Source organism: Saccharothrix sp. AJ9571, assembly GCF_021725495.1.
Taxonomy (GTDB): domain Bacteria; phylum Actinomycetota; class Actinomycetes; order Mycobacteriales; family Pseudonocardiaceae; genus Amycolatopsis; species Amycolatopsis magusensis.
Window position 1 is genome coordinate 8,177,981 of record NZ_CP091382.1, and the last position, 54,383, is coordinate 8,232,363.

A 54,383-nucleotide genomic window follows, 5' to 3' on the forward strand; every position below is an offset into this window, starting at 1 on the left:
CGGGCCCTGGAACAGATTTCCGGCGAAGCGGCTTCGCTCGAACTCGAGAAGGAACTCGGTGCCACGATCCTGTCCGGGCAGGGCAGGCTGGACCGCCCTTCCTGGTACTGGCCGAAGCGTTGACGAGAGGAGGAGTCGTGGGACCGCGAGAAGTGAGCGCGCACGCGCTGTCGTTGCCCGCCGCGGTGGAGGACCACCCGTTCGGCCCGGAGATCGACGTCTACAAGATCGAGGGCCGGATCTTCGCCTTGCTGTCCACAATGGACGGCACGCCGTGCGTGTCGCTCAAGTGCGACCCCGAACTCGCCCTGCACCTGCGGCACGAGCACTCGGCTATCAAGCCCGGCTACCACCTGAACAAGCGCCACTGGAACACCGTGCTGCTCGACGGCTCGGTGCCGGACGACGAGGTGCTCGATCTGGTCGATCACTCCTACGAACGCGTGGTCGCCGGGCTGCCGAAGGCGGTGCGCCTACGACTCGGCTGAGGCGTCCAGCCGGCGAAGCACTTCGTCCATCTCGGAAGTGGCCAGCTGCAACAACTCCGCCGCGCTTCGCTTCGCCAGCGCCGGTTCCCCGGCCACGATGGCGTCGGTGACCTCGCGGTAGTGCCCGGCACGGCCGACTTCGGCGCCGAGCACGTTGGCGAGCGCGTCCAGCGCGGGTTCGTAGGCGGCGCGCAGGTTGTTGAACATCAACCGGAACACGATCGAGTCGGCGCCGTCGACCACGTGTCCCCAGAACTCCAGCGCGTGCCGCTGCTGCGAGACCGGGTCGTCGGTGCTCGTCAGCGACGAAATCGTTGCGCGCAACGGGGTTTCCAGCCGCGCCCCGGCCCGGTCGGCGGCCAGCGCGGCGACCTCCTGCCCCACCGTCAGCCGCGCCTCCATGATGCTGCGGACCACACCCGTGTCGAGTCGTCCCGCGCGGATCAGCAAGCGCGGCAACAGGTCCAGGCCCGCGTGGTGGCGGAAATCGCGCACCGTGGTGGCGCCGCCCTGACGCACCTCGACCAGTCCCGTCTGCGCGAGCCGCTGCAACGCCTCCCGGACCGCCGGACGCGAAACCCCGAGCACCTCGGCGAGCTGACGCTCCGCGGGCAGGCTGGCGCCGGGGGCGAGCTCGCCGTCGACCACCCCGTCCAGCAGCTGCTGGAACACCTCGTCGGGCACCGAGCGGCGCTCCACCCGTCTGAACGCGGTCATGCGGTCACCTTAGCGGATGCGAACTGGTCATACCACTTGACCACTGACCACGATGCGACCTACCTTCGAGGCCCGCCGACGAGGAGGTCGTCATGCCCCGTGAACCGCTCTCCCTTGCCGACGCCGCCCGGGTGTTCCGGACCCGGCCGTCGCCGTGGATGATCGGGGCGCTGCTGGTCGCCGCGGCCGTCACACGCGTGCTGCTCGGCGATTGGCGATTGAGCGATCTGTTCGTCCCGGCGCTCATGCTCGCGGTGTTCCCGCTGTTCGAGTGGGTCGTACACGTGAGCGTGCTGCACTGGCGGCCACGCCGGATCGGCCGATTCACCATCGACTCGCTGCTCGCCCGCAAACACCGCGAGCACCACGGCGATCCGCGTGACGTGCCGCTGATCTTCATCCCGTGGCAGACCCTGCTCTGGCTGCTGCCCGCGGTTACCGCGATCGGCCTGTTCGCCTTCCCGCGCCTGGAAACCGGGCTGACCTTCCTGACGTGTCTCGGCTTGCTCGGGCTCGGCTACGAGTGGACCCACTACTTGGTGCACAGCGATTACCGGCCGCGCACCCGGCTCTACCGCGCGATCTGGCGTAACCACCGGCTGCACCACTTCAAGAACGAGCACTACTGGTTCACCGTGACCACCTCGGGCACCGCCGACCGAGTGCTCGGCACATACCCGGACCCGGCCGACCTCCCCAACTCCCCCACCGCGAAAGCCCTGCACGCCGACCCAGCTTGTCCCCAGTCAATGCTATGAGTGGGGCATTACTAGCGTTGAATGCAAGTAATGCCCCACTCATAGCATTCGGCCCCGGCCGGTCAGCCCGTCTCGCACGCCCGCGCGATGGCCGCGGTGTCCCAGTAGAACGGACGGACTTCGGTGATTCGGCCGTCCTCGACGGTGATCGTCTGCAGGATCAGGAACTCGAGTTCGCGGCCGGTGTCCCTGGCCCGCGCCCGCACCCTGGTCCGGACGACGAGCGGACTGGTGGTCGCCAGGTAGTCCTGCTCGACCAGGTCGAAGCTGGCCCAGGTCCGGCCCATGGCCTCGAAGAACCGCGCCATTCCATCGTGCCCGCGCCAGATTCCACCGTAGGGCAGGGCGTCGGCCTGGTGGAGGACCACGTCTTCGGCGAAGAACGGGGCCAGCGGCGCGAACGAGCCCTGCCCGGCGGCGAGGTACTCGGCCTCCGCCGCGTACATGCCTTCGAGCACGGAAACCGGGTCTGTGGTGGACGAAGTCGTCATACCGACCACTCTGGCGCGCGGCCCATCCCCGGCGCTGGCGGGAATCCGTCCTCGCGGACTTCGCGCGGCCGGCCTATTGACGCCCCGCCAGCTGAGGGTGCCGAAGCTGTGACAGGATGTGCGCGAGTGACTATCCTGGGTGCGTTTCCGATCAGCGGTGAGGAGAGCGATCACCACATGCCTGCCGAGTCGACCGATACCGAAGTCGTCATCCTGGACGACGGGGTGCCGACCGCCGCCCGCGTCTACGACGTGATGCTCGACGGCAAGGACCACTACGAGATCGACCGCCAGGTCGCGCACGCCAGTCTCGCGGTGATGCCCGAGCTCAAGGAGATCGCGGCGCACAACCGGGCGATGCTGCACCGGGTGGTCACCCACCTGGCCGCCGAAAAGGGCATCACCCAGTTCCTCGACCTCGGCTCCGGCCTGCCGACCGCGCGCAACACCCACGAGGTCGCGCAGCAGGTCAACCCGGACGCCAAGGTGGTCTACGTCGACATCGACCCGATCGTGCTGGCGCACGGCCGGGCGCTGCTGCAGGACAACGACAACACCCGCGTGGTGACCGCCGACCTGCGCAAGCCCCAGGAGGTGCTGGCGCACCCCGAGGTCGTCTCGATGATCGACTTCTCGAAGCCGGTCTGCGTGATGCTGGTGGGCATCCTGCACCACCTGCTCGACGAGGAGGACCCGGCGGGCATCGTGCGCACGCTGCGCGACGCGGCCGCCTCCGGCTCGTACTTCTTCATCACCAACTTCACCCGGCTCAGCGATTCCCCGGAGAGCGCGGAGCTGGAGCAGGTGCTGCTCTCGCAGCTGGGCACCGGCCGCGTGCGCACCCCGGCCGAGCTGGCCGCCTACTTCGACGGTCTCGAACTGCTCCCGCCGGGCATCGTGCCGCTGCCGCTGTGGCGCCCGGAGACCATCGTCACCGACGCCACCACCATCGGCGTCCGGTTCATGACCGGGGGCGTGGCCCGCAAGAACTGAGGAACTGCTGGACCCGCCAGTGGGGTTCGGCGGGTCCAGCAGCGAGCGCGACCGGAGACCAGTGCCCGGGCTAGGAGGCCTCGGACGCACTGCCCACATTATTCACCGACGGCGCGTTCCGCGACCACGGCTCCGGCTCATCGCGGTTTCCCCAGGTAGAGCGGGTGCGTCAGGTAAGCGAGCGGTCGCGGAGGTCTGGACCAGCTGGCTCCGGGGTCACTCCCACACCGCGGTCTCCGGGTCGATCCCGTGTGCTTCGGCGTTCGCGAAGATCACCTCGCGCAGCCAGCACGCCAGCCCCGGGGTGAAACCGTCGTAGTAGGACCGGAACCCCGGGTCCGTGGCGAACGTGCGGCCGAGGCAGGCGTGCATCGAATGCGTGCAGTCGAAGTACTCCGACTGCATCGCGCGATGCCGTTCCGCCAGCACGTTCGCCGCTTCCGATCCGGGCGCGACCCCGGCCTGGCAGGCCGCCGCGAGATCGGCGTGCAGCTCGTCGGCCGTGGCCACGAGCTCCTTCCAGTCCTCCGGAGTCCGCTCGGCGGCCCGCTCGGCGTACTGCGCCCACTGCGGGCTCTCGCCCCACTTCTCCTCGGCGTCCTCCACCCAGGACAGCTGCCAGTGGTCGCCGAAGATCTCGACCTGTTCTTCGGCGCTCAACCGCATGCCGACCTTCGAGGCCGCCATCATCCGGTCCACCGAGCCGACCATCCGCTGTAGCCGCTCGATGCGCTCCACCAGTTCTTCCCGCTGCCGGCGCAGGTGGTCCTGTGCGTCGGTGCGCGGGTCGTCCAGGATGCGGCCGATCTCGGCGAGCGGGAAGCCGATCTCCCGGTAGACCAGCACCCGGTGGATCCGGGCGACGTCGTCCGCCGAGTACACCCGGTACCCGGCCCAGGTCCGCCCGCTCGGCCGCACCAGGCCGATGCCGTCCCAGTGGTGCAGGGTCTTGACGCTGACCCCGACCAGCGCGGCCGCCCGGCCCACGGTCAGTCCGCCGGGGCCGGGCGGTGCGGGATCCATCACCAGCCCAGTGTCGCGCACCGGGTTCGCGGTGCTCATCCGCGGGGGATGTCGATCCCCAGCTCCCGCAGGTTGTCGGCCACGGGGCTGTCCGGATCGATCCGGCGGGCGGCGGTCATCACCACGCGGGCGTTCTCCGGGGTGATCACGGTCAGCTCGACCGAGTTCCACGGCTGCTCCACCGGGGCGGCGGTGCTGCCGGGCCGGAGTTCCTCGCAGCGCGCGGCGATCGGCTCGATCTCGTCGAGCACGCAGGAGAAGCTGGTGCTCATCAAGGTGGGCTCGGGCATCGGCTCCCCCGGCACCAGGAGCACGTCCTGGAAGGCCCACCGCCGCAGGTGGACCACCTGGTTCTGCGGGGCGGAGAAGAGGTCGATGAAGCCGAGGCCGCGGATCCAGAAATCCTTGGATTCCTCGACGTCGGCGGTGGGCAGGATGACGAACATCGGCATGCCGTAGAACTCCCGATAGGGCTCGGGCGCGGTCACACCGGGGCCGGGCATCGGGACGGGGCTCTTGAACTCGCTCATGCTGATCAGCCTCAAGGCTCCTGCGGGGTCAGGGTCAAGCCGGAATGCGGCCACCGCCGATCGCCCGGTACTTCCGGGGAGCTCTGAGGCTCACCGCGCTAGAGTCGCCGCCCGTGGAACCGATGATCGCGATCCCGCCGGGCCGGGTGACCCTGGCCGACCGCCGGACCCAGCGCAGCTGGCCGGTGGCGCTGGAGGCCTACCGCATCTCGGCGGTCCCGGTCACGCAGGAGCTGTACGCGGCGGTGACCGGCAAGCGGCCGAGCGCCGCCACCGGTGACCAGCTGCCGGTGGAGAGCGTGTCGTGGCTGGACGCGGTCGGGTTCTGCAACGCGTTGTCCGAACGGGAGGGGCTGACCCCGGTCTACCGCCTCGAAGCGGACGCCGAGGACGTCGAGTGGGACACCACCGCCGACGGCTACCGCCTGCCCACCGAGGCCGAGTGGGAGCACGCCTGCCGCGCGGGCAGCACCGAGGCGCGGTACGGCCCGATCGACCAGATCGCCTGGTACCGCGGCAATTCCGAGGAACGCGTGCACGAGGTCGGCGGCAAGCGCCCGAACGCCTGGGGTCTCCACGACACGCTGGGCAACGTGTGGGAATGGTGCTGGGACGTCTACGACGCGGAGGTCTACGGCACCTACCGGGTGCTCCGCGGCGGCGGCTGGTTCGACGAGCACTGGAGCTGCCGCGCCTCGGTCCGGCGCCGCAGCCACCCGACCTTCACCGTCGACGACGTCGGCTTCCGGCTCGCGCGGTCCCCAACGCTATAAGGAGGTGGCGGACCGCCGTCCGGGCCGAGGTGGATCCGGCGGGGATCGCGACTTTGTGAGCGCTAACACCTGACCGGCGGATTGCGGCCCCGCTCCGGTCGGGACCAGGCTGAAAGCGCTTTCCACCTGCCCGATCGACAGAGAGGTCGAATCATGGCAACGGACAGACGCCGCTTCCTCATCGCCGGTTCCGCCGGTCTGCTCGGCCTGGCGGCCGGCGGTCTCCGCCCGGCCGCGGCCGCCACCTGGGAAACCGTGTTGAGCGGCAGCTTCTCCGGTTATCCGGCGCTGGAATCGGCGTGGCACTACCGGTACCCGTGGGGTTCGGACCACAACGGCACCGCCCGCATGTACGGCAGCGCGTCCGACCACAACCACGTGTACCTCGAAGGTTCCGGCGTGCTGGTGCTCAAGGCGAGCCGGATCAACTGGGACGAGGGCACCAGCAGCAAGGACCCGTACCTGCCGATCCACTACCACTCCGGCACGCTGCACGCGAAGCAGCAGGTGGTCGTCAGCGACCAGTTCCCGCAGTGGGAGGTCCGGGGCGAGTTCCAGGCGCCCTCGGCGCGCGGCACCTGGCCCGCGTTCTGGCTGACCGGCGCCACCAGCTGGCCGCCGGAAAGCGACATCCTCGAATACAAGGGCGACGCGCGGAACTGGTTCAACACCTACAAGAACGCCAGCGGCGGCTGGTCCAGCACGGTCGTCAACGTGAGTAATCCGGGCTCCTGGCACGGTTACCGCGCCTGGATCGCGAAGGTCAGCGCCACCGACGCCGACATCCACTACTACCTCGACGGCAACTGGGTCGGCCAGCACCGCGCCGCGAACTTCGTGAACAAGCCGATGTGGCTCATCCTGAACCTGCAAATGGAGGGCTCGTCCGGGTCGCCGGGGCCGTCCGGCGACACCTACTACCGGGCGCGCAACGTCTACATCGGCCGCTCGCGCGCCTGATCACTCGCAGGCGATGCCGTCCTTGTCGCGATCGAGCTTCAGGCTGTACCCCGGGTCGCCCGCGCTGAGCGGGGCGGCCCCGGCGGCACGGGCGGCGTCGCAGTTCTTGTAGTAAGCAGCGGCCGGTTCGGGCTCTTCGACCGGGATCGTGGTCTGGGGCGGGACGGCCTGCTTGGTCGGCGCGGGGACGGGAGCGGGGGCGGGCTGCGGCACGGCGGCCTGCTTCGGCGCGCTGGTGATCACCCCACCGCACGGCTGCGCCCACAGCCCGAGCCCGGCAGCCTTGGCAGCCGCTTCGGCCGTCCGGAGCCCGGCCGCCGCGGTGCCGAGCGCGGCGTCGGCGACGAACTTCGCCTGGCCGGTCTGCAGCGTCTGGGTCACGTAGTCGGTGCCGTCCGCGAACACCAAGGACACCACCGTCCGCTGGGCCTCGTCGACCACGGCCACCACTTCCTTGCCGGACAGCGCCAGGCTGGCCCACTGGTAGGCCTCGTCGCGGAAGCAGCTGTCGCCGGTCGGCGGCGGGGTCTCGATGCCGAGGATGCGTGCCGAGATCGTCCCGGCGGGTCCGGTCAGCTCGACGGTGTCGCCGTTCTCGATCCCGGCGACCACGTACTCCGCGGGCTGCGGCACCTTGCTCGCCGGCGCGGAGATGGTGGTCGTCGGCGCCGCGGCCGGTGGCGTCGGCTGCTCGGGTGCGGATTTCCCGAAGATGAGCGCGAGGACGAACAACACCCCGAATACCGAAAGCGTGATTTTGAGCCATTTCGGCATGCGCTTCATCGGCGACTGGGGAAGGCCGGGTTTCGTGGTACTCATGGCGATCGTTCCTCGCGTCCGGGCGCTGTTCCTACGCTCGGTTACCTCGTCCGCCGACTACGGCTTGTTACGCTGGGGCGCGATCTTGGCGTTTTGTTCACTCTTTCGGCGCTAGCTCGGGGTATTTTTTGCACTCAGTTCCACTTTCCCAAGCAAACGGGTGAGAGACACGCTTCCGGTGTCACATTCGGCCACACCTCCCGACCTCACGCACAAGGGGAAAAGGCGGTGGCCACGATGTCCCACCTGTTCGAGCCGATCGACCTGCCGCACTCGGGCCACCTTCCGGCGGCGCCGCTCCCCCCAGCGCGTTCCCGGCCCCGCCGATCCGCACGGGCGGCCGAGAGCCAGTGTCGCCTGGCCGCACGATGCCCACACCTGGACCGCGTGGGCGACGATATGCGTCGGGCTGTGCCTGATGTTCGTGACGGCGGTGTGAGGACACGAATGTGGCTTTGGGGGCACAATCGGCCCCCAAAGCCACATTCGTGTCACCGCTACGGGTCAGCCCAGCGGCTCGATCCACAGGTTCCGGAAGCGCGGGTTCTCCCCCGCGTCCCCGTGGTCCTGCAGATAGACGGCTTCCGGCGTCGGGCCCTCCGGCAGGCTGGCGGACCCGGTCACCCCGTCGATCTCGACGTCGTTGTGCACCACGACCCCGTTCCACACCACCGTCACCCGCGCGTTGGCGATCTTCTTGCCCGCGCCGTCGAACCGCGCGGCGCGGAAGGTGATGTCGTAGGTCTGCCAGGTGCCCGGTGCCGCCGCCGGGTTGCTGTCCGGCGCCCGCTTCGAGTAGATCGAACCGGCTTCGTCGGCGGCCAGGGTCGTGTCACCGTAGGAGTCGAGCACCTGCACCTCGTACCGCTCCTGCAGGAACACCCCGCTGTTGCCGCGTGCCTGCCCGGTCACGTTCGACGGGTACTGCGGCTCCAGCCATTCGGCGTGCAGCTTGAAGTCGCCGAACTTCTGCTTGGTGCGGATGTCACCGCCGAGCGACTCCATCGAGCCACCGGCCACCGGCCAGGTCGCCGCGCCACCGGACCGCTTCTCCCACGAGTCCAGATTGGACCCGTTGAACAGGGTCACGCGCCGCACCGGGGTGAGGCTGAGCTTGTCGAGGTTGACGTTGCCGTCGTCCCCGCCGTCGAACTTGTAGGTCACCGTGTTGTTCCCGGCCCGCAACCCGAGCGCCTCGGTGTGCGTCGCCCAGGTGTCCCAGTCGACCGTGCTCGCCAGCCGGGTCTGCCGCACCTTCGTCCCGTTGACGTAGACGCTCACGGTTTTGCTGCCGGCGAACGGATCCGGGCCGTTCGAGTACCGCAGCCCGAGGTTGTAGTCACCCGCCGACGGCACGTTCACGGTGAACGCGGCGGCCGCGCCCGAGTTCCAGAAGCCGTCCACGAAACCGGTGCCCGAGTAGCCGGGGTGGTTGGTGTTGACCCCCGCGCCACCGCTCAGCCCGGCCGTCTCCGCCTCGTACTCGGTCGCCTGCGCGGTGCCGACGAGCGCGTTCAGCGTGTACCAGGCTTCGGTGCTCCACAGTGAAGCGCCGGATTCCGCCGCGAACGGACGCGGCGAACGGACGTGCACCACGTGACCCGCCTTCAGGCCCGGCATCTGCAGCGTGACCTTCTTGCGGTCGGCCGAAAGCGAAGCCGACGAGACCTGGACCGTCTGCTCGTCGATCTTCGGGCCGCCGTAGTCCGCGGTCGGCACGTAACGCCACTGCGACGCCTGGTACTTCGCGGCGAGGCCCTGCGCCGTCTCGTTCGACAGCGGCTGCGTGTACTCCAGTTCGAACCCGCCCTCGACCGCACGCATGGCGAGGATGTCGAACGCACCGGTACCGCTGGGCGTCAGCTTCTGCAGGCCGTGGCTCAGCTTGCCCGGCTGGCCCCAGTTGCCGCCCGCGCCGATACCACCGGTGTAGATGGCGCCGTCCGGGCCGAGGCTGATCCGGCTGACCCCGGCTTCGAGCCCCTGGGTCATCCGGAAGACCGCACCCTGGTACTCGCCGTTGACCTTCTCCAGATAGGCGCGCTGGATGCCGCCGTAGGTCACGTCACCGAACACCAGCTGCCCCGCGAACGGGCCGCTCGGCAGCTGGATCGGGTTGCTCGGCGAGTTGGCGATCTCGTTCTGCGGCAGCCACAGCGCCGGCGCGGTCACCGCACGGTTGTCGAACGGGCCGTCGGGGTTCATGTAGTGGTTGAAGAACCGGTCCTGCTTGACGTGCACCAGCTTCGACGAAGGCAGCCAGCCGCCCTGGTTGTCGGTCACGAAGACGTCGCCATCGGGCCCCCAGCCGATGCCGTGGGGCGTGCGCAGCCCACCGGCCACATAGGACACTTGACCGGTCGCCTTGCTCACCTTGATCGTGGTGCCGCGGTTCGGTGCGGGCTGCGGGTCGGTGGTGGCGCCGCCGTAGTTGATCGACACCGAGAGGTTCAGGTAGAAGAACCCGTCCCGGTAGAGCAGGCCGAAGGCGAACTCGTGGAAATTGCCGCCGAACGGCCAGGTCGCCACCGTGCGGTAGTCGTCGGTCACGCCGTCGCCGTTGGTGTCGTTCAGCTCGGTCAGCCCGGTCTTCTCCGAGACGTAGAGCTTGCCGTCGACGTACTTGAGCCCCATCGGCTCCTTGAGCCCTTCGGCGATCTTCTGCGTGCGCACCTTCGACGGGTCGGTGTTGCCGGAGACGCCGCTGAGCAGGTGGACCTCGCCGAGCTCGTTGTCGGTGCCGCCCCAGGTGGCGATGGCGAGCCTGCCGTCCGGCAGCCAGTCCATCGCGCTGACCTGCGGCTCGAACCCGTTCGGGCGCAGGTTCGTCAGGGTGAAGTTCGGGTGCACCCCGGTCAGCGGCACGCCGTCGCCAGGGCTGTCCCCGCTCGCCTCGCAGTCCTTGCGGCCGGGCGCGGTCACCCTGACCACGCCGGCGTCGGTGCTGAGCACGGAGTTCGGCACCACGCTGAAGCCGGACGCGCCCGGCGGCTGCCATTCGAGGCGGACCACCTGGTCGACGGTGGCGTCGAAGTGGTCGATGCGCAGGGCGTGGTAGCCGGCGCTCAGCTGGGCCGAGCCGTCCTTGGCGGTCGGCGAGTGCAAGCCGTCGTGGTTGATGACCACGTTGTCATCGATGCGCAGCCGGGAGCCGTCGTCGCTGGTCAGCCGGAAGTTGTAGGTGCCGGCGGTAGCGATGTTGAGGTTCGCGGTCACTTCGGAGACGAAGTTGTCGCCGATGCCGAAGTCGCCGGTGGTCGACCAGTCGATCACCGGCATCAGCTTGTCGATGTTGGGCGTCTGGCCCGCCTTGAGCGTGCACAGCTTGTCCAGCCCGACTTGGACGTCGTAGACGCGCAGGGTCACCCCTGGTTCCTGTGGTGGTATCTGGGCCGCCGCCGGTCCGGGCACCAGCAAGGGCCCCGAACCGGCGACGAGCAACGCGGCGAACAGCACTGGAAGACGCATGTTCTCTCTTTCCAGGGGGACCGGATTTGTAACTCAGGTCACAAGACATTAGAGAGAACTTTCGCCACAAGTCAACGAAAGTATGCACTGAACCAGTGAAAGTGCACCGAACGGCCGTGCTGAGCTGGGCTGTTCAGACCGGAATGCCGCCTTGCACGATCAAGCGGAACCGCTCCGGCGACGCCAGCACCCCGATGTCCTGGAGCGGATCGCCGTCGAGCACCAGCAGGTCGGCGTGCGCGCCCGGGGCCAGCGTGCCGATCTCCCCGGTCAGGCCGGTCAGCTCGGCGGCGACCGAGGTCGCGGACCGGAGCACGTCGAGCGGGCGCTGCACTTCGGCCCGAAGCCGGAACTCGTGGTTCTGGTGCCGGTGCATGCCGCCGAGCAGGTCCGACCCGTAGACGATCTTGACCCCGCCGCGGGCCGCGCGTTCGAGCGCTTCGAGCCCGGCGCCGAGCACCTCGTCCACCTTGCGCCAGCTCGACTCCGGCAGCCCGAACTCGCGGCCCTCCTCCTTGAGCGCCCAGTACGTCACCAGGGTGGGCACCAGGAACGCGTCGTGCTCGCGGAACAGCTCGACGCTGCGGTCGTCGATCAGGTTGCCGTGCTCGATCGACCGGATGCCCAGTTCGAGCGCCCGGTTCACCGCCCGCGCGGTGTAGGCGTGCGCGGCGACGTACCGGTTGGCGGCTTCGGCTTCCTCGACGATGGCCCGGAGTTCGTCGGCGGAGTACTGCAGGGAGTCGATCCGGTCGGTCGGCGACGCCACTCCCCCGGACGCCATCACCTTGATGTGGTGCGCGCCCTTGCGGAGTTCGTCGCGCGCGGCGGCGCGGACCGCGTCCACACCGTCGGCGATCCGGCCCAGCCCGGCGCAGCACGGGTGGTCGTCGTGGCGATGCGTGCCGCGGCCGCGGCTGTCACCGTGCCCGCCGGTCTGGCTCAGCGCCCGCCCGCAGAACAGCAGGCGCGGGCCGCGGAACAGCCCCTCCGCCTGCGCGTCGGCGAGGCCGTAGTCGGCCCCGGACGCATCGCGGACGGTGGTGAACCCGCGATCGAGCATGCGCCCCATGGTGTTCATGCTGTGCGCGGCCACATAGGACGGTGACTGCGCGGGGAGCGAGCCCAGATCAGCGGTCGACGCGGTCACGTGCACGTGGGCGTCGATCAGGCCCGGCACGACCACCGCGCCCCGCAGGTCGATCGTGCGGATGTCCGGGGCTTTCAGGTCCGGGCCGGTCTCGGCGATCCGGCCGTCGGCGCACCGCAGGTCACCTTCGACGTACTCCCCCACCTCGGGATCGAGCAGGCGGGCGTTGCGCAGCAGCAGCGAGCTCACCGGACCACCTCGTCGCGCAGCGCGGGCACGGCCAGCGGCGCCAGCGACATCGCCGCATCGACCGATGCCTGGTCGTACTTCCCTTCCGCGTCAAGGAGATTGAGCACACCGAGCGTCCGGCCGTCCTCGTCGACCACCGGCACGTTGATCACCGCACCACACCCGAGCCCGGCGATCAGCTCGTGGTCGGCGAAGATCTCCCGCACCGCCTTCGCGTCCGGGCCGAAGTACGGCCGCTGCGCGGTGATGCACTCGTCGAGCCAGCCGCGGGCGACCTCCACGGTCTTCTCGCCGCCGACCGGGTATTCCGCGGGGTGACTGCTGTGCACCCGGCGCAGCGCCCGCCGCACGGGAACCCACGCCAGCACGGTGAACAGCTCCACCCCCACCTCCGCGCGTACCCGATCCTCCAGAGTGGACAGAGAGGTCACTTGGTCATCTCCTCGGCGGTCGACACGGCGGCGCCGTGTTCGGTCAGTTCTTCCAGCGAGCGCCCGGCGGTGGACAGCCCGAACACCAGCACGCACAGCACCCCGGCGCCGAGCACCACCGTGGTCAGGCCGAACACCCCGCCGAAGCCGAGGCTGGCGGCGGACAGGCCGATGATCGTCGGCGCCAGGATGCTGCCGACCCGGCCGAAGGCGCTGGACAGCCCGGTGCCGGTGGCACGGATCCAGGTCGGGAACACCTCGGGGGTGTAGGAGTAGACGCCGGCGTAGGTGCCGTTGAGGAAGAACGACAACACGGCACCGGCGAGCGTGATCGACCACGGCGCGTCCATCTGGCTCAGCCAGAACGCGCTGATCGCCGAGCCGGTCAGGTACAACGCGATCGTCTGCTTGCGGTCGAGCTTCTCCGAGAGCCAGGCCGCCGAGAAGTACCCCGGGATCTGCGCCAGGTAGATGATGATGGAGAACTCGAAGCTCTTGGTCACCGTGATGCCGCGCTCGACCAGCAGCGTCGGGATCCACGAGAAGAAGCCGTAGTAGGAGAAGGTGATCACGAACCAGACCGTCCAGATCACCGCCGTCCGCCGCCGCATCGCCCGGCTCCAGAGGAAGCGCAATGCGATGAGGAGGTTGACCTTCGGCGTCTCGGTGGCGGGCTGCAGCGTGGCGGGCTCCGGCGGGGGCAGCGCCCGCCCGGTCGCGCGTTCGACGTCGCGTTCCAGCTTGAGGACCACCTGCTCGGCTTCCGCCTCCCGTCCCTGGGTCAGCAGGAAGCGCGGTGACTCCGGCAGGGATCGCCGCCACCACAACAGCATCACGATCGGCAGCGCGGTGATCAGCTGGGCGATCCGCCAGCCCTCCGGCGAGGCCGACACGACGAACCGGCCGATCAGCGCGGCGGCCACGAAGCCGAACGAGAAGAACCCGGCGAGTGCGCCGACGAACCAGCCCCGTCGTTTCGCGGGCACGAACTCGGACAGGAACGGCGCGATGATGGCGCTTTCCGCGCCCGCGCCCAGTCCGGCCAGCACCCGCGCACCGAGGAAGATCTCGTAGTTCGGCGAGAAGGCCGCGATGACGGAGAACACCGCGTAGAAGGCGAGCGCGTACATCATCACCTTCTTGCGGCCGATGCGGTCGCCGAGCAAGCCGGCCGCGACGGCGCCGAAGAGGAAGCCGAACGGCGTGGCCGACCCGATCAGCCCGAGCTGGCCGTTGCTGAGGTCCCAGACCTCCTTGACCGAGGGCAGCAGGAAGGCGACCACGGCCGAGTCCATGCCGTCGAAGGTGTAACCGAGGCCGCCGATCAGCAGCAGCTTGTAGTGGGGACGGCTCAGCGGGAGCCGATCGAGTCGTGCCAGGAGCGTCATAGCGCGCCCTTCGTGTCCGCCAACGAGGTGCCGACAAGCTATACTGCATATCTCGGTTTTTGCAATACTTGTTGCAACAGCGGTCGCGCCTGCACCGTGCGTTACCGTGAAGCCCGTGACGGACGCGGAAACCGACGACGGCCTGGAAAGCTGGCTGCGGGGCCGGATGCCGGAGCGCGGGCTGCGGCCACGCTCGGCCGCGGTGCTGGAACTGCTGGTGTCCCAGCCACGCCGGGCGTCGTTCGGCTCGACCGGCGAACTGGCCCAGCTCGCCGGGGTGAACGTGGCCACGGTGACCAGGACGGCGCAGGCGCTCGGTTTCGCCGGCTGGCCCGCGCTGCAACAGGAGTTGCGGGCGCGCTACCTCTCCTCGCTCAGCGCACCGCAGGTCGCCGAGGAACACAACGGCGTCGGTTCACCCGCGTCGGCATCGTTGCGGCGTGATCTGGACAGCCTCGCGCTGCTCAACCGCCGGTTCGACGAGGACGCGATCCGGACCACGGCCGAGGCGATCGCCGCCGCGCGGCGGACCGTGGTGATCGCCGACGGCAGCTACGCCGCGGTCGGCATCGCCTTCGCGCACAACGCGCGCCTGGCCGGGTACGACGTGCAGGCGGTCACGGCCGGTGACGCCGAACTGGCCAACCACACCGCGAAACTGACCGGCGAGGACGTGTTCGTCGCGATCAGTTTCTGGCGCCTGTACGAAAGCACCGTGCTCGCCGCGGACGAAGCTCGCCGACGCGGCGCCCGGGTCTTCGCGGTCACCGACGCGGCCAGCCCGGCGCTGGCGGGCGCGGCGGAGCAGGTGCTGATGGTGCCCGCGGAAGGCGTCACCTTCTTCCCGTCGCTGACCGCCGGCATGGCCCTGGTCCAGGCGATCGTCGCCCAGCTCGCAGCCGTCGACCCGGGCCGCACCAGCGAGTCGATCGAAGCGGCCGAGGCCATGTGGTCGCGCTTCGACCTGCTACACCGCCGCCCCGGCGGCACCCGGAACCAACCCGGCTAGCGCACGCACCACCTCGGCGGCCAGCACCGCCTGACCGACCCCGGCGAAGTGGATGCCGTCGGCGCTGATCAGCTCGGGACGGTCGTTGACCGGGTGGTCCCACATGTCGATCACCACCGCGTCGTGCTCGGCGGCGATGGCTCGGGTGAGCTTGTTGAGCATGCGGACGCGGTCGGGGAAGTCGGGGAACCGCGGCACGGTGAACGCCCTGCCGAGGGTGAAGGTGGTCAGCCGGGCCCCGGTGCTCGCGGCGATGGTGAACAAGCGTCGCAGGTTCCCTTCCACGATCCCGAAATCCGGCTCCGGTCGCCAGAGATCGTTGGCGCCACAGGCGACGTGGACCAGATCAGGCTCGAAGGCGAGCAGACTGTCCACTTGAGTCGCCAGGGTCCGGCCGATGGTCGCGCCGATCGTGCCGGTGTTCTGATAAGCCAGATTCAGTGGGAGCGCGGCAGCCACGCGGTCACCCCAGGGCAGCGGCGCATACCCCGGAGTCGGGTCACCGGTGCCCGCGGCGAGGCTGTCGCCGATCACGGCGAAGCGGCGCCAAGGTGCACGGGCGAGCATCCGCGCCGCGCTCTCTTTGGTCAAGCAGAAAGGGTCGTTCAGTTCGGTCAGCACGAGTTCACCATACGACCGTTCGTATTGTTTGGGCCAGGTTTTTGTGCGAGGATGAACCGGTGACCACCTCCGATGGGCGACTGCTCCGCGGCGCCCGCTCCCGGCAGTCGATCGCCCGCCACGCGGTGGACATGGCTTCGCTCGAGGGCCTCAACGGCGTGACCATCGGCCGCCTCGCCACGACCCTCGCCATGAGCAAGAGCGGCGTCCAAGCTTTGTTCGGCACCAAGGAAAAGCTGCAGTTGGCGGCGGTCGAGACAGCGCGCGAGGCCTTCCTCGACGCCGTCGTCCGGCCCGCCTCGAACCGCCCGCACGGCGTCGCCCGGCTGCGCGCGCTGATCGCCCAATGGACCGAGTACGCGACCATCCCCCTGTTCCCCGGCGGCTGCTTCCGGGCGGCGACCATGGCCGAGTTCGACAGCAAACCCGGCCCGATCCGCGATGCCCTCGTCCGCGACCAGCGCGACTGGCAGGCCTTGCTCGCCGGCGAACTGCGGCACGCGGTCGAGGCCGGGGAAATCCGGGATCTCGACCCCGAACTCGCCGCCTTCCAGCTCGACGCGGTCCTCTTGGCGGCGAACTCCGCCCTGCGCCTGGGCGACGAGGACGCCCTGACGAAGGTTCACCGCGTGGTGGACGGCCTGCTCCAGGCTCCTTGATCAACTCCTGTCGGTGCCGGGGCCTAGACTGAGGCCTCGATTCCTGGGGGGTGTGACGTGAGCGTGCGCAGTGAACAGTTCCAGCGCATGGTGGACGCGCTGGCCGAGGTGCAGCGCGCGAAGGGCAGCGAGTACACCTCGTACAGCGTGCGCGGCAAGCGTTTCGGGTACTACTGGCCGCGTACGCAGACGGTTGGGCTGAAGCAGACGCTGTCCGAACAGCAGGCGCTGGTCGCCGAGCGGCCGGAGGTGTTCGAGGTCCAGTTCACCACCGGCGGTTTCGGGTGGGTGGTGGTCTACCTGTCCGGCATCGAAGGCGACGAACTGGAGGAACTCGTCTACGAAGCTTGGCGCCTGTCCGCTCCAGAGGAACTCATCGAAGCAACCCCCTGGCCGACCGCGGGCTGACTGGCCTCCGTGTCGCGAACCCGGCCACGCGAACGTCGAACTCGGCTGCTCCAATGTGGATCTCGGCTCCCCGAGTGCGAGACTCGGCTGCCCCAACGTGGAACTCAGCTACCCGAGTGTGGGGTTCGCCCGCCTGAACGTGGAACTCGGCGGCCCGAGTGTGGAACTCGGTTGCCTGAACGTGGGGTTCGGGGGTCAGAGGTCCAGGGCGGCGCGTAGGGCTATGTCGATGCGTTCTTGGACGTCCAGGCCGACTTCGGCGACCCGTTCGTCCAGCCAGGGGCGGTAGAGGCGGGTCAGGTTGAGGGTGGAGATCCAGTACCGGCCGTCCACGGCCACGCCCAGGATGTCCTGGGGGTCGCGGTCCAGCAGTTCGGTGCCGAGCAGCCACGGCCGCTCGGAATCGTTCACGCCGTCCGAGGACAGCAGCAGGACGTTGCGCTGGCGGGACGGTTCGGTCGGGGGGTGGTACGTCCAGACTTCACCCCTCCGCACGCAGGTCCTCCTCCGCCTTCGCCAGTTCCAGTTCGTCGGCCAGCGCCAGTGCCTCGACCTGCGGGGGTGCGACGTGCGGGGTGTACCCGGTGCGGACGGCTTCCCGGCGGGCGGCCTTGGACAACCAGGACGAGACGGAGATGCCGTGGGCTTTCGCGGCCCGTTCGGCGAACTCGAGCGCTCCGGCGTCGAGCGAGAGGGTTACCTTACGTGTTGCCATACCTTTTATCGTACCATTCACCCGCCGGAAGTCAGAGCGTCGGTGAGCGCCCCTCGAACGGCGTGGACAGCACCACGGTGGTCCGCGTCGACACCTTGGCCGACTCCCGGATCCGCCGCAGCAGATCTTCCAGTCCCAGCGGAGAGGCTACCCGCACCAGCAGGATGTACGACTCGTCACCGGCCACCGAATAGCACGATTCGATCTCGGTGATGTGCTGCAGTCGCGTCGGGTAGTCGTCCGGGGCGGCCGGATCGTTCGGCGTGAGCGAGATCAGCGCGGTCAGCGGCAGGCCGATCTGCTCGCCGTCCAGCCGTGCCGAATAGCCCCGGATGACCCCGCGCTGCTCCAGCCGCTTGACCCGCTGGTGCACCGCGGACACCGAGAGCCCGACCCGTTCGGCGAGGTCGGTGAAGCTGCACCGGCCGTCCGCGGCCAGTTCCCGCGCGATCGCCTGGTCGAGCGGCTCCAGCGGCGTGGTCAAAGCGCGACCAGCTCGTGGGGCCGGTTGTTCACCGCCTCGGCACCGGTCTCGGTGACCACCACGATGTCCTCGATCCGCGCACCCCAGCGGCCGGCCTGGTAGATGCCCGGCTCCACGCTGAAGGCCATGCCCGGCTCCAGCGCCAGCGCGTTGCCCTTGATGATGTACGGCTCCTCGTGCACGTCCAGGCCGATGCCGTGGCCCGTGCGGTGGATGAAGTACTCGCCGAAACCGGCGTCGGCGATCAGGTCACGGGCGGCCGCGTCGATCGATTCGGCGGTCGCGCCGGGGCGCACCGCCTCGACCGCGGCACGCTGCGCGCGCTGCAGCACCGCGTAGGTCTCGGCCACGTCCGCGTCGCGCGGCTTGCCGAGCACGTAGGTGCGGGTGGAGTCGGAGTTGTACCCGTCGGGCAGCGGGCCGCCGATGTCGACGACCACCACGTCGCCGTCCTCGATGACCTTGTCCGACACGTCGTGGTGCGGGCTGGCGCCGTTCGGCCCGGAGCCGACGATGACGAACGCCGCCTCGCTGTGGCCCTCTTCCACGATGGCCGCGGCGATGTCCGCGCCGACCTCGGCCTCGGTGCGGCCCGGCTTGAGCCATTCGGCCACCCTGGCGTGCACCCGGTCGATCGCCGCGCCCGCCTGGCGCAGCGACTCGATCTCGGCGGCGTCCTTGCGCATCCGCAGCTCGCGGATCACCGGACCGGCCAGCGTCTGCTCGGCCCCGGCGATCGCCTCGCGCAGGCCCAGCACGTGCAGCGCCGGGGTGAAGTCGCTGACCGCGACCCGGCCCGGCTTGCCGAGGAGACCGGCGACCAGCCGGTAGGCGTCCTCGCCGTCGACCCAGGTGTGCAGCTCGACGCCGAGCGCGTCGGTGGGCACCTCGGCATACCCGGGGGCTTCCAGCTTCGGCAGCACCAGCGCGGGGGTGCCCTCGGCGGGGACCACCAGCGCGGTGAGCCGCTCGAACGAGCCGCCCGCCTGGCCGATCAGGTACCGCAGGTCCGATCCGGGGGCGATCACCAGAGCGTCGGTGTCCGCCGCCGTCGCGGCCTGCTTCGCCCGGTCGAGCCGGGCTCGAAGGGCGGCGGCGTCGGGAGCTGGGGTGTGGAGGGATCGGCGTGCCATGGCCGGAATCCTATCCTGGGCCGGGCCGCCTCACCTCGGCGACAGCTCCACCAGTGGTGGCGCGTCGAGCTGGCGCCAGACGCGGAACAGCAGCGGGCACAAGGTGATCAGCAGGTACGCGCCCCCCAGTGCGAGCGACGCCGCGGTCAGCCCGGCGAGGTCCATCAGCACCCCGGCGAGCAGGTTGCCCAGCGGCATCGCCGCCAGCGCTACCGAGCTGATCGCCCCGAACACCCGGCCCCGCAGTTCGGGCCGCACCCGGTCGAACTTCACCGCCGCGATGAGCGGGTTCAGCGGGCCGTTCGCCATCGCGGTCAGCGCGATCGCGGCCACCAGCACCGCGGGCGGCAGGTCCGCGGCGATCAGCACGAACGCGGGCGGGCCGCAGAGCAGGAAGCAGAGGGTGAACGTGGGCCACCGGCGCCAGCGCCTGCCGAGCCAGCCGAACAGCAGCGAGCCGAGCACGCCACCGGCCCCGCTGCCCGCGATCACCAGGCCCACCAGCGTGCTGTCGTGCCACACCAGGGTGCCGTAGGCGGGCAGCAGCACGGTGAACAGCCCGATGCCGAGCGCGTTGGTCGCCGCGCACATCAGGCACACCGCCAGCAGCAGCCGGTCCCGGCGCAGCGCGACCACGGATTCCCGCAGCTCCTGCAGATATCCGCTACCGCGTCGCGAACTGGTCTGTCCTTTTGGGACGAACAAACCGACAAGGGCGGCCGCGAGGACCAGCGTGGCGGCGTCGAGCAGGAGGACCGGCGGCGGGCTCAGCACCGCGATCAGCACGCCGCCCGCGGGGGCGCCCAGCAGATCACCGAGGCGCTGCACGGCTTCCTGCGCGCTCGCGCCGCGTTCGATCCGCACCCCGGTCGCCGGCAGCAGGACCTGCTTCGCCGTCCGGGCCGGCGACCGTCCGGCCCCGATCGCCAGCGACAGCACCAGGAGCACCGGCAGCGACAGGCCGATGGTGCCGTGCGCCAGCGGGATCGCGGCCACCGCGGCGGCGGTGAACAGATCGGCGAGCACGCTCATCCCGCGCCCGCCGTACCGGTCCACCAGCGGACCGGCCAGCGCGACGGAGAACAGCAGGCCCACCGCCTCGGCCGCGGCCACCATGCCGGTCTGCGCGCCGCTGCCGGTGGTGTCCAGCACGAACCACGGCACGGCGACCAGGGTCATCGCCGCGCCCGCCGAGGAGATCGCGGTCGACGAGACCAGGGCGATCAGTGCTCTGTTCACGGCTCCTCCGGGTGGCGTTCGCGGGGGAAGGCGGCCCAGTGCGCGACGACCGCGGTGTCGCCCTCGCGGGGCTCACGCCGGTAGCGCGCGACCACCGCGTCCACCTCGGCGGACAGCTCCTGCGCCTCCTCCGGGGTGAGGGAAAGGCTGTAGTCGCTGAACGCCGGTGCGTCGCCCCACGAGTCGCGCCACCGCTCGGCGTTGGCGAAGAATGAGGCTTCCCGTTCGTAGCGGCGTTCGGCCGCGCTCATCAGGTAGGTGTTCAGCGGGCCGGTGAGGTCGGGATCGCCGGCGAACCGCATCGCGTTGAGGTTGAAGCTGTCGTGGACCACGCGCCACCACCGCTCACGCCGGTTGCCGCGCTCGGCGTCCTCCTCGACGAAGCCGTGCTCGGCGAGCTGGCGCAGGTGCCAGCTGGTGGTGCCCGAACTCTCCCCCAGCCGCTTGCCCAGCCCGGACGCCGTGGCGGGGCCGTCGCGGCGCAGGAGTTCGACCAGGCGCATCCGCAGCGGGTGCGCCAATGCCCGCAGCATGCGCGAGTCCAGCTCGACGGTCTTCCGTTCCATGCCGCCAGCGTAGAACGCAGAGAGCTCTTTGCAAAGTATCCTCTGCAATCAACCCGGCAATCCGGGAGAACCGGCCACCCGGTTTCGTGGCAGGCTGTAACGGGTGACCGCACCCCTGGCCCTGCTGGATTCCGCCAGCCTCTACTTCCGTGCCTTCTACGGCGTTCCCGAGTCGATGACCGCGCCGGACGGCACCCCGGTGAACGCCGTGCGCGGCTTCACCGACACCGTCGCGCGCATCCTCACCGAACGGAAGCCCTCGCGCCTGGTCGCCTGCCTCGACGCCGACTGGCGGCCGCAGTTCCGGGTGGACCTGCTGCCCACGTACAAGACGCACCGGGTGGCCGACGCGGAGGTCAACGCCGAGGAGGTGCCGGACACGCTCAGCCCGCAGGTGCCGATCATCCTCGACCTGCTGGAGGCCGTCGGCCTGGCCACCGCCGAGGCGGCGGGCTACGAGGCCGACGACGTGATCGGCGCGCTGACCGTGCACGAGACCGAGGCGCCGGTCGAGGTGATCACCGGTGACCGCGACCTTTTCCAGTTGGTGCGCGACGAGCCGACCCCGGCGACCGTGCTCTACGTGGGCCGCGGCTGGATGAAGAAGGAGATCCTCGACCCGGCGGCGCTGGCGGCGAAGTACAACGTGCCGGTGGAGAACGCGGGCGCGGCCTACGCCGACATGGCGGCCCTGCGCGGCGACCCCTCGGACGGGCTGCCGGGCGTGCCGGGCATCGGCGAGAAGACGGCCGCGAAGCTGATCACCCAGTACGGCTCGCTCGAGGCGCTGGTCGAGGCCGGGCGCAACGCCGACAAGAACCTGCCGCTGAAGACCCGCATCCGCCTGACCGAGGCGGCCGGCTACCTCGCCGTCGCGCCGACCGTGGTGCGCGTGGCCGCGGACGCGCCGGTGAAGATGTCCCGCCCCGACCGGGTCCCCGCCGAACCCGCCGATCCCGCGCGCGTGGCGGAACTGGCGGAACGCTGGGGCCTGGGGACCTCGGTGGAGCGGCTGCTCAAGGCACTACCGGTCGCCGCCGGTCAGAAGTAGGTCCCGCACCAGGGGCGGACGTCGGCGCGGAAGAGTTCGTCCGCGTCCGGGAGCGCGGCCGGGTCCACGACGGTGACCCGGCCCGCCGCGGCCAGGGTGCTCGCCCGCCACTCCCCCAGGTACAGCATCGCCAGCACCTCGGCGTCCACCCGCAACTGGGCGGGCGCGTCGGTGCGCGTGGCACCGTCCGCGGTGATCCGGTAGGAACCGGTGTTCTCCGGCAGCAACCGGTCTTCCAGGCCGAGCACCACGGCCGGCGCCTCGCGGTAGGTGCGGGCGGCCAGCGCCGCGCCCGCGTCCAGCAGGCGCACCCAGATGTGGTCCTCCACCCCGGTCACCCGCACCGCGCGTGCGTCGGCGACCAGCGCGCGCAGCGGTTCGTCGGCGGGCCGCATCGGCGCACTGATCTCGGCGACCAGGTCCAGGCCGATCAGGAAGCGCCACAACCCGGCCGCCGCGCCCAGGTCGGCGGCGTGCAGGTCCCGGACCTCCAGCAGCGCGCCACGGCCGGGGTCGTCCGGCGTGCGCTGGTCGGTGGTGCGGAACACGGCGTACCCGTTCTCGCCGTCGGGTCCGATGTGGACGGCCACGCGGTGGTCGCCACCGCCGTCGCGCACCAGCCGGTCGTGGTAGGCGGGCCACCACAGCTCCGGCCGCTGGATCATGCCCGGCCGGGTCAGCCCGATCCGCCGGTACAGCTCGGGCACGCGGCCGACCGCCTCGGCCGGGCCGAGCAGGCGGACCCGGCCGGTCACCGGCACTTCGGGCCGCGGGGCCGCGCGCGAGGTGATGACCCGCAGGTTCTGACCCGTCGTCGCGGCGCCGTAACCGAACCGGCCGTAGATGGTGGCCTCGCTGGCGTGCAGCGTGGCGATCAGGTCACCGCGGCGCACGCAGTCGCGCAGTTGCTCGGAAAGCAGCGTGGTGACCACGCCGCGGCGGGTGTGGTCGGCCCGCACGGCCACCCCGTCGACCGCAGCCGCGGGCAGGGTCTTCCCGCCGGGGACGGCGATCGCGGTGGCGAACGAACTGGTCATGCCGACCGGGGCGTCCCCGTCGAAGGCGGCGAAGGTGCGGTCGGCCGGAAAGGACGGTCCGACGAGCTGCCAGCCCTGGTCGTCGGGCGGGCTCGCGTGCAGTGCCTCGGCCAGCAGGCGGTGTACCGCCCGCCGCTCCCCTTCGGCGATGGGCCGGAAAACCAAGTCGTTCATGACGCCAAGTCAACCGGGCGCCGCAACCTCATATTCGCCTTCGTCGGTCTTGACCGTGATCGGTACCGGCCGCTGTTCCCCGCCGATCTGGGCCTGGCAGTCGAAGGTGTGCCCGGCGCGCACCGGCTGCCCCGGCGGGCAGAGCACGGTGCCGAGTCCGGTGACGCCGAAGTTCTGGGTGAGCACCTGGCGCACCCCCTCGGCCACCGCGGTGTGGTCGAACAGCTTCGGCTGCGGGCCGAAGCTCACCGGGGTGGGCGAGGTGGTGGCGACGGCCGGGGGTGGAAGGGCCGGGGCGGTGGGCGGCGCGGCAGACGGCGGATCGGCAGTCTCACAACCGGCCAGCGCTCCCGCCAGCACGGCCGCCAGTCCCCATCCGACAAGCCGACACCGCACCCGGACACCCCCGCTGCTTCATGGATCGGCAAGGTCAGAAGAAAGTACCGCACCAGGGGGCGGTGCGCGTGCCGAAGAGATCGTCCGCGAGCGCGGGGGCCGCCGCGTCGACCGCCTCGATCCGCCCGGCCGCCGCGAGCGCGCGGGCCGTCCACGTGCCGAGGTACAACATCGCCAGTTCCGAGACGCCGAGCCGCACCTGCGCGGGACGCTCGGTCCGGCTCACCTCCCCGTCGTCGATCAGGTACCGCCCGGAGTTCGCCGGCAGCACCACGTCGGACACCTCCAGCACGAGCGAACCCCGGCCGTAGGCGCGGGCGGCGAGCGCGGCGGGCACGTCGACGAGGCGCAGCCACAGCTCGTCGGCCGAGCCGGTGGCCTTCGTGGTCCGCGGGTCCTCGAACATCAGCGGCACCGCTTCGTCGGCCGGCCGATACGAGGTGGAGATCTCGTCGATCAGGTCGACGCCGAGCAGGTGGCGCCAGAGCCCGGCCAGCGCCGTGCTGTCCGCCGCGTGCAGCGATTCGAGGTGGAGCACGCTGTCCGCGTCGAAGATGCGATCGGCGTAGTAGCAGGCGAACCCGTCCGGGCCGGTGGCACCGTGGTGCACCAGGGTGACGAACGGCTTGTCGCTGCGGCGGAACATGCCTTCGAGACCGGCCCACCACCACGGCGACCGGGTCAGGTGACCGGGCCCGTGCGCGGGCAGCGAGGCGTAGAGCCCGGGCAGCCGTTCGACGGCTTCGTCGAGGTCGAGCAGCTCGATTTCCCCGCCACGCGGTACTCCCGGGCGCAGCCGCGCCCTGCGGGTGTCCACTTTGTACTGGTGGCCGAGCGTGCTGACGCCGTAGCCGAAGCGGCCGTAGATCGAGCCCTCGGTGACGTACAGCCCGGCGACCGGCACCTGCCGCGCCGCGAAGTCCTCGAACTGCGCGCGCATCAACTCGGTGAGCACCCCGCGGCGCGTGCGGTCCTGCCGCACCGCGACCCCGGTGACCGACGCGAACGGCAGGCGGCGCCCGCCGGGCACGGTCAGCTCGGCGTCCATCGACCGCGCGGTCCCGATCAGCCGGTCGTCACCGGCGCCGAACACGCCGAGCGTGCGGCCGGGCTGGTAGGCCCGTGCGCCGGTGCGGTCCCAGTCTTCGTCCTTCGGGGCGCCGAGGTGCAGACCCGCGAGGAACAGGCGCGCGGCGTCGCGCACCTCGTCCCCGTCGAGGGTGCGCAGGGTGAAGTCACTCATGCGTCGATCCTCGCCGACACCACCCGGCCAAGGCCACCCGATTTACTTCGGCGTGCCGACTTCGTAGGTGCCATCGGCTTCGTTGACCACCTTGATCGGCACCATCTTGGTGGCGCCGCCGATCTTGGCCTCGCAGTCGAACCCGGTGCCGTTCTTGACTTCCTTGCTCTCCGGGCAGGTGACCCCTTCGACGCCCTGCACCTGGTAGTTCTCGGTGAGCACCTTGCGCACCGCGTCCTGCATGGCGACGTTGTCGAAGACCTTCTTGTTGAACGGCGCGGGCCAGACCAGCAGCGCCACCGCGACCAGCGCGATCACCACCACCGCGCCGAGCCCGATCCACAGCGCCTTGCCGGACTTCTTGCCGCTCTCCTGCGGCTGGCCCGGCTGCCCCGGGTAGCCCGGCTGCTGCTGGGCGAAGTCGTACTGCGAGGTCTGGCCGTACTGCGGCTGCGGCCCGGTCTGCGGGTAGCCCGGCTGCTGCTGGGCGTACTGCTGCTGGTTCGGGTCGTACCCCGGTTGCGGCTGGTTCGGGTCGTAGGCGGGTTGCTGCTGCTGCGGGTAACCGCCGGGCTGCTGCCCGTACTGCGGTTGCGGGCCGGTCTGCGGGTAGCCCGGTTGCTGCTGCGGGTAGCCCTGCTGCTCGTACCCCGGCTGCTGCTGGGGGTAGCCGCCCTGCTGTGGGTAGCCCGGCTGCGGTGGCTGGGCGGGGAACCCGCCCGATGGCGTGCCCTGCGGTGTCCCCCCGCCATAGCCCGGTTGCTGGGCCCACTGCTGGGGGTCGTTGCCGCCGTACGGCGTGCTCATCTTCTCGCCTCCGCGATGTCCGGTGTGCTCGTCCCCGGCGATCCAACCACAGGCCGGGGTGCAATTCACGTAACGAATGGCCTCCTCGACCAGGCCGGTGTCACGTCCCGCCCGCGGCGACCACGCCCCGGCGGACCGCGCGGACCGCCTCGGCGGCGGTCGCGCCCACCGGATCGCCGCGGCCGAGCACGTCGCGGATCTGGTCGAGGATGTCGATGACCTGCCGTGACCAGCGCACGAAGTCCCCGGCGGAGAGCTCCTGCCCGTTGGCCTCCGCCGAGGTCAGCACCTTCTCCAGCGACTCCCCGCGCGCCCAGCGGTAGACCGGCCAGGCGAACCCGGCGTCCGGCTCGCGGGTGCGGTCGAGCCGGTGCCTGCGCTCGTCCTCGGTCAGGTCCGCCCACAGGCGCACGGTCTCCTGCCACGCCTTGGTCACCGCGCCCTGGGGCAGCCGCGGCTCCCCCGCCGAATCGCGGCGCGCTTCGAAGACCAGCGTGGAGACCACCGCGGCCAGTTCCGGTGCGCTGAGCCCGGCCCACACGTCGTTGCGGATGCACTCCGCGGCGAGCAGGTCCGACTCGCTGTAGAGCCGGGCCAGCCGCTTGCCGTGCTCGGTCACCGGCGTCTCGGCGTGGTCCCGCAGGTAGCCGCGTTCGGAGAGCAGCCGCAGGATCCGGTCGAAGGCACGGGCCAGCGAGTGCGTTGTGGCCGCGACCTTGCGCTCCAGCTGGGCGTTCTCGGCGGCGAGGCGCTGGTAGCGCTCCACCCAGCGCAGGTTCGCTTCGCGCTCGGCCAGCCCGTGGCTCGGGTGTGCGCGCAGCGCCCGGCGCAGGGCGGCCAGCTCACCGTCGTCGTTCGCCGTCGTGCGCCGCTTCCCGCGTCCCGGCAGGGAAATCCCGGCGTCGCGCAGGGTCGAGGCGATGTCGCGGCGGGTCTTCGGCGAGCGCAGTTCGACGTGCTTGGGCAGCCGGATGCGGCCCAGCGCCTCCACCGGCGCCGGGAAGTCGGCCACCGACAGCGGCCCGGACCAGCGGTCCTCGGTGACCACCACCGGCCGCGGTTCGCGCAGCGGGTCGAGCCCCGGGTCGACCACCACGGCGAGCCCGGCGCGGCGGCCCTGCGGCACCGCGATCACGTCACCCTTGCGCAGCTTCTCCAGCGACTCCGTGGTCTGCGCGCGACGGGCCGAGGTGTTCTGCCGGACCAGCGCCTTCTCCCGGTCGGAGATCTTCTTCCGGAGCTCCACATAGGACAGCATCTCGTCGAAGTCGCCGGTGATCGCCTCGCGGTAACCCTTGAGCGCCTCGGTGTTCTTGTCGATCCGGCGGGCCGTGCCGACCACCGACCGGTCCGCCTGGAACTGCGCGAACGACTGCTCCAGCAGCGTGCGCGCCTCTTCGGCACCGAGCTGCGCCACCAGGTTGATCGCCATGTTGTAGCCGGGCCGGAAGGACGACCGCAGCGGGTAGGTCCGGGTCGAGGCGAGCCCGGCGACCTGTTTCGGGTCCACCCCCGGCTGCCACACCACCACGGCGTGGCCCTCGACGTCGATGCCGCGGCGGCCTGCCCGGCCGGTCAGCTGGGTGTACTCGCCGGGTGTCAGGTCGACGTGCGCCTCGCCGTTGTACTTGACCAGCTTCTCCAGCACCACCGTGCGCGCGGGCATGTTGATGCCCAGCGCGAGGGTCTCGGTGGCGAACACGACCCGGACCAGGCCGCGGACGAACAGCTCCTCGACGGTCTCCTTGAACGCCGGGAGCATGCCCGCGTGGTGGGCGGCGATGCCCTGCTCCAGCGCCTCGCGCCACTCCCAGAAGCCAAGCACGCCCAGGTCGCCCTCCGGCAGGTCGCCGGTGCGGCTGGCGATGACGCGGCGGACCTCGGCGGCCTCTTCGGGGGTGTTGAGCCGCAGCCCGGAGCGGGCGCACTGCGCCACCGCGGCTTCGCAGCCCGCGCGGGAGAAGATGAACACGATCGCGGGCAGCAGCCCGGCGCCGTCGAGCTGTTCGACGACCTCGACCCGCGACGGCGGCCGGAACCGGGGCCCACGCGGCGGAGCGCCACGACGGCCGCGTGCGTTGCGCAGCGCGTACGGCGACGCGAACCGCGCGCCGACCTCTTCGACCCGGCGCAGCAGCGTCGGGTTCATCTGCAGCTCGACGTCACGGCCGCTGTCCCCGGCGAACAGGTCCAGCAACCGGCCGCCGACCAGCATGTGCTGCCACAACGGCACCGGGCGGTGCTCGTCGACCACCACCGTGGTGTCCCCGCGCACCGCGACCAGCCACTCGCCGAACTCCTCGGCGTTGCTCACCGTCGCCGACAGCCCGACCACGCGCACGTGCTCGGGCAGGTGCAGGATGACCTCTTCCCAGACCGCGCCGCGGAACCGGTCGGCGAGGTAGTGCACCTCGTCCATCACCACGTAGGCCAGCTCGTTGATCGTCGAGGACCCGGCGTAGAGCATGTTGCGCAGGACCTCGGTGGTCATCACCACGATCTGCGCGCTGCCGTTGATCGCGGTGTCGCCGGTGAGCAGACCGACCGCGTCGTTGCCGTAGCGGGCCACCAGGTCGGCGTACTTCTGGTTCGACAACGCCTTGATCGGCGTGGTGTAGAAGCACTTGCGGCCCTCGGCCAGCGCCAGGTGCACGGCGAACTCGCCGACCACCGTCTTGCCGGCGCCGGTCGGCGCGCAGACCAGCACCCCGTGCCCGTCCTCCAGCGCTTCGCAGCCGCGGAGCTGGAACTCGTCGAAGACGAAGGCGGATTCGGCCGCGAACCGGGTCAGCTGGCGGTACCGGGAGCGGCGCCTGGCCTGCCCGTAGGCTTCGGCAGGCGAGAGTGCGGAGCTGTCGGACACGTTCTCAGCGTTTCACACCACCCGGCCCGCGCGCATTCGGCAGGCCGGGAACCGAGCGGGCTCCCGCGGCATCTCACTCCCATGATCGCTTCGAGAGGGGCCGCCGCGATGGACACCGGGGAAGCCACGCCGTCACCGCTCACCTGCCCGCAGTGCCGCGAGGTGGACCAGGTCCAGCACGTGCCCGCGGTGCACCACGGCGGGCGGATGTCCTACCGGGGCGTCGGCCCGGCGATGACCGGCGACACCGGCTACGCCACGCCCTACCACGGTGTCGCGACCAGCGCGGTCTCCGCCGCGCTGAACCCGAACCCCCCGGTCCGCGGCACCGGCGGGCACCTGGTGCTCGGCATCCTCAGCACGATCTTCTCCGGATTCGCGCTGCTCATCGCGCTGTCGCTGACGGTGGCCGGCTCCCCCATGAGCCTGATCGGGCTGTTCTGGACCTGGATCTGGCCCGCGCTCGGCATCGGCATGGCGGTGCTCGGCTTCCTGCAGTACTCGCACCGCGGCCGCGCGAACGCCGAGATGCGGCAGGGCTCGCAGCGGGTGCTGGACGTGTGGTCCCGCGCCTGGTTCTGCCACCGCTGCGGGGTCGTGTTCTTCCCGGAGAACTCCCAGGTCATCCCGCTGCCCGCGTTCCGGGCGTACCTGTGGCAGATCGGCGACTACCGGATCTGAGCCCCGGCCAGGCGCAGCGCGCCGGGCACGCACCGCACCGCCATCGGCAGGCGGCCCTGCGGCTCGCCGTCGGCATAGGCGGGCCAGTCCGACCCCTCGAGCATCACCTCACTGGCCCGCAGCGTCTGCACGGCCGGGTGGTCCAGGTGCCGTCCGGCCCGCAGCCGCGGCAGCATGCGCACCAGTTCCGTGCGGCTCGCCCGGCCGACCACGGTCACGTCGAACAGGCCGTCGTCGGGCCGGGCACCGGGGCAGATCGGGATGCCGCCGCCGTAGTAGCCGGTGTTGCCGACGGCCACCATGGTCGCTTCGAGCTCCAGCGTGGTGTCCTCGGTGCGCACCCGCAGCGGCCCGGGCCGGAACGCGGCCAGCTCGCTGACGATGGCCAGGTCGTAGCGGCGGGGTCCGCTCGGCCAGCGCAACCGATTCGCCCGCTCGCTGACCAGCGCGTCGAACCCGGCGCAGAGCACCGTGCCGAACCAGGCGTCACCCACCCGGCCGAGGTCGATCCGCTGTTCCGCGCCGGAGATCACCGCGTCGGTGGCGGCCATCGGGTCCTCCGGCACGCCGAGCGCACGGGCGAAGTCGTTGCCGGTGCCCGCCGGGACCAGGCCGAGCCGGACGTCACGCCCGGCGCAGAACTGCACGCCCTGGTGGGCGGCACCGTCCCCGCCGAGCACCACGAGCAGATCCAGCCCGGCGGCCGCCGACGAGTGCATCAGCGCCCGCGACTCCTCCACCGTGTTGGCCACCAGCAGGTCCAGCCGGTCCACCGCGGTGCGCAGGCGCTCCGCGACCCGGCCGGCGATCCGCGCCGCCGCGCCGTGCCCGGAGGCCGGGTGCACGGCCAGCGCCGCGTGCCCGCCCACTAGGTGATGTCGTCGGTCTTCGACCTGCCGCGCTTGGTCCGCTCGGCGGGCACCGGCTCCGGCTCGTCGATGCTGCTCGGCGTGTACTCGAAGGGCGCGGCCTCGTCGTCGTCGAGCTGGTCCCAGCCCTCGGTCCCGCGCTTCTTGTCCAGCCTGCGGTCGTGGAACCGCGAGACCTGGATGGCCACCTCGCAGAGCAGCGTCAGCGCCCCGGCCAGCGCGAGCATGGAGAACGGGTCGTTGCCCGGCGTGGCGAAGGCGGCGAAGACGAACAACGCGAAGATGATGCCGCGGCGCCACTTCTTCAGCTGGGCGTACTTGAGCACGCCCACCTGGTTGAGCATGACGATCAGCAGTGGCAGCTCGAAGCTGACGCCGAAGATGATCAGCAGCGACAGCACGAAGGAGATGTACTTGTCACCGGCCAGCGCGGTGGCGAACTCGTCACCACCGAAGCCGACGAGCAGGGCCAGCGCGCCGGGGATGAGGAAGAAGGCGAGGTAGGCACCGGCCGCGAACAGCAGGCTCGCGAAGCCCACGAAGGTCATCGCGTACTTGCGTTCCTTCGAGTACAGACCCGGCGCGATGAACGCCCAGAACTGGTACAGCCACAGCGGGGCGACCAGCACCATGCCGGCCACGATGCCCACCTTCAACTGGATCATGAAGGCTTCGAAGGGCTGGGTCTGCAGCAGCGTGCAGCCGCGGCCCTCGAACTCGATCCGCACGTCGTCCGGCAGCGCGCAGTACGGAGCGGTGATGATGTCACCGAGTGACGGGATGGGCCCCAGCTTCACCGCGAACCAGATGAAACCGAAGACACCACCGGCGAGGATGGCCAGCAGCGCGTACCCGAGCCGCCTGCGGAACTCGTAGATGTGCTCGATGAGCGTCATCGTGCCGTCGGGGTTGTACCGACGGCTCCTCCTGCGCCGCTTGCTCTTGCGGCTGGTGCCCTCGTCCGCCACTACGGGGTCCGTTCTTCTGCGCTACAGGGACTGGGGGTGCGGGACAGCACCGGCGTGGCACCGCCAGCGGCGGCTTCCGCCGGTGCCACGCGCGCGGGGCTGGCTCAGCCCGCGCTCTTCGGCGTGTGGTCCGAAGGGGTGGTGGCCGGCTGCTGCTTCTTCAGCTCGTCGAGCTGCCGCTGCAGGTCGGCGACCTGCTTGTCGGTGCCCGCCGGGGTCTGCGGCAGCGCCTTGGTCTCGGCGGCGGTCGCGCCGGCGCCCTCGGCGGGTGTCTCCGGCTCGTCCTTGTCCTTGAGGTCCTTGGTCTCGGCCTTGAAGATCTTCATCGACTTGCCGATCGACCGCGCCGCGTCCGGCAGGCGCTTGGCCCCGAACAGCAGGACGACGACCAGAACCAGGATGATCAGGTGCCACGGCTGCAGAGCGTTCATCTCTGGCCTCCCTATCGCTCTATCGTGTGGATCTTACGCGGGCCACGCCTTCGTGCCACGGCGACTCGGAGCGCGGCGGACCGCGCCCGCAGCAACCCCGCACGGTCACCGGCAGCCGTAGTCACCATGCTGCTGGTGCGCCGGAGCCCGCGCAAGCCTCGGCGCAGACGAATCGCCAGTACCGCGAGCAGGACGAGCCCGATGACCACGAGCGCGATGCTCAGCATGGAGGACACGCGGACAACCGTACTGGAATCAGGTGACCGGCAGGTGACGTGCCCTGGCCAGTCCGTCGAGCGCCCGGCGGCGAACAGCCGACGCGAGTTCCGCCGGCCGTTCCACCTGGACCCGGCCGCCGAGGCCGAGCACGAGGCGCACCATCCAGGACTCGTCGCCGTACCGCATCCGCACCCGCAGCCTGCCGCCGTCCAGTTCGGCCAGCTCCTCGCACGGGTAGTACTCGGCCACCCAGCGCAGGTCCCGTTCGAGTACCAGGTCCGCTTCGCCCTGGCCGGGGCGTTCGGCGAACACGCCGTGCGAAAGGTCGGTGGGCCGGGCGTCCGGCGGCGGCGTGGCGCGCTCGTCGAGCACTTCGGCGCCGTCGATGCGGTCCAGCCGGAACAACCGCACGCCCTCGGCACGGCGGCACCACGCCTCCAGGTAGCCGAAGCTCTGCACGATCAGCAGGCGCATCGGGTCGACCGTGCGCTCGGTGATCTCGTCCTTCGACGCGGTGTAGTAACGCAGCCGCAGCGCCTTGCGGGCCTTGAGCGCCTCGCTGACCGTGCGGCGGGCGCGGGCGGTGTTCTCCGCTTCGCGCACGCCCGTGCCGACCACCACGCCGGACGGCCTCGCCTCCCCCGCGGCTGCCTCGATCTTGGCTATCGCGCGGTTGACCGCGTCGCTGTCGGCCACCCCTGGCGTCTCCGCCAGCGCACGCAGGGCGACCAGCATGGAGGTGGCCTCGGCGCCGGTCAGGCGCAGCGGGCGGCGCATACCGGCGTCGAAGGTGACGGTGACGGTCTCGCCTTCGAAGGACAGGTCGATCAGGTCGCCGGGGCCGTAGCCGGGCAGCCCGCACATCCACAGCAGTTCGAGGTCCTTGCGCAGCTGGCGCGGGTGCACGCCGAAGTCGCGCGCGGCCTCGTCGATCTCGATGCCCGGCCGGGCCAGCAGGTACGGGACCAATGCCAGCAACCGCGGCATGCGCTCGGTGGATCCCCGGCTCACCGGTCCGCCCCGATCCCGTGCGCGATCGCCTCGAGCCTGCCGCGGACCGCCTTGGCCAGCACGTCCGGTTCGAGGACCAGCACGTCCGGCGCGTGCCCGGCGATCCAGTCCGCGGCGCTTTCCGGGTAGTACAGCTCGATCTCCATCACGTCGCCCTCGACACCGTCCACGCTCAGCCGGTCCACCGGCTTGGCCCGGCGCCGCACCCCGGCCGCGCGCTGGTCGGCCACCCACAGCAGCGCCGGGGTGGTCGGGCTCGGCTCGGGCTCGACCGCGCCGGCGACGTACTCGAGCAGGTTCACGTTCTCCGGGCGGCGGACCTCACCCGGCTTGCCGAAGGCCCGCACGTCCCCGCTGATCCTGGACAGCCGGAAGCAGCGGGTGGCCCGGCGGTCGCGGTCGTGGCCGACCACGTACCAGCGTGCTTTCCAGGAGATCACGCCCCACGGCTCGATCGTGCGGACCAGCCGCTCCGGCGAGTCGCTGCGGCGGTACTCGAACCGCACCGGCTGCCCGGCCTGGACCGCGGCCAGCAGCGGGGAGAAGGCCGGTTCGGTGCGCACCCGCGGCTCGACCACCGGCTGCGCGTTCTGGTCCACCTCGACCCCGGCGGCCCGCAGTTTCACCAGCGCGGCCTGGGCCTGCCCGGTCAGCTCCGGCGAGTCCCACAGGCGCACCGCGAGCGCCACCGCGGCGGCCTCGTCGGGGGCCAGGTCGATCTCGCCGAGTTCGTAGTCGCGGCGGGCGATCCGGTAGCCCTCGATCGGGTCGAACCCGGAGTTGCGCCCGGTTTCCAGCGGGATGCCCAGCTCCCGGAGCTCGGTCTTGTCCCGCTCGAACATCCGGAAGAAGGCGTCTTCGGTCGCGGCATCGGCGTAGCCGGGCACGATGCCGCGGATCCGGTCGGCGGTCAGGTACTGCCGGGTGGCGAGCAGGGCGAGCACCAGATTGACCAGGCGCTCGGCGCGGGCGGTGGACACCCGGACACAGTAGCCCGCCGCCGGTCCCCCGTTGCCGAGGTCCGCCCGTCGCGCGTCCGCGCGTCCCGGGCGCTAGCGGAGCGCCGCGGTGAGCTCGCCGAGGCGCCGGGCGCGATCCGCGTCCAGCGTCGGCAGATCCGTGCCGAGGGCCTCACGCCGGTCGTAGGCGAGCAGGCGCCCGGGCGGCGGTGCGCCGATCAGCTCGGTGATCGGCGCGATCGCCTCGGCCACCGGTTGCGCGAAGAGCTTCGCCATCGCCTTCATCAGCGCCCGCTTCGGCTGCGGCAGGTCTGCGTACCCGCTGTCGGTATAGCCCGGGTGGAACAGCAGGTACTTCGCGCGCCCCTCGGGGTGGTCGGCCACATAGGCCACCGCCTGCAACTCCGAGGCGCGCCCGGCCTGCAGCATGGCGCGCAGCAGACCGTAGTTCTCCCGCAGCGCCAGGTCGTCCCAGTGGATCTTCCCCTTCCGGGTGCCCACCCCGCCGACGCTGACGATCATCGGCGACTCCCCTCGCTCCAGCAGTCCGGTCAGGCCGCGGCTGAGCAGGTACCGGCTGGTGTAGTAGAGCGAGAAGTGCCCTTCGAAGCCGTCCGCGGTCTCCACGCGCCGGGGGAACGCGCGCATCGCGGTGAGGATGAGCCCGTCGAGGAATTCGTGCCGGGTCGCCACTTCCGCGATGACCCGCCGGTTCTCCGCGACCGAGGTCAGGTCCGCCGGGATGAACGCCGCCCGCCCGGCCGCGCCGATCCGCTCGGCGTGGTCGAGGAAATCCCGCCCGCGGACCGGGTTCCGCCCGATCACCGTGACCCGGGCACCGCGGTCCAGGTAGTGCCGCGCCAGCGCGGCTCCCATGCCCGTGGTGCCGCCCGAAACAACCAGTTCCCGCATCGCCCGCCCCAGAAGTCATCGATTGGTGACTTCACTAGGCTAGCGAGGCACGGAGAAGCTTGTCAACGATCGATGACTTAGGAGGCCTGGTGGCCGAGGACCACAAGCGCGACCGCGCGGCCACCCGGGCCCGCCTGCTCGACGCCGCCCGGCTCCGCTTCGCCCGCGACGGGTTCGACGGCACCAGCGTGCGCGACGTCGCCGGGGACGCCGCCGTGGACCCCGCACTGGTGTTCCGCTACTTCGGGTCCAAGAAAAAGCTGTTCGACGAAGCCACGGCGGTGCCGGCACCGGCAGCCGAACTGTTCGGCGGGCCGCGCGAGGAACTGCCGGCACGGCTGCTCGGCTCGATCGCCTTCCAGGACTGGCCGAGCCACGCCGGGGAGCACCCCCTGATCGCCATGCTGCGGTCCTCCGGGCACGCCGAGACCCGGGAACGGCTGCGCGAAGAGGTCTGCGGGACCTACGTGCGCGCGCTGGCCGACCTCACCGGCGGTGGACCGGACGGCGATCTGCGCGCCGAGTTGTTCAGCGCGTGGATGCTCGGCATCGGCGTGCTGCGCTCGGTGATCGGCACCCCGGCGATCAGCGGGGCGACCCCGGAGGACCTGGAACCGCACCTCGAAAAGGTGATCGCCGCGTTGCTCGAGCGCGACTAGGCCGGTTCGGCGGCCAGCTTGGCGACTCGCCCGGCCGCGCCCGAGGCCCAGCACGCGCCACGGGCGGTGCAGTCGACGCTGTCGAAGCTGCCGGAGTCGAACGACGTCCAGTGCGCGCCGCCGTCGAAGCTGATGTCGCTGCCGGTCGGGCCGACGGCCAGCACGGCGTGGTGCCGCCAAGCCACGCCCGAGCGGTAACCCACTGGCGGCGCGGGCGGGCGCTCCCAGCTGCGGCCGCCGTCGCGGGTCAGCGCGAGCGCGGCCACCGGCTCGGCCTCGTTGGCGTAGTCGCCGCCGATCGCCAGGCCACGCAGCCGGTCGCGGAAGCCCAGCGCGAAAACCCCGGCGGACGGGCTGCTGAACAGCGGCGTGTCGGTGACCGTCCACGTGCGACCGGCGTCGCGCGAGTGGAACACCCGCGCGGTGGCGCCACCGCCACTGCCGAACCACGCGTCCTTGGGCCCTTCGGTGGTCAGGCACTGTCCACTCGCGGCGAACCCGGCTTCCCCGGGCAGCGCGGGCGGGAGCCCCTCCGGCGGCACCTCCGCCCAGTTCCGCCCACCGTCCTCAGTGGACAGGATGCGGAACCGGCCGTCCACCGGATCGCTCATCGCCAGGCCCCGGTGGTGGTCGAAGAACGAGATGCAGTCGTAGAAGGCGCGTTCGTCGGTGTTCTCGAAGGACAGTCGCCAGCTCGCCCCGCCGTCGTCGGTGCGGTAGATCTTCGCGGCCGTGCCGGTGCCCGCCGACATCACCACCGCGCGCCGGTCGTCGAAGGCCTCGATGTCGCGGAAGTCGAGCGCGGCCGTGCCCGGGGGCGCGACCTGCTGCCACGACGCACCACCGTCGGCCGTGCGCAGGACGGTGCCCTTGCTGCCGCTGGCCCACGCCACCCGGGCGCTGACCGCGTCGAGCCCGCGCAGTTGGGCGGTCACGCCGGTCGGGGTCGGCTGCCAGCTCGGCACCGGGCCGGCCACCGCCACCGGGGCCCCGGTCGAGGCCAGGAGCAGGGCGGTGAGCACGGTCAGGCGGATCTTGCGCATTTCGGCAACCCCCATCGCATCGGCGGTAGGTAACTACCAGATCCCGGCGGATCACGCAAAGCGAAGAGCATCAACCAAACAGTTGAAGTGCGGCCCTCCGCACCGCCCCTATCGTGCGAGGACACCGTTGAAACGGCGTTACCTGCGCGCCAGACCTATCAGGAGGCCGTGATGACCACACGCACCGAGCCGAAGACCCCCAGCGGGTCCAAGGCGCTCACCCGCGTCGGCGGCATCGCCGCGGCCGCGGTCGCCGCATCGCTGATCTGGACGCTGGCGGTGCCGGTGCTCGGCGTCGACCTCACCGTGACCAGCATCGGCGGCAGCGCCCCGCAGACCGTGGACCTGGTGGCCATCGTCATCGCCACGGTCGCGGTGTCCCTGGTCGGCTGGGGCCTGCTCGCCCTGCTCGAACGCCGCGGCAAGGGCCGCGTCTGGACGTTCATCGCGATCGCGGTGATGGTGTTGTCGCTGGCCAGCCCGCTGCTCGCGACCGGGCCGGTGGACGCCCGCATCACCCTCGGCCTGCTGCACATCGTGGTCGGCGCCATCGTCATCCCGGCGTTCCGGCGCGGCGTGCCCGCCTGACCAGCGCACGGCCGGGTCACGCCCATCCCGCGCCCGCCCGGCCGCGCGCCGAATGCGATGAGCGGGGCCCTGCTCGCACTGCCCGGCGAGCACGGCCCCGCTCATCGTGCGCCCCCGGGCGAGTCCCACGTTCCCGCACCCGAACCCCACACCCAGGAAGCCGAGTTCCACACTCAGGCAGCCGAACCCCACACTCGGACAGCCAAGCCTCCGCGGGCGAATGCCATGAGTGGGGCATTACTTGCGTTCAACGCAAGTAATGCCCCACTCATGGCGTTTCAGGCGTTCACAGGGAGCTGATCAGGCGTTCCACGCGTTCGTCGACCGAACGGAACGGGTCCTTGCACAGCACGGTCCGCTGCGCCTGGTCGTTCAGCTTCAGGTGCACCCAGTCCACGGTGAAGTCCCGCTGCGCGGCCTGCGCGGCGGCGATGAAGTCGCCGCGCAGCTTCGCGCGGGTGGTCTGCGGCGGGGTGTCCTTGGCCACCTCGATCTCGCCGTCGTCGGTCACCCGGCGCACCAAGCCCTTGCGCTGCAGCAGGTCGAAGATGCCGCGCCCGCGCCGGATGTCGTGGTAGGCCAGGTCCAGTTGCGCGATGCGCGGGCTGGACAGGTCCAGGTCGTGCTTGGCGCGGTACCGCTCCACCAGCCGGTGCTTGATCGCCCAGTCGATCTCGGTGTCGATCTTCGAGAAGTCCTGCGTCTCGACCGCGTCCAGCGCGCGGCCCCACAGTTCGATCACGCGCTCGGCGGTAGCGCCGGAGCCGTTGGTCTTCACGTGCTGCGCCGCCCGCGCGTAGTACTCGCGCTGGATCTCCAGCGCGGAGGCCTCGCGGCCGCCCGCCAGGCGCACCTGGCGCCGCCCGGTCAGGTCGTGGCTGATCTCGCGGATCGCCCGGATCGGGTTGTCCAGGGTGAAGTCCCGGAACTGCACGCCCTGCTCGATCATCTCCAGCACCAGGTTCGCCGCACCCACCTTGAGCAGGGTGGTCGGCTCGGCCATGTTCGAGTCGCCGACGATGACGTGCAGCCTGCGGTAGCGCTCGGCGTCCGCGTGCGGCTCGTCGCGGGTGTTGATGATCGGCCGCGACCGCGTTGTGGCGCTCGACACACCTTCCCAGATGTGCTCGGCGCGCTGGGAGAGGCAGTACACCGCGCCGCGCGGGGTCTGCAGCACCTTGCCCGCCCCGCAGATCAGCTGCCGGGTGACCAGGAACGGCAGCAGCACGTCGGCGATCCTGGAGAACTCACCGGCTCGCGTGACCAGGTAGTTCTCGTGACAGCCGTAGGAGTTGCCCGCCGAGTCGGTGTTGTTCTTGAACAGGAAGATGTCGCCGCCGATGCCCTCGTCACCCAGTCTGCGCTCGGCGTCGACCAGCAGGTCCTCGAGGATGCGCTCCCCCGCCTTGTCGTGCGTGACGAGCTGCGTGAGGTCGTCGCATTCGGCCGTCGCGTACTCCGGGTGGGATCCGACGTCGAGGTAGAGGCGAGAGCCGTTCGACAGGAACACGTTGGACGAACGTCCCCAGGAAACCACCCGCCGGAACAGGTACCTGGCCACTTCGTCCGGCGACAACCTGCGCTGCCCGTGGAAGGTGCAGGTCACCCCGAACTCTGTCTCGATCCCAAAGATCCGCCGCTGCATGCCACCAGAGTATGCGCAAGTACCCCCAAGTCGGTGCGCCGTTCGGGCGTCGGCGTTGCGTCGGTTACGTTGCACCACGTGTTCAGGCACATCAAGCGCCCGCTGAGCCAGGTCGGCGAGACAGATCGCGCCCTCGTCCGCCGCAGCGCCGCGCTCCCCAGGTCCCCCGCCGATCGCGCCCTGATGGCGCTGACCCGCTCCGCGAACAAAGGCAGGCTGTGGTGGGTGGTCGCCGCGACCATCGGCGCCCGCAAGGGCACCGGGAGGCGGGCCGCGATGCGCGGCCTGGTCGCCATCGGCGGCGCCAGCCTGACCGCCAACCTCATCGGCAAGCCGCTGTTCCCCCGCCGCCGTCCGGCCGCCGAAGAGGTGCCGGAACACCGGCGCCTGGTCAAGCGGCCGACCTCGTCGTCGTTCCCGTCCGGACACTCGGCCTCGGCGGCCGCGTTCACCGCGGCCGTGGCGATGGAGTCGCCGGTGCTCGGCCTCGCCATCGCGCCGATTGCGGCCGCGGTGGCCTACTCGCGGGTGCACACCGGCGTGCACTGGCCCAGCGACGTCGGTGCGGGCGCGCTGATCGGGGTCGGCGCCGCGGTCGCCACGCGGCACTGGTGGCCGGTGCACCCGACCGTGCCCGGCGACACCGCGCACCCCGCCGAAGCCCCGGTGATGGTCGACGGCGAGGACATGCTCGCGCTGGTCAACCCGCGCTCCGGGATCGACGGCCAGGACCCCACCGAGGACGTCCGGTACGCCTGGCCCAAGGCCACGATCATCTACCCGGACGCCCACCAGGACATCCGCGTCCAGCTCGCCGCGGAGATCGAACGCCGCGGGAGCGTGCGCGCGCTCGGCGTGGCCGGCGGGGACGGGACCGTGGCCGCGGTCGCCTCGGTGGCCGCCGAGTACAAGCTGCCGCTCGCGCTCATCCCGGCGGGCACCCTCAACCACTTCGCCCGCGACGTCGGCGTGCGCTCCATGCCGGACGCCGACGCGGCCACCGAGGCGGGTGCCGCGGTCGGCATGGACCTCGGTGAGGTCACCGTCGAAGGCCTCGGCGAGACCGAGCGGCGCTGGTTCGTCAACACGGCCAGCATCGGCGGCTACCCCGAAATGGTCCGGATGCGGGAGAAACTGCAGGACAAACTGCCCAAGTGGCCCGCCATGGCGATCGCCATGGCACGCAGCCTGCACAAGGCGCGGCCGCTGGAGGTCGAGCTGAACGGCCACCGGACCTCGGTGTGGCTGATCTTCGTCGGCAACGGCCCGTACATCCCGAAGGGCTTCGCCCCGGCGCACCGGCCCGCGCTGGACACCGGCCTGCTCGACGTGCGCTACCTGCGCGCGGACGTCCCGTACTCACGCGCCCGGTTCATCGCCGCGGCGCTGACCAACACCCTCGGCACCAGCCACGTCTACCGCGAGTACGACGTGGCGGAGCTGGAGGTCAAGCTGCTCAACGGCAACCGCCGGGTCGCCACCGACGGCGAGGTAGGCCCACTCGGCTCACGCTTCCACTTCAAGTCGCAGCCCAGCGCCCTGGCCCTCTACCGCCTCTAACGACCTCCGGGGTGGGTCGCTCCGTCAGGTGCCGTGAATGTGGCTTTCACAGCGGAATGTGCCGTGAAAGCCACATTCACAGCACCTGGCCCACTCTCTCCAACCGCCACCCGGGCACCTCACCGAGGCAGCCGCCCAGATCCCCCACCCCGCCCCGGTCCACAGCCAAAAACACGGCGAAGACCCTCATGTCAAGGCATCTTTCCCGCCTTGACATGAGGGTCTTCGCCGTAGTCACGCTAAAAAAGCGGGGCGCTACTTGGAATCCCCACCCGAAGGCTCATCCGGCTTCGCAGCGTCCTTTTCGGACTTCTCCGCCTCGGCTTCCTCAGGCTTCTCCGCCTTGGGCAACAACGCTTCAAGCGCCGCACCGGTGATCCGGCGGAACGCCCGCCCCGGCCGCTCCCGCTCGAGCACCGCGACCTCGAGCTTGCCGACCTCGCCCGCGCCGCCGTTGGTGGCGGGGGTGTTCGGCGCGCTCGTCTGCAGCGCGGCCACCGCCACGGCGACCGCGGCGCTGAGTTCGAGGCCCTCTTCGTAGGTGTCCTTGAGCTTCGAGGTGATCGGGTCGGTCTGGCCGCCCATCGCCACGAACCGCGGCTCGTCGCCGATCGAGCCGTCGTAGGTCAGCCGGTAGAGCTGGTCCTCGGCCGGGGTGGTGCCCACCTCGGCCACGCAGATCTCCACCTCGTACGGCTTGAGCTGGTCGGTGAAGATCGAGCCGAGGGTCTGGGCGTAGACGTTGGCCAGCGCCCGCGAGTTCACGTCGCGGCGGTCGTACTGGTACCCCTGCAGGTCCACGTACTTGATCCCGCCCCGGCGCAGGCTCTCGAACTCGCTGTACCGGCCGACCGCGGCGAAGCCGATCCGGTCGTAGATCTCGGACACCTTGTGCAGCGTCGTCGACGGGTTCTCCGCCACGAACAGCACGCCACCGGCGTACTTCAGCACCACGACACTGCGTCCCCTGGCAATGCCCTTGCGCGCGAGCTCGGAACGCTCGCGCATCAGCTGCTCGGGCGACGCGTACAGCGGCATCGTCACTGCGGTGGCTCCACTCTCTCGAACTGGGAAGTCTTGAAACTCAGCCTTGACGGCCCGGCCGCTGCGCACGGTCGTTGACGACCGCCTCGGAGACCGCTTCGGCCTGCTCGGCGGGCAACCGCACCGCGCCGTGCTCGGCGGTGATGGTGACCGCCGTGGGGAAGATGCGGCGCACCAGGTCCGGTCCGCCGGTCGCGGTGTCGTCGTCGGCGGCGTCGTACAACGCCTCCACCGCCACCCGCACGGCCCCTTCGAGGTCCGCGTCCGGGTCGTGCAGCTTCTTCAGCGACGACTTGGCGAACAGCGAGCCCGAACCGATGGCGTGGTAGCCGCCGTGCTCCTCGTACCGCCCGCCGGTCACGTCGTAGGAGACGATGCGCCCGCCGCGCTTGGGGTCCGCCGCCTCGGTGTCGTAGCCGACGAACAGCGGCAGCACCGCGAGCCCGGCCATGGCCACGTCGAGGTTCGCCTTGACCATCATCGACAGCTTGTTCGTCTTGCCGTCCAGCGACAGCGAGACGCCCTCGAGCTTCTCGTAGTGGGCCAGCTCCACCGCGTACAGCCGGACCATCTCCAGCGCCAGTCCCGCGGTACCGGCGATGCCGACCGCCGAGTACTCGTCGGTGACGTAGACCTTGTCCATGTCCCGCGTGGCGATCAGGTTGCCGGTGGTCGCCCGCCGGTCACCGGCGAGCAGCACGCCGCCGGCGAAGGTCACCGCGACGATGGTCGTGCCGTGGGGCACGTCCGACAGGGCGCCGGGCTGAGCACCTGCTCCCCGGCGACCGGGGAGCAGGTCCGGAGCCTCCGCGCGCAGGAAGTCGGTGAACGACGAACTCGTCGTCGTCAGGTACGACGCGGGCAGCGCGAAGCCCGAGTGGTGCGAGGTGTTGTCCATACGTGCTCGTTTTTCCCATCAACGAAGATCTGCGGGACCGGTGGTGCGCGAGGGGGTTACTCCCCGCCCTTCTGCACATAGGCGCGGACGAAGTCCTCGGCGTTCTCCTCCAGCACGTCGTCGATCTCGTCGAGGATGGTGTCCACGTCCTCGCCGAGCTTCTCGCGCCGTTCCTGACCGGCCGGGGCGCCACCCTCGACCTCTTCGTCGGAGTCACCGCCGCCGTGCCGCTCGATCTTTTCCTGAGCCATACTCGCCTCCCGGTGTGGCCGTTGTTCTCAAGCCTACCCAGTGGAACCGACATTCGGGGCCTCCACTGGATCACTCCTGGGTCGCTCTCTAGTCCGAACCGGTGAGCGCCTCGACCAGTTCTTCAGCGGTCGCCGAGTCGTCGAGCAACTTCCCGACGTGCGCCTTCGTCCCGCGCAGGGGCTCCAGCGTGGGGATGCGCACCAGCGACTCGCGCCCGACGTCGAAGATCACCGAATCCCACGACGCCGCCGCGATCGAGGTCGCGTACTTCTCCAGGGTGCGGCCGCGGAAGTAGGCCCGCGTGTCGGACGGCGGGGTGGTGATCGCCGCGCGCACCTCCTCCTCGGTGACCAGGCGCTTCATCGAGCCCCGGGTGACCAGGCGGTTGTACAGGCCCTTGTCCAGCCGCACGTCCGAGTACTGCAGGTCGACCAACTGCAGCCGCGGCGCGCCCCAGTTGAGCTGGTCGCGGGCGCGGTAGCCCTCCAGCAGCCGCAGCTTGGCGGGCCAGTCCAGCCGGTCGGCGCATTCGGCCGGGTCGCGGGCGAGCGCGTCGAGGATCTCGCCCCAGACCCGCAGCACGTCCTTGGACTGGCTGTCGCCGCCGGTCCGGTCCAGGAACTCCGAGGCCAGCTCGTGGTAGGCGAACTGGATGTCCAATCCGGTGAACTTGCGCCCGCCCGCCACGTCGACCTTGGTCTTCAGCGTCGGGTCGTGGCTGATCTGGTGCACCGCGCGCACCGGCTCGTCCAGTTTCAGCTGGTCGAAGCGCATCCCGGACTCGATCATGTCCAGCACGATCGCGGTGGTGCCGAGCTTGAGGTAGGTGGAGTACTCGGCCAGGTTCGCGTCGCCGATGATCACGTGCAGCCTGCGGTACTTGTCCGCGTCGGCGTGCGGCTCGTCGCGGGTGTTGATGATGCCGCGCTTGAGCGTGGTCTCCAGGCCGACCTCGACCTCGATGTAGTCCGAGCGCTGCGAGAGCTGGAACCCGGCGTCCTCACCCTGCGGGCCGAGGCCGACGCGGCCGGAGCCGGTCATCACCTGGCGCGAGACGAAGAACGGGGTCAGCCCGGAGATCACCGAGGTGAACGGGGTGGACCGGGCCATCAGGTAGTTCTCGTGGGTGCCGTAGCTGGCACCCTTGCCGTCGACGTTGTTCTTGTACAGCTGCAGGGCCGGCTGGCCGGGCACGGTAGCCGCGCGCATCGCGGCCTCCTCCATCACCCGCTCCCCCGCCTTGTCCCAGATCACCGCGTCGCGCGCGTTGGTGACCTCGGGCGCGGAGTACTCGGGGTGCGCGTGGTCGACGTAGAGCCGGGCGCCGTTGGTCAGGATGACGTTGGCCGCGCCGAGGTCCTCCACGTCGGGGTCGTGACCGGGGGTGCCGGGGCCGGCGAGGTCGAACCCCCTGGCGTCGCGCAGGGGCGATTCCACCTCGTAGTCCCAGCGCGCGCGCCGGGCCCGCGGGATGTCCGCCGCCGCCGCGTAGGCCAGCACCACCTGGGTGGAGGTCAACACCGGGTTGGCCGTCGCATCGCCCGGTACCGCGATGCCGTACTCGACCTCGGTTCCCATGATCCGCCTCATATCGTCCACCCTACGGTGCCGAAGGGGCGTGACACCTCCCAGGTGGCCGCGATTGGATGGGTGTCGTGAACGACGAACTGGTCGCCGTGTACGACGAGAGCGGTGCCGCGGTCGGCGCGGCACCCCGGTCCCGGGTGCGGGCGGAGGGGCTGTGGCACGCCGCGGGCGTGGTGCTGCTGCGCTCCCCCGACGGCGCGAACGTGTACGTGCACCTGCGCACGGACACGAAGGACGTCTTCCCCGGCATGTACGACTGCTGGGCGGGCGGCCTGGTCGCGGCGGGTGAGACACCGGCCGACTGCGCGCGCCGCGAGCTGGCCGAGGAGCTGGGCGTCCGAGGCGCACCGCTGCGGCCGCTGTTCGTGCACGTCTACGACCAGCCGCCGATGCACTGCCACAACTTCGCCTTCGAGGCCCGCTGGGACGGTCCGATCGTCCACCAGCCGGAGGAAATCGTCTCCGGGGAGTGGCTGGAGCTGGAGGAACTGCGCAGCTGGGCCGAGGACCCGGAGAGCCCGCTCATCCCGGACGGCAGGCTCGGCGTCCTCGAATGGTTCCGCCGCTACGACCCGTGAGGCTCAGGAAGCGACGCGGACCAGCGCGCCCGCGCTGATCGGGGCCAGCCTCTTGGCCGCGTCGGTGGCGCGGGCCTGCGTGCTCGCCGCGACCTGGACCACCGAGATGACGTCCCCTCGGGCGAGCAGCACGGTGCAGACCGCGGCGCCCTTGTCCGTCTCGCACCACGCCCGCTGCGCTTCGGCCCCGGTCGGCGCGAGCTGCACCGGGGTGGCGCCGGAGCAGATCAGCCGGTTGACCGTCTCGGCCGCACCTCGGGTGACCAGCACCCGGTGGCTCAGCGAGGCACCCGAGCGGTACTGCCAGTCGCGCTGCTTGCGCTGTTCCTCCGGGACCGGCTCGACCAGCGGGGCCAGGCACTTCGACGGGGTCGACGGCTTGGCGGCCACGCGGACCTCTTCCGCGGCGACGTCGGTGTCGGTCAGCAGCGCGGGGGTGGTCGCGGTCCGCTCCTGGGCCGGGGCGGCGGGCGCGGTCGAGGCAGGCGGAGCGGCGGGCGGCGCGGCCGGTGCCGACGAGGCGACCGGGTCGTCGTAGTAGGTGTCGAGGTCGTTCGGCCGATCGGCGCAACCTGCCAGCCCGGCGACCGCGACCGCCGTGACCGCGAGCGCGGCCACCCGCACCTGACGCACCTGCAACCCCCTCGGGTCCCGCTGTCCGTACCGCGGAGACTGTATCTAGTTCCACTCCAGGCGGGAGCGGTGGGCCCAGTAGTCCGCCGGTGCTTCGCGCAGCGCGAGCAGCTGCTCCAGTTCGGCGTCTTCGAGTGGAACTCTTACCGCGCCCAAGTTCGACTCGAGTTGCGCGACGCTCGCCGGTCCCGCGAGCACCGCGTCGGCGAACGGCTGGGCGAGTGCCGCCGCGAGCGCGATCGCGTCCGGGGTGACCCCGCGGGCGGCAGCCAGCTCCGCGACCGGCTCCGGCGGCTCGGCGACCAGCCGCCCGTTCGCCAGGGTTTCCTTCAGCACCACCAGGTTGCCCGCCGCGCGGGCTTCGGCGAGCACTTCGCCGACGGAGGGCTCGAGCACGTTCCAGGTGGACTGCACGGCGGTGAACACCCGCCGTCCCGACCGCTCCAGCTCGAACGCGCGCCGCACGGTTTCCGCCTGCGCCGGGCCGGAAGTGGAGAATCCGACGCGGACGCCGGTGTCGGCGAGCGCGGCGAGCCGGTCCAGCAGGGCGCCATCGGTGAACAGTGGACTGTCGATGGTCAGCGAATGCACCTGGTACAAGGAAATCCGGGAGTCGAGCAGCGAAGTGCTCTCGGCCCACTGCTGCTCGAACCGCGCGAGCGAGTGTTCCTTCTCCTCGTGCACTTCGGCGTCGAGGCGCCAGCCGCCGACGTAGGCGTAGCCCCATTTGCTGGACACCGTCAGGTCGGTGTGCCCGCGTTCGGCGAGCCAGCCGGACAGGAACTCCTCGGAGCGCCCGTACGAGCGCGCGACGTCCACCCAGCGCACCCCGGCCGCGTATGCCGCGTCGAGCACTTCCCAGGTGGCCGCGCGCATCGAGGCCACGTCACGGTTGCCCGGCAACGCGCCCTCACGGCCGAGGTTGATGTACGCGGGCCTGCCGAGCGCGGCCAGCCCCACTGCGATCTCCGGTGTTTCCGCCACGGCATGACGGTAACCGGAAGGGCGCAGTGGGGCCGGGGCGCGTCAGCTGGTGGGGAAGTTGTCCGCGGACCGGATGCGGTCGCGGATCCACACCCCGGCTGGCTTCAGCGGACCGGTGCCGCTGAAGTTGCCGCCCGCGCAGGTGCCTTCCTTGAACACCGCGCCCGACCGGAAGTCGTCGGAGAAGTTCCAGTTCGTCCAGCTGATCTTCTTGCTGGCCAGGAAGTCCAGGTACTTCTGCGCGTAGGCGAAGTCGTTGCCGCCGTCACCGGTGTAGGTCTGGGTGCCGAACTCGGTGACGAACAGCGGCAGCTTCGACGCGGCCCGCGAAAGCGCCTGGAAGTACTCGTCCTGGTGGGACGCCGCGTAGAAGTGGAAGGTGTACATGAAGTTGCTCGCCTTGATCGGGTTGTTCACGATGTCGGCCTCGGTGCGGCCGTCGGAAACACCCAGCGAGGCCCAGCCGTGCGTGCCCACGAGCACCACGCCGTCCGGGTCCTGCGCGCGGATGACCGGGATCATCTGCTCGGCGTAGCTCTTGATGCCCGCCCAGCTGACCTCGTTCGGCTCGTTGGCGATGTCGTAGATGATGTTGGTCTTGTCCTTGTGCCGCTTCGCGATCTCGGTGAAGAAGGTCTTGGCGCGGCCCAGGTTGTGGTTCGGGTCGCCGGGGCTGAGCTGGTGCCAGTCGACCAGCGCGTACATGCCCCGCTTGGTCGCTTCCTCGATGTAGCCGTTGACCAGCGCGGTGAACTTCGCCGGGTCGGTCTCGTAGCCACCTTCCTGGACGTACATCGAGATCCGCAGGACGTCGGCCTTCCAGTCACCGGCCAGCGCGTCCAGCGAAGCCGCCTTCACGCACTGCGCGTACCACTGGATGCCGTGCGTGCTCATGCCGCGCAACTGGATCGGCTTGCCGTACTGGTTGCACAGCTGCAGCCCGCAGACCTTCAGCTGGCCGTTGATCGCCGCCGGAGAGCCCGGGGGCAGCGCGGTGATCGCCGCCGGTTCCGGAGCTGCCTGCGCCCCGCCTGCCACCGAGACCGGCAGCAGGAAGGTCGCCGCGGCGACCGCCGCGACCCGGTGCCGGATCTTGTCCCAACGCATACGAGTTTTCCTCTCTGACCTGGGCGGCGGAATAGACAGGAAACTTTCCTAACTGATGAGCGAGCCCGACTTTAGTGATCCGCTTCACAGCACGTCAAGAGTTCACCTGACCGGCCTAGCGTCGGTAGGTGAGCAACAAGTGGTCGTGCGCGGGCCGGAACGCCGCACTCCCGGCGGCGATCAGGTGCTCGGGCAGGTGACGCAGCCAGTTCACCGGGTCCTCGCCGAACGCGGGCGACTCACGCAGCAACGCGGTCACCTCGTGCCCGTACCGGCCGAGCACGGTCACCTCGCCGGACGCGGTGATCCCGATCCGCGCGAACTCCAGGACGTAGTCGCCGAGCTGGGCGGCGATCGCCGCGCCGGGCGGCGGAACGCGCAGCCTGCCGACCTCCTGCACCGAGGCCCAGAACTCCGGGTCACGTAGGCGACCGGCTTCCTCCCGAGCCCACCGTTCGGGTGCCTCGGCGAACCCGTCGCCGGGCAGCGGGCCGTCGAACTCGCCGTTCGCGCCGATGTGGGCGGACCAGCGGACCGAGCCGCGCTCGTGCATTGAGACCAGGATCTCGCGGCCGGGCGCGGCCACCCGCCGCTCCCCCGCCGGCACCGGCAGCCGGGGCACGTCGATCGCGCCCCGGATCGCGTCGACACCCAGCTGCGACTGCTTGCGCACGGTCTCCCCCGGCGTCAGCACCCAGCCCTCGGTCAGGTCCACGCCGGGCCGCTCGCGCAGCTCCTCGAACGGGTCCGGGCCGGACGGCGGCTCTCCGGTGCACCGGAGCAGGCCGTACCGGTCCAGCTCGGCGGTGAAACCGGGCCCGCGGGCGAACAGCGGGCCGCGCGGCTCCGGCAGCACGATCCGCCGGACCCGCTCCACCACGGGCTCACCCGCGACCTCGCGCACCCACGCCACGGGGTCCATCCCGGCCCGGAAGCGGGCGTCGGCCTCCCGGGGGCCGCTGAACGCCAGCACCGCGCCATCCGGAGCGAGCAGCAGCGTCAGCCGGCCCGGCACGGTCAGCCGCAGTTCCCCGCCCGGGGCCGCGAACCCGCCCGGCAGGCGCCGCACACCCTCGCGGCGGCGTGCGTCGACCGGCGCACCGGCCCAGTCCCGGTGGTCCCGGTCGTAGAAGTCGCCCATAATCGGCTGCCCGCTCGAACGCGCGAGCGTCAGGCCTCCCCGCTTTCTTTCCGCCGCATCAACTCGAGGAACTGATCCGAATTCAGCACCTGCCGGTGCAGTTTTTCCAGCCGCGCGGCAGGGGCGCGGACATAACCCTTGCCGAACACCGGTGCGATCTGCCGCAGGCTCGCCCCGGCCTCCCTGGCGGCCAGCAAAGCCCAGTCCGAGGCGTTCGCACACGCCGTCGAAGCGGCCCGCAACTGGCCGAGGAGACCGATCAGCTCGTCCGCGCTCAGCTCGCCACGCCGGGCCGACTCGGCGACCGTCCGTAGCCATTCGTTGATCTGACCGGGCGTCACCGGCGGCTGGGGGGTCGGGTACTCGTCACCGCTCATAGCCGCGAAGTATAGGCCGTTATACATCGATCCGGCCCGGAACACGCCGGAAAACTGGACGGGCGGTGCACCGGATCGCTCCGGTGCACCGCCCTTTGCAGAAGGCTCGGTGTTGCTTCGCTCCTACAAATATTGCCCGGTGTTCGTGGCCGTGTCGATCGCCCGACCGGAGTCCTGGTTCTTGCCGGTGACCAGCGTGCGGATGTAGACGATCCGCTCGCCCTTCTTGCCGGAGATCCGGGCCCAGTCGTCCGGGTTCGTGGTGTTCGGCAGGTCCTCGTTCTCCGCGAACTCGTCGACGATCGCGTCCAGCAGGTGCTGCACGCGCAGACCGGGCTGCTTGGTCTCCAGCACCGACTTGATCGCCGCCTTCTTCGCCCGGTCCACGATGTTCTGGATCATCGCGCCCGAGTTGAAGTCGCGGAAGTAGAGCACCTCCTTGTCCCCGTTGGCGTAGGTCACCTCGAGGAACCGGTTCTCGTCGCTTTCCTCGTACATCCGCTCGACGGTGTGCTGGATCATCGCGTCGAAGGTCGCCTTCGGGTCCCCGCCGAACTCGGCGAGGTCGTCGGCGTGGATGGGCAGCCCCTCGGCCAGGTACTTCGAGAAGATGTCCTTGGCACCCTCGGCGTCCGGACGCTCGATCTTGATCTTCACGTCCAGCCGGCCCGGCCGCAGGATCGCCGGGTCGATCATGTCCTCGCGGTTGGAGGCGCCGATGACGATGACGTTCTCCAGGCCCTCGACACCGTCGATCTCGGAGAGCAGCTGCGGCACGATGGTGGTCTCCACGTCGGAGGACACCCCGCTGCCGCGGGTGCGGAAGATCGAGTCCATCTCGTCGAAGAACACGATCACCGGCGTGCCCTCGGAAGCCTTCTCGCGCGCCCGCTGGAAGATCAGGCGGATGTGCCGCTCGGTCTCCCCGACGAACTTGTTCAGCAGCTCCGGGCCCTTGATGTTGAGGAAGTACGACTTCGCTTCCGAGCCGTCGCCCGGATCGTCGCCCCTGGCCAGCGCGACCTTCTTGGCCAGGGAGTTCGCCACCGCCTTGGCGATGAGCGTCTTCCCGCAACCCGGCGGGCCGTAGAGCAGCACGCCCTTCGGCGGCCGCAACTGGTATTCCAGGTACAGGTCCGAGTGCAGGAAGGGCAGCTCCACCGCGTCGCGGATCTGCTCGATCTGCCGCCCGAGCCCGCCGATGTCCTCGTAGCTGACATCGGGGACCTCCTCCAGCACGAGGTCCTCGACCTCGGCCTTCGGCACCCGCTCGTAGGCGTAGCCCGCCTTGGAGTCGACCAGCAGCGAGTCGCCCGGCTTGAGCGGCTGCTCGGCCAGCGGGTCGGAAAGGAAGACCACCCGCTCCTCGTCCGCGTGCCCGACCACGAGCGCCCGCGAGCTGCCACCGGTGACCTCGGGGGCGAGCACCTCGCGGAGCGCGCACACCTCACCGGTCTGCTCGTAGCCGCCACCCTCGACCACGGTCAGCGCCTCGTTCAGGCGCAGCGCCTGCCCGCGTCGCAGCGTCTCCACCTCGACCGCGGGGGAAACCGACACGCGCATCTTCCGGCCGGAGGTGAACACGTCGACCGTGCCGTCCTCGAAGGCCGCCAGGAATACTCCGTATCCGCTCGGCGGCTGGGCGAGGCGGTCGACTTCCTCACGCAGCGCGAGCAACTGGCCCCGCGCCTCGCGCAGCGTCTCAACCAGTTTGTTATTTCTTTCGGTCAGCTGACTGACCCGTTCCGACGCCTCGGCCAGCCGCTGCTCGAGCACCCGGTTCTGGCGCGGTGAATCGGTCAGCTTCCGGCGCAGCAGTGCCACTTCCTCTTCCAGGAAACGGACCTGTCGTGCCTGCTCATCCGACGTGTTCCCAGCTCCACTCGATTCTGATGGGTCGGCATCCTCCGGCCGACCTCCGGGAAGGTCGTGTTGCATGTCGGCACCTCCTCGGAGTGCTTTTCAGTCCACGGTACCGGCGATCACCGACTTGAGAAGCCCTATCCGCATCACAGGATCGGCGCGTCGCACCGGGATCACGGGGTTCCCGGATGCGCAATGGTCCAACCCGGTAAAGGCGAGGCGGGGCCGACCGCTACCGTGCGTCTACATCGCTCGCTCGGTGAACCCGGACGTGTACCGACTTCCTAGGGGGCAGTCTTGACCTATCCACCGCAGCACCCCGGGGGCCCCGGACCGCACGGCCAACCGGGCTACCAGGGACAACCGGGCGCCGGGCAGCCCTACACCGGACCGCAGCCGCAGCAGTACCCGCAGCAGGGCGGCCAGGCACCCGGCTGGGACGCGTTCAACCCGGCGCCGCAGCAACCCCAGCAGGGTGGCTGGGAGCAGCAGGGGTGGCAGCAGGCACCGGCGCCCGACCCCTACGCCCAACAACAGGGGTGGGACGCGTTCGGCTCCGGGCAGCAGCAGCCGCAGTACCCCGGCGGGTTCGGGGAAGAACCGCCCAAGAAGAAGAAAACGGGCCTGATCATCGGGCTGGTGATCGGCGCGGTGGTGGTGATCGGCGGGGCCGTGGCCGCGATCATCCTGTTCACCGGCGACGACGGCTCCTCGGACCAGGTGGCGCAGCAGAACCCCACGTCACAGGCCCAGCCGCCGGGTGGCCAGGTGCCGCCGCCCGCCTCCGGGAAGCCGAGCGCGGGCAAGCCGAGCGGCAGCAGCGGCGACGCCGGTTCGCCAGGCGACAAGACCGAGGTGAAGGAAGCGGGCCAGAAGGCGGTCGACGCGATCAACGACCGCGACGTGAACCTCGCCAAGGAGGTCGCCTGCAGCCCGGAGACGGTCACCCAGTCCGACATCGACGAGATGCCGCAGGGGGTCGAGGCGAAGCTCCTCGGCGAGCCGGTGATCACCGGGAACACCGCTACGATCGACGCGGAGCTGTCGTTCCAGGGGCAGTCGGAGAAGTCGCCGATCAAGCTGAAGAAGGAAGCCTCGCGGTGGTGCGTGGGCAGCTGACCCCGGGCGCCGGGGGACGAACGAGGACAGTGAGCCGAGCACGATGAGCCAGCCACCCCAGCCGCCCGATCCGTACGGGCGGCAGCAGCCCTACGGCGGTTACGGACAGTATCCGCCGCCGCAGGCGTATCCACCACCGGGTGGCTGGCCCGGCGAACCGAACTCCGCAAGGCAGAAGAAAACCGGATTGGTCGTGGGCGTGGCCGTCGGCGCGGTGATCCTGCTCGGCGCGGCGCTCACCCTGGTGCTGGTGCTCACCGGCAGCGACGAAGAGCCGCCCGCCGCCCAGCCGCCACCAGTCCTGCCCGCGCCCTCGTCCTCGTCCCCCGCGACCAGACCGGCGCCCTCGAGCGCGACCGGCCGCGGCGAGGACACCCCGGAAGCCGCCGGGGACGTGGTCATCGAGGCGCTGAACTCGAAGGACGCGCGCAAGTACGCGACGATCGCCTGCAACGTGCAGAAGGACGCCGACGTCAAGGGCCTGCAGGACACCTGGGACCGCGCCGGGGACATCACCGCCACACTGGCCAAACCGGTCGAGGTCAGCGGGGACAGCGCCACGGTGACCGTCCGGGTGGAAGGCGGGGGCAACTTCAAGGAGACCCCGTTCAAGCTGGTCAAGCAGCGCGCGAAGTGGTGCATCCCAGGCTAGCCCCCTGCCCCCTCGTCCCCCCGCACATGCCGTGAATGTGGCTTTCACGGCGGATTCCGCCGTGAAAGCCACATTCACGGCACTCCCCAGCCCCACCACCCACCGGGCCACCACACAACCGCCACCCGGGCACCCCACCAGCACCCCGCCCAGACTCCCCACCCCGCCCCGGTCCACAGCCAAAAACACGGCGAAGAGGGGCTTGTCAAGGCATCATTCCCGCCTTGACAAGCCCCTCTTCGCCGTAGTCACAATCAAAAACCGGGGCGGAAAACCCCACCCCTCACCCCTTGCTCGGACGACGCTTCAGCTTCAACGGCGTGACCCCGTCCGCCAGCCGGCGGGTGGTGAGCAGGAAGGCGGTGTGCGCGACCATCCGGTGGTCCGGCCGCACGGCCAGGCCGACCACGTGCCACGGGCGCATCAGCGTCTCCCACGACTCCGGTTCGGTCCAGCACTGCTGCTCCCGCAGCGCCTCGGTGATCCGCGACAGTTGCGTCACCGTCGCCACGTAGACGGTCAGCACGCCCCCGGGCACCAGGTTGCGCTGCACGGCGGGCAGCACGTCCCACGGCGCCAGCATGTCCAGCACCACCCGGTCCACCTCACCGGTGTGCTCGGCCACGTCGCCGATGGTCAGGTGCCAGTTCGCCGGGCGCTCCCCGAAGAAGCGTTCCACGTTCTTCACCGCGTGCTCGGCGTGGTCGTCGCGGACCTCGAAGGAGGTGACGCTGCCCTCGGACCCCACGGCCCGCAGCAGCGAGCAGGTCAGCGCGCCCGAACCGGCACCGGCCTCCAGCACCCGCGCGCCCGGGAAGATGTCGCCCCACATCACGATCTGCGCGGCGTCCTTCGGGTAGATCACCTGCGCGCCGCGCGGCATGGACAGCACGTAGTCCGGCAGCAGCGGCCGCAGCGCCAAGTACGAGGTTCCGCCCGCGGAGACGATGATCGACCCCTCCGGCTGCCCGATCACGTGGTCGTGCGCCAGCGCGCCGCGATGGGTGTGGTACTCGCCACCCTCGGCCAGCACCATGGTGTAGTGCCGCCCCTTCGGGTCCGTCAGCTGCACCCGATCACCAACCCGGAACGGGCCCCCTGCCGACGCCAACGTGCCAACCTCCTGGTCTGAAACGGAAGCCAGATCCTTTCAGACCACCCGCGCGGGGAATCAGCCGGGACGCCGCCCGCTCATCGCCGCCCGCAGGTCCTCCCGCCGGAGCACGCCGGCCGGCCTGCCCTCGTCGTCGACCACCAGGAACTGCCAGGCGGCCGTCTCCCGCACGCGCTCGGCGATGTCGTCCCCCGGTTCGGACAGCAGCAGCACCGATTCGGCCCGGATCGGCTCGGCGGCCAGCTCCGCGGGCGACTGCGGGGACTGCGCGGCCAGCCGCTCGGCGGCGTTCGCGTCGAGCAGCCCGGCGGCCACGCCGTCCGCGCGCACCAGCACCACGCCACGGCCCGCCGAGGCGGCCAGCGCGTCGGACACCGGGCTTTCCGCGGGCAGCTGCAGCACCGGGCGCACCAGGTCGGCGATCTCCAGCCCGTCTGGCCAGCCACGCCGGGTCTCGGCGGCCAGTTCGGCGCTGGCCCCCATGGCGACGAACCACGCCGTCACCACGCACACACCCAGCCGCAGCCACTTGTCGTCGCTGTCGCCTGCCAGGCCCCAGATGGCCCACACCAGCAGGCCGACGGCCACCGCGCCACCGCCGACGACCGCGGCCTTGGTCCCGGTGGACCGGGTGCCGGTCACCGCCCAGACCCCGGCACGCAGCATCCGCCCGCCGTCCAGCGGCAGGCCGGGCAGCAGGTTGAACACCGCGACCGCGAGGTTCGCCACCGCGCACTGCGCCACCAGCAGCCAGGCCGCGCCGCCTTCGGGCACGGCGAGCAGCAGCAGCGCGCAGAACCCGGCGAGCAGGATCGACACCACCGGGCCGGCCGCGGCGACCATCCCCTCCTGACCGGGCTTGCGCGGGGTTCTCGCCACCTCGGACAACCCGCCGAGCAGGAACAA

General features: G+C 70.7%; 59 protein-coding genes (2 of these 59 running past the window's edge). 17 read left to right on the forward strand and 42 right to left on the reverse strand.

Features of this window, described 5'->3' with window-relative positions:
* Positions 1–123: the 3' portion of an AAA family ATPase gene (locus L3Q67_RS36820; protein ID WP_499186034.1), read on the forward strand. Its footprint begins 1,044 nt before the window's first position; 123 of the gene's 1,167 nt are visible here — the last part of the coding sequence; its start codon lies off the left edge, out of view; it ends in the stop codon at positions 121–123.
* Positions 124–137: 14 nt separating this feature from the next.
* Positions 138–488: an MmcQ/YjbR family DNA-binding protein gene (locus L3Q67_RS36825; RefSeq protein WP_499186035.1), complete on the forward strand. Its 351-nt coding sequence runs from the start codon at positions 138–140 to the stop codon at positions 486–488.
* On the opposite strand, the gene L3Q67_RS36830 is transcribed toward L3Q67_RS36825, so the two are convergent.
* A complete protein-coding gene (locus L3Q67_RS36830; protein ID WP_499186036.1) occupies positions 474–1,205 on the reverse strand; it encodes a FadR/GntR family transcriptional regulator in 732 nt (243 codons plus the stop codon). The genes L3Q67_RS36825 and L3Q67_RS36830 overlap by 15 nt on opposite strands.
* A 92-nt stretch (positions 1,206–1,297) precedes the next feature.
* Between L3Q67_RS36830 and L3Q67_RS36835 the strand changes: the two genes are divergently transcribed.
* Complete coding sequence (locus L3Q67_RS36835) at positions 1,298–1,963, forward strand: sterol desaturase family protein (RefSeq protein ID WP_499186037.1); 666 nt, start codon at positions 1,298–1,300, stop codon at positions 1,961–1,963.
* Positions 1,964–2,025: 62 nt separating this feature from the next.
* Here the strand turns inward: L3Q67_RS36835 and L3Q67_RS36840 are convergent, their stop codons facing one another.
* Positions 2,026–2,454 (reverse strand): nuclear transport factor 2 family protein, encoded by a 429-nt coding sequence (locus tag L3Q67_RS36840; protein WP_499186038.1) that lies wholly within the window; start codon positions 2,452–2,454, stop codon positions 2,026–2,028.
* Between the two features lie 177 nt (positions 2,455–2,631).
* Here L3Q67_RS36840 and L3Q67_RS36845 point away from each other — a divergent pair, with 177 nt between their 5' ends.
* Positions 2,632–3,447: a class I SAM-dependent methyltransferase gene (locus tag L3Q67_RS36845; RefSeq protein WP_499186039.1), complete on the forward strand. Its 816-nt coding sequence runs from the start codon at positions 2,632–2,634 to the stop codon at positions 3,445–3,447.
* Positions 3,448–3,663: 216 nt separating this feature from the next.
* Here the strand turns inward: L3Q67_RS36845 and L3Q67_RS36850 are convergent, their stop codons facing one another.
* Positions 3,664–4,509 (reverse strand): MerR family transcriptional regulator, encoded by an 846-nt coding sequence (locus L3Q67_RS36850; protein WP_499186040.1) that lies wholly within the window; start codon positions 4,507–4,509, stop codon positions 3,664–3,666.
* The gene (locus L3Q67_RS36855; RefSeq protein WP_499186041.1) at positions 4,506–5,000 is read right to left on the reverse strand and encodes a VOC family protein; all 495 of its coding nucleotides are present in this window, start codon (positions 4,998–5,000) and stop codon (positions 4,506–4,508) included. The genes L3Q67_RS36850 and L3Q67_RS36855 overlap by 4 nt, the downstream gene beginning before the upstream one ends.
* 122 nt (positions 5,001–5,122) lie before the next feature.
* Here L3Q67_RS36855 and L3Q67_RS36860 point away from each other — a divergent pair, with 122 nt between their 5' ends.
* Complete coding sequence (locus L3Q67_RS36860) at positions 5,123–5,773, forward strand: formylglycine-generating enzyme family protein (RefSeq protein ID WP_499191727.1); 651 nt, start codon at positions 5,123–5,125, stop codon at positions 5,771–5,773.
* A 153-nt stretch (positions 5,774–5,926) separates the two neighbouring features.
* Positions 5,927–6,733: a glycoside hydrolase family 16 protein gene (locus tag L3Q67_RS36865; protein WP_499186042.1), complete on the forward strand. Its 807-nt coding sequence runs from the start codon at positions 5,927–5,929 to the stop codon at positions 6,731–6,733.
* Here the strand turns inward: L3Q67_RS36865 and L3Q67_RS36870 are convergent, their stop codons facing one another.
* The 5 genes from L3Q67_RS36870 to L3Q67_RS36890 form a co-directional block, all read right to left on the reverse strand.
* Complete coding sequence (locus L3Q67_RS36870) at positions 6,734–7,552, reverse strand: excalibur calcium-binding domain-containing protein (RefSeq protein ID WP_499186043.1); 819 nt, start codon at positions 7,550–7,552, stop codon at positions 6,734–6,736.
* Positions 7,553–8,056: 504 nt separating this feature from the next.
* A complete protein-coding gene (locus L3Q67_RS36875; RefSeq protein ID WP_499186044.1) occupies positions 8,057–11,020 on the reverse strand; it encodes a 3-keto-alpha-glucoside-1,2-lyase-like domain-containing protein in 2,964 nt (987 codons plus the stop codon).
* A gap of 133 nt (positions 11,021–11,153) precedes the next feature.
* Positions 11,154–12,359 (reverse strand): metal-dependent hydrolase family protein, encoded by a 1,206-nt coding sequence (locus L3Q67_RS36880; RefSeq protein WP_499186045.1) that lies wholly within the window; start codon positions 12,357–12,359, stop codon positions 11,154–11,156.
* Positions 12,356–12,790 carry a GAF domain-containing protein gene (locus tag L3Q67_RS36885; protein ID WP_499186046.1) on the reverse strand — a complete coding sequence of 145 codons (435 nt, stop codon included), beginning with the start codon at positions 12,788–12,790 and terminating at the stop codon, positions 12,356–12,358. Before L3Q67_RS36885 ends, L3Q67_RS36880 begins: the two co-directional genes overlap by 4 nt.
* Positions 12,787–14,178, reverse strand: coding sequence for an MFS transporter (locus L3Q67_RS36890; RefSeq protein WP_499186047.1), 1,392 nt, complete (start codon positions 14,176–14,178; stop codon positions 12,787–12,789). Before L3Q67_RS36890 ends, L3Q67_RS36885 begins: the two co-directional genes overlap by 4 nt.
* A 166-nt stretch (positions 14,179–14,344) precedes the next feature.
* On the opposite strand from L3Q67_RS36890, the gene L3Q67_RS36895 reads away from it, so the two are divergent.
* On the forward strand, positions 14,345–15,187 hold the full coding sequence (locus L3Q67_RS36895) for a MurR/RpiR family transcriptional regulator (protein WP_499191728.1): 843 nt from the start codon (positions 14,345–14,347) through the stop codon (positions 15,185–15,187).
* Here the strand turns inward: L3Q67_RS36895 and L3Q67_RS36900 are convergent.
* A complete protein-coding gene (locus L3Q67_RS36900) occupies positions 15,146–15,778 on the reverse strand; it encodes an SGNH/GDSL hydrolase family protein (protein WP_499186048.1) in 633 nt (210 codons plus the stop codon). The genes L3Q67_RS36895 and L3Q67_RS36900 overlap by 42 nt on opposite strands.
* Positions 15,779–15,867: 89 nt before the next feature.
* Here L3Q67_RS36900 and L3Q67_RS36905 point away from each other — a divergent pair, with 89 nt between their 5' ends.
* Entirely contained in the window at positions 15,868–16,467 is a 600-nt protein-coding gene (locus L3Q67_RS36905) for a TetR/AcrR family transcriptional regulator (protein ID WP_499186049.1), read from the forward strand.
* Between the two features lie 57 nt (positions 16,468–16,524).
* A complete protein-coding gene (locus L3Q67_RS36910) occupies positions 16,525–16,875 on the forward strand; it encodes an MmcQ/YjbR family DNA-binding protein (protein ID WP_499186050.1) in 351 nt (116 codons plus the stop codon).
* A 195-nt stretch (positions 16,876–17,070) separates the two neighbouring features.
* Here the strand turns inward: L3Q67_RS36910 and L3Q67_RS36915 are convergent, their stop codons facing one another.
* From L3Q67_RS36915 to L3Q67_RS36940, 6 genes are read right to left on the reverse strand one after another with little or no spacing between them, the layout of a single operon-like run.
* Entirely contained in the window at positions 17,071–17,370 is a 300-nt protein-coding gene (locus L3Q67_RS36915; RefSeq protein ID WP_499186051.1) for a DUF302 domain-containing protein, read from the reverse strand.
* Positions 17,357–17,590 carry a hypothetical protein gene (locus tag L3Q67_RS36920; protein ID WP_282768388.1) on the reverse strand — a complete coding sequence of 78 codons (234 nt, stop codon included), beginning with the start codon at positions 17,588–17,590 and terminating at the stop codon, positions 17,357–17,359. The genes L3Q67_RS36915 and L3Q67_RS36920 overlap by 14 nt, the downstream gene beginning before the upstream one ends.
* Positions 17,591–17,621: 31 nt before the next feature.
* Positions 17,622–18,074 carry an Lrp/AsnC family transcriptional regulator gene (locus L3Q67_RS36925; protein ID WP_499186052.1) on the reverse strand — a complete coding sequence of 151 codons (453 nt, stop codon included), beginning with the start codon at positions 18,072–18,074 and terminating at the stop codon, positions 17,622–17,624.
* On the reverse strand, positions 18,071–19,207 hold the full coding sequence (locus L3Q67_RS36930; protein WP_499186053.1) for a M24 family metallopeptidase: 1,137 nt from the start codon (positions 19,205–19,207) through the stop codon (positions 18,071–18,073). The genes L3Q67_RS36925 and L3Q67_RS36930 overlap by 4 nt, the downstream gene beginning before the upstream one ends.
* Positions 19,208–19,237: 30 nt before the next feature.
* Complete coding sequence (locus L3Q67_RS36935; protein ID WP_499186054.1) at positions 19,238–20,446, reverse strand: MFS transporter; 1,209 nt, start codon at positions 20,444–20,446, stop codon at positions 19,238–19,240.
* Complete coding sequence (locus tag L3Q67_RS36940) at positions 20,443–21,012, reverse strand: ArsR/SmtB family transcription factor (protein WP_499186055.1); 570 nt, start codon at positions 21,010–21,012, stop codon at positions 20,443–20,445. Before L3Q67_RS36940 ends, L3Q67_RS36935 begins: the two co-directional genes overlap by 4 nt.
* A gap of 103 nt (positions 21,013–21,115) precedes the next feature.
* Between L3Q67_RS36940 and L3Q67_RS36945 the strand changes: the two genes are divergently transcribed.
* The gene (locus L3Q67_RS36945) at positions 21,116–22,063 is read left to right on the forward strand and encodes a 5'-3' exonuclease (protein WP_499186056.1); all 948 of its coding nucleotides are present in this window, start codon (positions 21,116–21,118) and stop codon (positions 22,061–22,063) included.
* Here L3Q67_RS36945 and L3Q67_RS36950 read toward each other — a convergent pair.
* The 5 genes from L3Q67_RS36950 to L3Q67_RS36970 all read right to left on the reverse strand — a co-directional run bounded on the left by L3Q67_RS36950 (position 22,054) and on the right by L3Q67_RS36970 (position 28,583).
* A complete protein-coding gene (locus L3Q67_RS36950) occupies positions 22,054–23,274 on the reverse strand; it encodes a putative GNAT family N-acetyltransferase (protein ID WP_499186057.1) in 1,221 nt (406 codons plus the stop codon). The two genes, L3Q67_RS36945 and L3Q67_RS36950, sit on opposite strands and share 10 nt — an antisense overlap.
* Before the next feature lie 9 nt (positions 23,275–23,283).
* A complete protein-coding gene (locus L3Q67_RS36955; RefSeq protein ID WP_499186058.1) occupies positions 23,284–23,670 on the reverse strand; it encodes a DUF4333 domain-containing protein in 387 nt (128 codons plus the stop codon).
* Between the two features lie 34 nt (positions 23,671–23,704).
* Positions 23,705–24,913 (reverse strand): putative GNAT family N-acetyltransferase, encoded by a 1,209-nt coding sequence (locus L3Q67_RS36960; RefSeq protein WP_499186059.1) that lies wholly within the window; start codon positions 24,911–24,913, stop codon positions 23,705–23,707.
* Between the two features lie 42 nt (positions 24,914–24,955).
* On the reverse strand, positions 24,956–25,720 hold the full coding sequence (locus L3Q67_RS36965) for a DUF4333 domain-containing protein (protein WP_499186060.1): 765 nt from the start codon (positions 25,718–25,720) through the stop codon (positions 24,956–24,958).
* A gap of 100 nt (positions 25,721–25,820) precedes the next feature.
* Positions 25,821–28,583 carry a DEAD/DEAH box helicase gene (locus L3Q67_RS36970; RefSeq protein WP_499186061.1) on the reverse strand — a complete coding sequence of 921 codons (2,763 nt, stop codon included), beginning with the start codon at positions 28,581–28,583 and terminating at the stop codon, positions 25,821–25,823.
* A gap of 81 nt (positions 28,584–28,664) precedes the next feature.
* Here L3Q67_RS36970 and L3Q67_RS36975 point away from each other — a divergent pair, with 81 nt between their 5' ends.
* Positions 28,665–29,264, forward strand: a complete 600-nt coding sequence (locus tag L3Q67_RS36975; protein WP_499186062.1) for a hypothetical protein — start codon at positions 28,665–28,667, stop codon at positions 29,262–29,264.
* Here L3Q67_RS36975 and L3Q67_RS36980 read toward each other — a convergent pair.
* From L3Q67_RS36980 to L3Q67_RS37010, 7 genes are all read right to left on the reverse strand, one after another.
* Positions 29,252–30,133 (reverse strand): diacylglycerol/lipid kinase family protein, encoded by an 882-nt coding sequence (locus L3Q67_RS36980; RefSeq protein WP_499186063.1) that lies wholly within the window; start codon positions 30,131–30,133, stop codon positions 29,252–29,254. The two genes, L3Q67_RS36975 and L3Q67_RS36980, sit on opposite strands and share 13 nt — an antisense overlap.
* Entirely contained in the window at positions 30,133–31,101 is a 969-nt protein-coding gene (tatC, locus tag L3Q67_RS36985) for a twin-arginine translocase subunit TatC (protein ID WP_499186064.1), read from the reverse strand. Before tatC ends, L3Q67_RS36980 begins: the two co-directional genes overlap by 1 nt.
* 104 nt (positions 31,102–31,205) lie before the next feature.
* On the reverse strand, positions 31,206–31,532 hold the full coding sequence (tatA, locus tag L3Q67_RS36990; RefSeq protein ID WP_499186065.1) for a Sec-independent protein translocase family protein: 327 nt from the start codon (positions 31,530–31,532) through the stop codon (positions 31,206–31,208).
* An 11-nt stretch (positions 31,533–31,543) separates the two neighbouring features.
* The gene (locus L3Q67_RS36995) at positions 31,544–31,759 is read right to left on the reverse strand and encodes a bacteriophage holin (protein ID WP_499191729.1); all 216 of its coding nucleotides are present in this window, start codon (positions 31,757–31,759) and stop codon (positions 31,544–31,546) included.
* Between the two features lie 28 nt (positions 31,760–31,787).
* Positions 31,788–32,738, reverse strand: a complete 951-nt coding sequence (locus L3Q67_RS37000; RefSeq protein WP_499191730.1) for a helix-turn-helix transcriptional regulator — start codon at positions 32,736–32,738, stop codon at positions 31,788–31,790.
* A 20-nt stretch (positions 32,739–32,758) separates the two neighbouring features.
* Positions 32,759–33,742, reverse strand: a complete 984-nt coding sequence (locus tag L3Q67_RS37005; protein ID WP_499186066.1) for a helix-turn-helix transcriptional regulator — start codon at positions 33,740–33,742, stop codon at positions 32,759–32,761.
* Positions 33,743–33,814: 72 nt separating this feature from the next.
* Entirely contained in the window at positions 33,815–34,633 is an 819-nt protein-coding gene (locus L3Q67_RS37010) for a Rossmann-fold NAD(P)-binding domain-containing protein (RefSeq protein WP_499186067.1), read from the reverse strand.
* A gap of 89 nt (positions 34,634–34,722) precedes the next feature.
* On the opposite strand from L3Q67_RS37010, the gene L3Q67_RS37015 reads away from it, so the two are divergent.
* Positions 34,723–35,292 carry a TetR/AcrR family transcriptional regulator gene (locus L3Q67_RS37015; protein ID WP_499186068.1) on the forward strand — a complete coding sequence of 190 codons (570 nt, stop codon included), beginning with the start codon at positions 34,723–34,725 and terminating at the stop codon, positions 35,290–35,292.
* Here L3Q67_RS37015 and L3Q67_RS37020 read toward each other — a convergent pair.
* Positions 35,289–36,335 carry a WD40/YVTN/BNR-like repeat-containing protein gene (locus L3Q67_RS37020; protein WP_499191731.1) on the reverse strand — a complete coding sequence of 349 codons (1,047 nt, stop codon included), beginning with the start codon at positions 36,333–36,335 and terminating at the stop codon, positions 35,289–35,291. The genes L3Q67_RS37015 and L3Q67_RS37020 overlap by 4 nt on opposite strands.
* A gap of 171 nt (positions 36,336–36,506) precedes the next feature.
* On the opposite strand from L3Q67_RS37020, the gene L3Q67_RS37025 reads away from it, so the two are divergent.
* A complete protein-coding gene (locus L3Q67_RS37025) occupies positions 36,507–36,923 on the forward strand; it encodes a DUF6069 family protein (protein ID WP_499186069.1) in 417 nt (138 codons plus the stop codon).
* A gap of 286 nt (positions 36,924–37,209) precedes the next feature.
* Here L3Q67_RS37025 and pafA read toward each other — a convergent pair whose 3' ends face one another.
* Positions 37,210–38,568, reverse strand: a complete 1,359-nt coding sequence (gene pafA / locus L3Q67_RS37030; protein WP_209666453.1) for a Pup--protein ligase — start codon at positions 38,566–38,568, stop codon at positions 37,210–37,212.
* A 183-nt stretch (positions 38,569–38,751) separates the two neighbouring features.
* On the opposite strand from pafA, the gene L3Q67_RS37035 reads away from it, so the two are divergent.
* Complete coding sequence (locus tag L3Q67_RS37035; RefSeq protein ID WP_499191732.1) at positions 38,752–40,128, forward strand: bifunctional phosphatase PAP2/diacylglycerol kinase family protein; 1,377 nt, start codon at positions 38,752–38,754, stop codon at positions 40,126–40,128.
* Between the two features lie 255 nt (positions 40,129–40,383).
* Here L3Q67_RS37035 and prcA read toward each other — a convergent pair whose 3' ends face one another.
* The 4 genes from prcA to dop form a co-directional block, all read right to left on the reverse strand.
* The gene (gene prcA, locus L3Q67_RS37040; RefSeq protein ID WP_499186070.1) at positions 40,384–41,172 is read right to left on the reverse strand and encodes a proteasome subunit alpha; all 789 of its coding nucleotides are present in this window, start codon (positions 41,170–41,172) and stop codon (positions 40,384–40,386) included.
* A 40-nt stretch (positions 41,173–41,212) separates the two neighbouring features.
* On the reverse strand, positions 41,213–42,070 hold the full coding sequence (gene prcB / locus L3Q67_RS37045; protein ID WP_499186071.1) for a proteasome subunit beta: 858 nt from the start codon (positions 42,068–42,070) through the stop codon (positions 41,213–41,215).
* Positions 42,071–42,126: 56 nt separating this feature from the next.
* Positions 42,127–42,321, reverse strand: a complete 195-nt coding sequence (locus L3Q67_RS37050) for a ubiquitin-like protein Pup (RefSeq protein WP_113692219.1) — start codon at positions 42,319–42,321, stop codon at positions 42,127–42,129.
* A gap of 88 nt (positions 42,322–42,409) precedes the next feature.
* A complete protein-coding gene (dop, locus tag L3Q67_RS37055; RefSeq protein ID WP_499186072.1) occupies positions 42,410–43,912 on the reverse strand; it encodes a proteasome accessory factor PafA2 family protein in 1,503 nt (500 codons plus the stop codon).
* A gap of 65 nt (positions 43,913–43,977) precedes the next feature.
* On the opposite strand from dop, the gene L3Q67_RS37060 reads away from it, so the two are divergent.
* On the forward strand, positions 43,978–44,487 hold the full coding sequence (locus L3Q67_RS37060; protein WP_499186073.1) for an NUDIX hydrolase: 510 nt from the start codon (positions 43,978–43,980) through the stop codon (positions 44,485–44,487).
* A gap of 3 nt (positions 44,488–44,490) precedes the next feature.
* Here L3Q67_RS37060 and L3Q67_RS37065 read toward each other — a convergent pair whose 3' ends face one another.
* The 6 genes from L3Q67_RS37065 to arc all read right to left on the reverse strand — a co-directional run bounded on the left by L3Q67_RS37065 (position 44,491) and on the right by arc (position 50,667).
* Positions 44,491–45,120, reverse strand: coding sequence for a hypothetical protein (locus L3Q67_RS37065; RefSeq protein WP_499186074.1), 630 nt, complete (start codon positions 45,118–45,120; stop codon positions 44,491–44,493).
* A 45-nt stretch (positions 45,121–45,165) separates the two neighbouring features.
* Positions 45,166–46,104, reverse strand: coding sequence for an aldo-keto reductase family protein (locus L3Q67_RS37070; protein WP_499186075.1), 939 nt, complete (start codon positions 46,102–46,104; stop codon positions 45,166–45,168).
* Positions 46,105–46,146: 42 nt separating this feature from the next.
* Complete coding sequence (locus tag L3Q67_RS37075) at positions 46,147–47,211, reverse strand: glycoside hydrolase family 5 protein (protein ID WP_499186076.1); 1,065 nt, start codon at positions 47,209–47,211, stop codon at positions 46,147–46,149.
* Between the two features lie 115 nt (positions 47,212–47,326).
* On the reverse strand, positions 47,327–48,352 hold the full coding sequence (locus tag L3Q67_RS37080; protein WP_499186077.1) for a hypothetical protein: 1,026 nt from the start codon (positions 48,350–48,352) through the stop codon (positions 47,327–47,329).
* Positions 48,353–48,381: 29 nt separating this feature from the next.
* Positions 48,382–48,729 (reverse strand): hypothetical protein, encoded by a 348-nt coding sequence (locus tag L3Q67_RS37085; RefSeq protein ID WP_209666443.1) that lies wholly within the window; start codon positions 48,727–48,729, stop codon positions 48,382–48,384.
* A 123-nt stretch (positions 48,730–48,852) separates the two neighbouring features.
* Positions 48,853–50,667 (reverse strand): proteasome ATPase, encoded by a 1,815-nt coding sequence (gene arc, locus L3Q67_RS37090; RefSeq protein WP_499186078.1) that lies wholly within the window; start codon positions 50,665–50,667, stop codon positions 48,853–48,855.
* A 222-nt stretch (positions 50,668–50,889) separates the two neighbouring features.
* Here arc and L3Q67_RS37095 point away from each other — a divergent pair, with 222 nt between their 5' ends.
* Complete coding sequence (locus tag L3Q67_RS37095) at positions 50,890–51,711, forward strand: flagellar basal body-associated FliL family protein (RefSeq protein WP_499186079.1); 822 nt, start codon at positions 50,890–50,892, stop codon at positions 51,709–51,711.
* 43 nt (positions 51,712–51,754) lie between these two features.
* Positions 51,755–52,363 carry a hypothetical protein gene (locus tag L3Q67_RS37100; protein WP_499186080.1) on the forward strand — a complete coding sequence of 203 codons (609 nt, stop codon included), beginning with the start codon at positions 51,755–51,757 and terminating at the stop codon, positions 52,361–52,363.
* Positions 52,364–52,646: 283 nt separating this feature from the next.
* Here L3Q67_RS37100 and L3Q67_RS37105 read toward each other — a convergent pair whose 3' ends face one another.
* Both L3Q67_RS37105 and L3Q67_RS37110 read right to left on the reverse strand, forming a co-directional pair.
* Positions 52,647–53,474, reverse strand: a complete 828-nt coding sequence (locus L3Q67_RS37105; protein ID WP_499186081.1) for a tRNA (adenine-N1)-methyltransferase — start codon at positions 53,472–53,474, stop codon at positions 52,647–52,649.
* A 60-nt stretch (positions 53,475–53,534) separates the two neighbouring features.
* Positions 53,535–54,383, reverse strand: the 3' portion of a protein-coding gene (locus L3Q67_RS37110) for a site-2 protease family protein (protein ID WP_499191733.1). The gene runs 285 nt beyond the window's last position; only the last 849 of its 1,134 coding nucleotides appear in the window; its start codon lies beyond the right edge, outside the window — the gene reads right to left on this strand; its stop codon occupies positions 53,535–53,537.

Excerpts from the sequence above, each read along its gene's own strand:
- L3Q67_RS36920 (WP_282768388.1), bottom strand. The coding sequence starts at position 17,590 with ATGGCAACACGTAAGGTAACCCTCTCGCTCGACGCCGGAGCGCTCGAG.
- L3Q67_RS36840 (WP_499186038.1), bottom strand. The coding sequence starts at position 2,454 with ATGACGACTTCGTCCACCACAGACCCGGTTTCCGTGCTCGAAGGCATG.
- L3Q67_RS37035 (WP_499191732.1), top strand. The coding sequence starts at position 38,752 with ATGGCGCTGACCCGCTCCGCGAACAAAGGCAGGCTGTGGTGGGTGGTC.
- L3Q67_RS36995 (WP_499191729.1), bottom strand. The coding sequence starts at position 31,759 with ATGCTGAGCATCGCGCTCGTGGTCATCGGGCTCGTCCTGCTCGCGGTA.
- L3Q67_RS36875 (WP_499186044.1), bottom strand. The coding sequence starts at position 11,020 with ATGCGTCTTCCAGTGCTGTTCGCCGCGTTGCTCGTCGCCGGTTCGGGG.
- L3Q67_RS36870 (WP_499186043.1), bottom strand. The coding sequence starts at position 7,552 with ATGAGTACCACGAAACCCGGCCTTCCCCAGTCGCCGATGAAGCGCATG.
- L3Q67_RS36860 (WP_499191727.1), top strand. The coding sequence starts at position 5,123 with ATGATCGCGATCCCGCCGGGCCGGGTGACCCTGGCCGACCGCCGGACC.
- L3Q67_RS36835 (WP_499186037.1), top strand. The coding sequence starts at position 1,298 with ATGCCCCGTGAACCGCTCTCCCTTGCCGACGCCGCCCGGGTGTTCCGG.
- L3Q67_RS36975 (WP_499186062.1), top strand. The coding sequence starts at position 28,665 with ATGATCGCTTCGAGAGGGGCCGCCGCGATGGACACCGGGGAAGCCACG.
- L3Q67_RS36950 (WP_499186057.1), bottom strand. The coding sequence starts at position 23,274 with ATGAACGACTTGGTTTTCCGGCCCATCGCCGAAGGGGAGCGGCGGGCG.
- L3Q67_RS36865 (WP_499186042.1), top strand. The coding sequence starts at position 5,927 with ATGGCAACGGACAGACGCCGCTTCCTCATCGCCGGTTCCGCCGGTCTG.
- L3Q67_RS37100 (WP_499186080.1), top strand. The coding sequence starts at position 51,755 with ATGAGCCAGCCACCCCAGCCGCCCGATCCGTACGGGCGGCAGCAGCCC.
- tatA (WP_499186065.1), bottom strand. The coding sequence starts at position 31,532 with ATGAACGCTCTGCAGCCGTGGCACCTGATCATCCTGGTTCTGGTCGTC.
- L3Q67_RS36965 (WP_499186060.1), bottom strand. The coding sequence starts at position 25,720 with ATGAGCACGCCGTACGGCGGCAACGACCCCCAGCAGTGGGCCCAGCAA.
- dop (WP_499186072.1), bottom strand. The coding sequence starts at position 43,912 with ATGAGGCGGATCATGGGAACCGAGGTCGAGTACGGCATCGCGGTACCG.
- pafA (WP_209666453.1), bottom strand. The coding sequence starts at position 38,568 with ATGCAGCGGCGGATCTTTGGGATCGAGACAGAGTTCGGGGTGACCTGC.
- L3Q67_RS36855 (WP_499186041.1), bottom strand. The coding sequence starts at position 5,000 with ATGAGCGAGTTCAAGAGCCCCGTCCCGATGCCCGGCCCCGGTGTGACC.
- L3Q67_RS36850 (WP_499186040.1), bottom strand. The coding sequence starts at position 4,509 with ATGAGCACCGCGAACCCGGTGCGCGACACTGGGCTGGTGATGGATCCC.
- L3Q67_RS37000 (WP_499191730.1), bottom strand. The coding sequence starts at position 32,738 with ATGCCGCGGTTGCTGGCATTGGTCCCGTACCTGCTGGCCCGGCCGGGC.
- L3Q67_RS37020 (WP_499191731.1), bottom strand. The coding sequence starts at position 36,335 with ATGCGCAAGATCCGCCTGACCGTGCTCACCGCCCTGCTCCTGGCCTCG.
- L3Q67_RS37085 (WP_209666443.1), bottom strand. The coding sequence starts at position 48,729 with ATGAGCGGTGACGAGTACCCGACCCCCCAGCCGCCGGTGACGCCCGGT.
- L3Q67_RS36895 (WP_499191728.1), top strand. The coding sequence starts at position 14,345 with ATGCCGGAGCGCGGGCTGCGGCCACGCTCGGCCGCGGTGCTGGAACTG.
- arc (WP_499186078.1), bottom strand. The coding sequence starts at position 50,667 with ATGCAACACGACCTTCCCGGAGGTCGGCCGGAGGATGCCGACCCATCA.
- prcB (WP_499186071.1), bottom strand. The coding sequence starts at position 42,070 with ATGGACAACACCTCGCACCACTCGGGCTTCGCGCTGCCCGCGTCGTAC.
- L3Q67_RS36830 (WP_499186036.1), bottom strand. The coding sequence starts at position 1,205 with ATGACCGCGTTCAGACGGGTGGAGCGCCGCTCGGTGCCCGACGAGGTG.
- L3Q67_RS37080 (WP_499186077.1), bottom strand. The coding sequence starts at position 48,352 with ATGGGCGACTTCTACGACCGGGACCACCGGGACTGGGCCGGTGCGCCG.
- L3Q67_RS37010 (WP_499186067.1), bottom strand. The coding sequence starts at position 34,633 with ATGCGGGAACTGGTTGTTTCGGGCGGCACCACGGGCATGGGAGCCGCG.
- L3Q67_RS36940 (WP_499186055.1), bottom strand. The coding sequence starts at position 21,012 with ATGGAACGGAAGACCGTCGAGCTGGACTCGCGCATGCTGCGGGCATTG.
- L3Q67_RS36930 (WP_499186053.1), bottom strand. The coding sequence starts at position 19,207 with ATGGCACGCCGATCCCTCCACACCCCAGCTCCCGACGCCGCCGCCCTT.
- L3Q67_RS36845 (WP_499186039.1), top strand. The coding sequence starts at position 2,632 with ATGCCTGCCGAGTCGACCGATACCGAAGTCGTCATCCTGGACGACGGG.
- L3Q67_RS37050 (WP_113692219.1), bottom strand. The coding sequence starts at position 42,321 with ATGGCTCAGGAAAAGATCGAGCGGCACGGCGGCGGTGACTCCGACGAA.
- L3Q67_RS36890 (WP_499186047.1), bottom strand. The coding sequence starts at position 14,178 with ATGACGCTCCTGGCACGACTCGATCGGCTCCCGCTGAGCCGTCCCCAC.
- L3Q67_RS37025 (WP_499186069.1), top strand. The coding sequence starts at position 36,507 with ATGACCACACGCACCGAGCCGAAGACCCCCAGCGGGTCCAAGGCGCTC.
- L3Q67_RS36960 (WP_499186059.1), bottom strand. The coding sequence starts at position 24,913 with ATGAGTGACTTCACCCTGCGCACCCTCGACGGGGACGAGGTGCGCGAC.
- L3Q67_RS37075 (WP_499186076.1), bottom strand. The coding sequence starts at position 47,211 with ATGCGTTGGGACAAGATCCGGCACCGGGTCGCGGCGGTCGCCGCGGCG.